Annotated in this window: 60 protein-coding genes and 1 tRNA gene (2 of these 61 cut by a window edge); 35 read left to right on the top strand and 26 right to left on the bottom strand. The window is 59.8% G+C overall.

Annotated features, from left to right (window positions below; genetic code table 11):
* The 3 genes from clpB to rluD form a co-directional block, all read right to left on the bottom strand.
* Window positions 1-404, bottom strand: partial view of an ATP-dependent chaperone ClpB gene (gene clpB, locus FRT59_RS00575; protein ID WP_034118041.1) — the 5' portion only. 2161 nt of this gene lie to the left of the window's left edge; only the first 404 of its 2565 coding nucleotides appear in the window; the start codon lies at window positions 402-404; its stop codon lies off the left edge, out of view.
* 149 nt (window positions 405-553) lie between these two features.
* Window positions 554-1279: a peptidoglycan editing factor PgeF gene (pgeF, locus tag FRT59_RS00570; RefSeq protein WP_153870149.1), complete on the bottom strand. Its 726-nt coding sequence runs from the start codon at window positions 1277-1279 to the stop codon at window positions 554-556.
* On the bottom strand, window positions 1276-2238 hold the full coding sequence (gene rluD, locus FRT59_RS00565; RefSeq protein ID WP_034118039.1) for a 23S rRNA pseudouridine(1911/1915/1917) synthase RluD: 963 nt from the start codon (window positions 2236-2238) through the stop codon (window positions 1276-1278). Before rluD ends, pgeF begins: the two co-directional genes overlap by 4 nt.
* A 149-nt stretch (window positions 2239-2387) precedes the next feature.
* On the opposite strand from rluD, the gene FRT59_RS00560 reads away from it, so the two are divergent.
* Entirely contained in the window at window positions 2388-3413 is a 1026-nt protein-coding gene (locus tag FRT59_RS00560; protein WP_034118038.1) for an outer membrane protein assembly factor BamD, read from the top strand.
* Window positions 3414-3539: 126 nt separating this feature from the next.
* On the top strand, window positions 3540-3773 hold the full coding sequence (locus FRT59_RS00555; RefSeq protein ID WP_034118037.1) for a PP0621 family protein: 234 nt from the start codon (window positions 3540-3542) through the stop codon (window positions 3771-3773).
* Here FRT59_RS00555 and thiO read toward each other — a convergent pair.
* The 5 genes from thiO to pilV form a co-directional block, all read right to left on the bottom strand.
* Window positions 3760-4869 carry a glycine oxidase ThiO gene (gene thiO, locus FRT59_RS00550; protein ID WP_153870148.1) on the bottom strand — a complete coding sequence of 370 codons (1110 nt, stop codon included), beginning with the start codon at window positions 4867-4869 and terminating at the stop codon, window positions 3760-3762. The two genes, FRT59_RS00555 and thiO, sit on opposite strands and share 14 nt — an antisense overlap.
* 62 nt (window positions 4870-4931) lie before the next feature.
* Window positions 4932-5333 carry a type IV pilin protein gene (locus FRT59_RS00545; RefSeq protein ID WP_034118035.1) on the bottom strand — a complete coding sequence of 134 codons (402 nt, stop codon included), beginning with the start codon at window positions 5331-5333 and terminating at the stop codon, window positions 4932-4934.
* An 11-nt stretch (window positions 5334-5344) separates the two neighbouring features.
* The gene (locus FRT59_RS00540) at window positions 5345-5875 is read right to left on the bottom strand and encodes a PilX N-terminal domain-containing pilus assembly protein (protein WP_153870147.1); all 531 of its coding nucleotides are present in this window, start codon (window positions 5873-5875) and stop codon (window positions 5345-5347) included.
* Window positions 5876-5880: 5 nt separating this feature from the next.
* On the bottom strand, window positions 5881-6588 hold the full coding sequence (locus tag FRT59_RS00535; protein WP_153870146.1) for a PilW family protein: 708 nt from the start codon (window positions 6586-6588) through the stop codon (window positions 5881-5883).
* A complete protein-coding gene (pilV, locus tag FRT59_RS00530) occupies window positions 6588-7070 on the bottom strand; it encodes a type IV pilus modification protein PilV (RefSeq protein ID WP_153870671.1) in 483 nt (160 codons plus the stop codon). The genes FRT59_RS00535 and pilV overlap by 1 nt, the downstream gene beginning before the upstream one ends.
* Window positions 7071-7278: 208 nt before the next feature.
* Between pilV and FRT59_RS00525 the strand changes: the two genes are divergently transcribed.
* Window positions 7279-7860, top strand: coding sequence for a GspH/FimT family pseudopilin (locus FRT59_RS00525; protein WP_034118031.1), 582 nt, complete (start codon window positions 7279-7281; stop codon window positions 7858-7860).
* Here FRT59_RS00525 and ispH read toward each other — a convergent pair.
* The 6 genes from ispH to murJ all read right to left on the bottom strand — a co-directional run bounded on the left by ispH (window position 7814) and on the right by murJ (window position 15346).
* Entirely contained in the window at window positions 7814-8761 is a 948-nt protein-coding gene (ispH, locus tag FRT59_RS00520; RefSeq protein WP_034118029.1) for a 4-hydroxy-3-methylbut-2-enyl diphosphate reductase, read from the bottom strand. The two genes, FRT59_RS00525 and ispH, sit on opposite strands and share 47 nt — an antisense overlap.
* 180 nt (window positions 8762-8941) lie before the next feature.
* Window positions 8942-9379 (bottom strand): FKBP-type peptidyl-prolyl cis-trans isomerase, encoded by a 438-nt coding sequence (locus tag FRT59_RS00515; protein ID WP_198809597.1) that lies wholly within the window; start codon window positions 9377-9379, stop codon window positions 8942-8944.
* Window positions 9380-9386: 7 nt separating this feature from the next.
* A complete protein-coding gene (gene lspA / locus FRT59_RS00510) occupies window positions 9387-9896 on the bottom strand; it encodes a signal peptidase II (protein WP_153870670.1) in 510 nt (169 codons plus the stop codon).
* A gap of 7 nt (window positions 9897-9903) precedes the next feature.
* The gene (ileS, locus tag FRT59_RS00505) at window positions 9904-12735 is read right to left on the bottom strand and encodes an isoleucine--tRNA ligase (protein ID WP_153870145.1); all 2832 of its coding nucleotides are present in this window, start codon (window positions 12733-12735) and stop codon (window positions 9904-9906) included.
* A 14-nt stretch (window positions 12736-12749) separates the two neighbouring features.
* Window positions 12750-13688, bottom strand: coding sequence for a bifunctional riboflavin kinase/FAD synthetase (ribF, locus tag FRT59_RS00500; protein ID WP_034118026.1), 939 nt, complete (start codon window positions 13686-13688; stop codon window positions 12750-12752).
* 119 nt (window positions 13689-13807) lie between these two features.
* On the bottom strand, window positions 13808-15346 hold the full coding sequence (gene murJ / locus FRT59_RS00495; protein ID WP_034118025.1) for a murein biosynthesis integral membrane protein MurJ: 1539 nt from the start codon (window positions 15344-15346) through the stop codon (window positions 13808-13810).
* Window positions 15347-15598: 252 nt separating this feature from the next.
* Here murJ and rpsT point away from each other — a divergent pair, with 252 nt between their 5' ends.
* The gene (rpsT, locus tag FRT59_RS00490) at window positions 15599-15877 is read left to right on the top strand and encodes a 30S ribosomal protein S20 (RefSeq protein WP_003188401.1); all 279 of its coding nucleotides are present in this window, start codon (window positions 15599-15601) and stop codon (window positions 15875-15877) included.
* Window positions 15878-16083: 206 nt separating this feature from the next.
* Here rpsT and FRT59_RS00485 read toward each other — a convergent pair whose 3' ends face one another.
* Window positions 16084-16569: an FKBP-type peptidyl-prolyl cis-trans isomerase gene (locus FRT59_RS00485; protein ID WP_027606858.1), complete on the bottom strand. Its 486-nt coding sequence runs from the start codon at window positions 16567-16569 to the stop codon at window positions 16084-16086.
* On the opposite strand from FRT59_RS00485, the gene FRT59_RS00480 reads away from it, so the two are divergent.
* From FRT59_RS00480 to FRT59_RS00470, 3 genes are all read left to right on the top strand, one after another.
* Complete coding sequence (locus FRT59_RS00480; RefSeq protein ID WP_152612332.1) at window positions 16568-16858, top strand: DUF3565 domain-containing protein; 291 nt, start codon at window positions 16568-16570, stop codon at window positions 16856-16858. The two genes, FRT59_RS00485 and FRT59_RS00480, sit on opposite strands and share 2 nt — an antisense overlap.
* A gap of 79 nt (window positions 16859-16937) precedes the next feature.
* A complete protein-coding gene (pta, locus tag FRT59_RS00475) occupies window positions 16938-19037 on the top strand; it encodes a phosphate acetyltransferase (RefSeq protein WP_153870144.1) in 2100 nt (699 codons plus the stop codon).
* Window positions 19038-19937 carry an acyltransferase gene (locus tag FRT59_RS00470; RefSeq protein WP_153870143.1) on the top strand — a complete coding sequence of 300 codons (900 nt, stop codon included), beginning with the start codon at window positions 19038-19040 and terminating at the stop codon, window positions 19935-19937.
* A 158-nt stretch (window positions 19938-20095) separates the two neighbouring features.
* Here FRT59_RS00470 and cysN read toward each other — a convergent pair whose 3' ends face one another.
* The 3 genes from cysN to FRT59_RS00455 form a co-directional block, all read right to left on the bottom strand.
* Window positions 20096-21994, bottom strand: a complete 1899-nt coding sequence (cysN, locus tag FRT59_RS00465) for a sulfate adenylyltransferase subunit CysN (protein ID WP_153870142.1) — start codon at window positions 21992-21994, stop codon at window positions 20096-20098.
* A 9-nt stretch (window positions 21995-22003) separates the two neighbouring features.
* On the bottom strand, window positions 22004-22921 hold the full coding sequence (gene cysD, locus FRT59_RS00460) for a sulfate adenylyltransferase subunit CysD (protein WP_034118020.1): 918 nt from the start codon (window positions 22919-22921) through the stop codon (window positions 22004-22006).
* A gap of 168 nt (window positions 22922-23089) precedes the next feature.
* Complete coding sequence (locus tag FRT59_RS00455; RefSeq protein ID WP_153870141.1) at window positions 23090-23848, bottom strand: Nif3-like dinuclear metal center hexameric protein; 759 nt, start codon at window positions 23846-23848, stop codon at window positions 23090-23092.
* 101 nt (window positions 23849-23949) lie between these two features.
* Between FRT59_RS00455 and algW the strand changes: the two genes are divergently transcribed.
* Window positions 23950-25110 (top strand): Do family serine endopeptidase AlgW, encoded by a 1161-nt coding sequence (gene algW, locus FRT59_RS00450; RefSeq protein ID WP_034118018.1) that lies wholly within the window; start codon window positions 23950-23952, stop codon window positions 25108-25110.
* Between the two features lie 114 nt (window positions 25111-25224).
* Window positions 25225-27321, top strand: a complete 2097-nt coding sequence (locus FRT59_RS00445; RefSeq protein WP_153870140.1) for a TonB-dependent siderophore receptor — start codon at window positions 25225-25227, stop codon at window positions 27319-27321.
* Window positions 27322-27446: 125 nt separating this feature from the next.
* On the opposite strand, the gene hemH is transcribed toward FRT59_RS00445, so the two are convergent.
* Together hemH and FRT59_RS00435 are read right to left on the bottom strand one after the other, a co-directional pair.
* Window positions 27447-28472, bottom strand: a complete 1026-nt coding sequence (gene hemH, locus FRT59_RS00440; RefSeq protein WP_034118016.1) for a ferrochelatase — start codon at window positions 28470-28472, stop codon at window positions 27447-27449.
* Between the two features lie 14 nt (window positions 28473-28486).
* On the bottom strand, window positions 28487-29386 hold the full coding sequence (locus FRT59_RS00435; RefSeq protein ID WP_153870139.1) for a TIGR01777 family oxidoreductase: 900 nt from the start codon (window positions 29384-29386) through the stop codon (window positions 28487-28489).
* A 212-nt stretch (window positions 29387-29598) separates the two neighbouring features.
* Here FRT59_RS00435 and FRT59_RS00430 point away from each other — a divergent pair, with 212 nt between their 5' ends.
* The 12 genes from FRT59_RS00430 to FRT59_RS00375 all read left to right on the top strand — a co-directional run bounded on the left by FRT59_RS00430 (window position 29599) and on the right by FRT59_RS00375 (window position 39588).
* The gene (locus FRT59_RS00430; RefSeq protein WP_153870138.1) at window positions 29599-30585 is read left to right on the top strand and encodes an NAD(P)/FAD-dependent oxidoreductase; all 987 of its coding nucleotides are present in this window, start codon (window positions 29599-29601) and stop codon (window positions 30583-30585) included.
* Complete coding sequence (locus tag FRT59_RS00425) at window positions 30582-30797, top strand: TIGR02450 family Trp-rich protein (RefSeq protein ID WP_034118013.1); 216 nt, start codon at window positions 30582-30584, stop codon at window positions 30795-30797. Before FRT59_RS00430 ends, FRT59_RS00425 begins: the two co-directional genes overlap by 4 nt.
* Before the next feature lie 112 nt (window positions 30798-30909).
* Window positions 30910-31869, top strand: coding sequence for a YbgA family protein (locus FRT59_RS00420; RefSeq protein ID WP_153870137.1), 960 nt, complete (start codon window positions 30910-30912; stop codon window positions 31867-31869).
* A 3-nt stretch (window positions 31870-31872) separates the two neighbouring features.
* Window positions 31873-32802 carry a MerR family transcriptional regulator gene (locus FRT59_RS00415; RefSeq protein WP_153870136.1) on the top strand — a complete coding sequence of 310 codons (930 nt, stop codon included), beginning with the start codon at window positions 31873-31875 and terminating at the stop codon, window positions 32800-32802.
* Complete coding sequence (gene phrB / locus FRT59_RS00410) at window positions 32803-34245, top strand: deoxyribodipyrimidine photo-lyase (RefSeq protein ID WP_153870135.1); 1443 nt, start codon at window positions 32803-32805, stop codon at window positions 34243-34245.
* On the top strand, window positions 34238-34660 hold the full coding sequence (locus FRT59_RS00405; protein WP_153870134.1) for a nuclear transport factor 2 family protein: 423 nt from the start codon (window positions 34238-34240) through the stop codon (window positions 34658-34660). The genes phrB and FRT59_RS00405 overlap by 8 nt, the downstream gene beginning before the upstream one ends.
* Window positions 34657-35436 carry an SDR family NAD(P)-dependent oxidoreductase gene (locus tag FRT59_RS00400; RefSeq protein WP_153870133.1) on the top strand — a complete coding sequence of 260 codons (780 nt, stop codon included), beginning with the start codon at window positions 34657-34659 and terminating at the stop codon, window positions 35434-35436. The genes FRT59_RS00405 and FRT59_RS00400 overlap by 4 nt, the downstream gene beginning before the upstream one ends.
* Complete coding sequence (locus FRT59_RS00395) at window positions 35433-36680, top strand: NAD(P)/FAD-dependent oxidoreductase (protein ID WP_198809552.1); 1248 nt, start codon at window positions 35433-35435, stop codon at window positions 36678-36680. The genes FRT59_RS00400 and FRT59_RS00395 overlap by 4 nt, the downstream gene beginning before the upstream one ends.
* A complete protein-coding gene (locus FRT59_RS00390) occupies window positions 36677-37486 on the top strand; it encodes a DUF1365 domain-containing protein (RefSeq protein WP_034118006.1) in 810 nt (269 codons plus the stop codon). Before FRT59_RS00395 ends, FRT59_RS00390 begins: the two co-directional genes overlap by 4 nt.
* Window positions 37473-38744, top strand: coding sequence for an SAM-dependent methyltransferase (locus FRT59_RS00385; protein ID WP_153870132.1), 1272 nt, complete (start codon window positions 37473-37475; stop codon window positions 38742-38744). The genes FRT59_RS00390 and FRT59_RS00385 overlap by 14 nt, the downstream gene beginning before the upstream one ends.
* The gene (locus FRT59_RS00380) at window positions 38737-39228 is read left to right on the top strand and encodes a DUF2878 domain-containing protein (RefSeq protein ID WP_034118004.1); all 492 of its coding nucleotides are present in this window, start codon (window positions 38737-38739) and stop codon (window positions 39226-39228) included. Before FRT59_RS00385 ends, FRT59_RS00380 begins: the two co-directional genes overlap by 8 nt.
* Before the next feature lie 54 nt (window positions 39229-39282).
* Window positions 39283-39588: a YkgJ family cysteine cluster protein gene (locus FRT59_RS00375; protein ID WP_034118003.1), complete on the top strand. Its 306-nt coding sequence runs from the start codon at window positions 39283-39285 to the stop codon at window positions 39586-39588.
* Between the two features lie 69 nt (window positions 39589-39657).
* Here FRT59_RS00375 and FRT59_RS00370 read toward each other — a convergent pair whose 3' ends face one another.
* From FRT59_RS00370 to hemA, 6 genes are all read right to left on the bottom strand, one after another.
* The gene (locus tag FRT59_RS00370; RefSeq protein ID WP_153870131.1) at window positions 39658-40176 is read right to left on the bottom strand and encodes an acyloxyacyl hydrolase; all 519 of its coding nucleotides are present in this window, start codon (window positions 40174-40176) and stop codon (window positions 39658-39660) included.
* Between the two features lie 112 nt (window positions 40177-40288).
* The gene (gene murI / locus FRT59_RS00365) at window positions 40289-41083 is read right to left on the bottom strand and encodes a glutamate racemase (protein WP_153870130.1); all 795 of its coding nucleotides are present in this window, start codon (window positions 41081-41083) and stop codon (window positions 40289-40291) included.
* The gene (moeB, locus tag FRT59_RS00360; RefSeq protein WP_034118000.1) at window positions 41076-41831 is read right to left on the bottom strand and encodes a molybdopterin-synthase adenylyltransferase MoeB; all 756 of its coding nucleotides are present in this window, start codon (window positions 41829-41831) and stop codon (window positions 41076-41078) included. Before moeB ends, murI begins: the two co-directional genes overlap by 8 nt.
* On the bottom strand, window positions 41825-42655 hold the full coding sequence (gene prmC / locus FRT59_RS00355; RefSeq protein WP_153870129.1) for a peptide chain release factor N(5)-glutamine methyltransferase: 831 nt from the start codon (window positions 42653-42655) through the stop codon (window positions 41825-41827). The genes moeB and prmC overlap by 7 nt, the downstream gene beginning before the upstream one ends.
* Complete coding sequence (gene prfA / locus FRT59_RS00350; protein WP_012722110.1) at window positions 42656-43738, bottom strand: peptide chain release factor 1; 1083 nt, start codon at window positions 43736-43738, stop codon at window positions 42656-42658.
* Entirely contained in the window at window positions 43735-45024 is a 1290-nt protein-coding gene (gene hemA / locus FRT59_RS00345; RefSeq protein WP_034117998.1) for a glutamyl-tRNA reductase, read from the bottom strand. The genes prfA and hemA overlap by 4 nt, the downstream gene beginning before the upstream one ends.
* 182 nt (window positions 45025-45206) lie before the next feature.
* On the opposite strand from hemA, the gene FRT59_RS00340 reads away from it, so the two are divergent.
* The 14 genes from FRT59_RS00340 to sctL form a co-directional block, all read left to right on the top strand.
* Complete coding sequence (locus FRT59_RS00340) at window positions 45207-46931, top strand: tetratricopeptide repeat protein (protein ID WP_034117997.1); 1725 nt, start codon at window positions 45207-45209, stop codon at window positions 46929-46931.
* 4 nt (window positions 46932-46935) lie between these two features.
* Window positions 46936-47553 carry a lipoprotein insertase outer membrane protein LolB gene (gene lolB, locus FRT59_RS00335; RefSeq protein WP_034117995.1) on the top strand — a complete coding sequence of 206 codons (618 nt, stop codon included), beginning with the start codon at window positions 46936-46938 and terminating at the stop codon, window positions 47551-47553.
* 64 nt (window positions 47554-47617) lie between these two features.
* Complete coding sequence (gene ispE / locus FRT59_RS00330; protein WP_052224562.1) at window positions 47618-48421, top strand: 4-(cytidine 5'-diphospho)-2-C-methyl-D-erythritol kinase; 804 nt, start codon at window positions 47618-47620, stop codon at window positions 48419-48421.
* Window positions 48422-48458: 37 nt separating this feature from the next.
* A tRNA-Gln gene (locus FRT59_RS00325) sits at window positions 48459-48533 on the top strand.
* Window positions 48534-48579: 46 nt separating this feature from the next.
* Entirely contained in the window at window positions 48580-49521 is a 942-nt protein-coding gene (locus FRT59_RS00320) for a ribose-phosphate pyrophosphokinase (protein WP_003208392.1), read from the top strand.
* 138 nt (window positions 49522-49659) lie between these two features.
* Complete coding sequence (locus FRT59_RS00315) at window positions 49660-50265, top strand: 50S ribosomal protein L25/general stress protein Ctc (RefSeq protein ID WP_005784612.1); 606 nt, start codon at window positions 49660-49662, stop codon at window positions 50263-50265.
* Window positions 50266-50433: 168 nt separating this feature from the next.
* Complete coding sequence (gene pth / locus FRT59_RS00310; protein ID WP_010213318.1) at window positions 50434-51018, top strand: aminoacyl-tRNA hydrolase; 585 nt, start codon at window positions 50434-50436, stop codon at window positions 51016-51018.
* A 22-nt stretch (window positions 51019-51040) separates the two neighbouring features.
* A complete protein-coding gene (gene ychF / locus FRT59_RS00305; RefSeq protein ID WP_153870128.1) occupies window positions 51041-52141 on the top strand; it encodes a redox-regulated ATPase YchF in 1101 nt (366 codons plus the stop codon).
* 372 nt (window positions 52142-52513) lie between these two features.
* On the top strand, window positions 52514-53431 hold the full coding sequence (locus FRT59_RS00300) for a sigma 54-interacting transcriptional regulator (protein ID WP_153870127.1): 918 nt from the start codon (window positions 52514-52516) through the stop codon (window positions 53429-53431).
* 187 nt (window positions 53432-53618) lie between these two features.
* The gene (locus tag FRT59_RS00295; RefSeq protein ID WP_034117990.1) at window positions 53619-53801 is read left to right on the top strand and encodes a hypothetical protein; all 183 of its coding nucleotides are present in this window, start codon (window positions 53619-53621) and stop codon (window positions 53799-53801) included.
* A 52-nt stretch (window positions 53802-53853) separates the two neighbouring features.
* Entirely contained in the window at window positions 53854-54213 is a 360-nt protein-coding gene (locus FRT59_RS27100) for a hypothetical protein (protein ID WP_034117989.1), read from the top strand.
* A gap of 6 nt (window positions 54214-54219) precedes the next feature.
* Entirely contained in the window at window positions 54220-55008 is a 789-nt protein-coding gene (gene sctJ, locus FRT59_RS00285; protein ID WP_034117988.1) for a type III secretion system inner membrane ring lipoprotein SctJ, read from the top strand.
* On the top strand, window positions 55001-55543 hold the full coding sequence (locus tag FRT59_RS00280) for a hypothetical protein (protein WP_034117987.1): 543 nt from the start codon (window positions 55001-55003) through the stop codon (window positions 55541-55543). The genes sctJ and FRT59_RS00280 overlap by 8 nt, the downstream gene beginning before the upstream one ends.
* A gap of 24 nt (window positions 55544-55567) precedes the next feature.
* On the top strand, window positions 55568-56103 hold the 5' portion of the coding sequence (sctL, locus tag FRT59_RS00275) for a type III secretion system stator protein SctL (RefSeq protein WP_034117985.1). 37 nt of this gene lie beyond the right edge of the window; only the first 536 of its 573 coding nucleotides appear in the window; the start codon lies at window positions 55568-55570; its stop codon lies beyond the right edge, outside the window.

The following is a 56103-nucleotide window of genomic DNA, read 5'->3' as shown; positions in this document are numbered from 1 at the left end:
GCTTTCTTGCTCACGCCCTGGCCCAGCAACAATTTGCCGAGCTTGCTGTTGTCGTCCATGGCGGCGAGCAGCACCAGTTCGCTGGAGATGAACTGGTCACCTTTCTGCTGGGCCAGGCGGTCGGCCTGGTTGAGCAGGCGCGCCAGGTCCTGGGACATATTCACGTCGCCAGTAGGGTTTTGGATTTTCGGCAGTTGGTCGAGCTCTTTGCTCAACTCCTTGCGCAGGCTGTTGACGTCAAAGCCCACCTGCATCAACAAGGGCTTGATAGAACCACCTTGCTGCTCCAGGAGCGCCTGCATCAAGTGCGCAGGCTCAATGGCCGGGTGGTCGAGGCCGACCGCCAGGGATTGGGAGTCCGATAAGGCCAACTGCAATTTGCTGGTTAAACGATCAATACGCATTAGTCACCTTCCTTTTGAGCAGGCCGGAGCTAGAAACACACATCCTGAATGAAGAAACCTGCCAGATACCCCTATAGATGGGGTGGATTCTGGAAGATTCAAGCGACGGAGGGTTGATGTGGGTGAGTGTTGACCCAGGTCAGCTGAGTCTAGCGCTCAAGCCAGATAAGGGAGGCAAAACGTCCGGTGCGAGGGCTGCGCCGGTAAGAAAAGAAGCGCGGGTCGGTCACCGTGCAGAAACCGCCGCCATAAACTGCAGTAACGCCATGCGCCGCAAGGCGCAGGCGCGCGAGCTTATAGATGTCAGCCATAAACTTGCCCGGGTTGCGACTCGGTACAAAGGCTTCAGCGGTGATCGGCAGTTGCTGTACGAAAGCTTCACGCACTTCCGGGCCGACTTCAAAGGCTTGTGGACCGATGGCAGGGCCCAGCCAGACCAACACTTCGCCAGGCTCGGACCCCAGGCTTTCGAAAGCCGCTTCGAGCACACCGGCAGCCAGACCGCGCCAGCCCGCATGGGCTGCCGCCACACGCGTGCCGGCACGGTTGCAGAACAGCGCGGGCAGGCAATCGGCAGTCATTGATGTGCAGGCGATGCCTGGCGTGCTGGTCCAACTGCCATCGGCTTTAGCGATGCGCGATGGGTCAGCCTCGACCACAGTCACCCCATGGACTTGGCGTAGCCAGGCAGGCTGAATATTGAAAGAGTCGGTAAGACGCCGCCGATTTTCAAGCACCGCCTCAAGGCTGTCCTCAACATGATCGCCCAGATTGAGGCTGTCGAACGGCGCCAGGCTGACGCCGCCCGCTCGGGTGGTGACGCAGGCTTTGACCTGAGCCGGCGCGGGCCAGTCAGGAATCAGCCAGTCACTCATCCGATAAACGCCTCGCGATCCTGCTTGAGCAACGACAACAACCAGACCAGATCGTCTGGCAGAGGCGATTCCCAGCTCATCCGCTTACCGCTCGTCGGATGATCCAGTTCCAGGAAGCGAGCATGCAGTGCCTGACGAGGGAAGGATTTCAGCGATTCAACCATGGTCTGGCTCGCCGCCGGCGGAATACGGAAGCGGCCGCCATAGGCCGGATCTCCGACCAACGGGAAGTTGATGTGCGCCATGTGCACGCGAATCTGGTGGGTTCGCCCGGTTTCCAGCTTGACCCGCACATGGGTGTGGGAACGGAAACGCTCCAGAACACGGTAGTGGCTGACGGCCTGCTTGCCACCTTCCATCACCGCCATACGCTGGCGCTGCTGGCCGTGGCGGCCGATGGGGGCGTTGATCTTGCCACCCGCCACCACCACGCCGATCACGATGCATTCGTAGATGCGGCTGACGCTGCGGCTCTGCAACTGAGTAACAAGCTGTGTCTGTGCCTGGATGGTCTTGGCCACTACCATCAAGCCGGTAGTGTCCTTATCCAGGCGGTGCACGATGCCGCAGCGCGGAACATTGATGATGTCCGGCACGTGGTGCAACAGGGCATTGAGCAAGGTGCCATCAGCGTGCCCGGCGGCCGGGTGAACCACCAGGCCCGCGGGTTTGTTGATGACCAGGATGTCGTCGTCTTCATAGACGATATCCAGCTCGATGTCCTGGGCGACCCATTCTCCCTGGGCTTCCTGCTCGGCAGTCAGCTCAAGAATCGCACCGCCATGGACTATGTCTCGCGGGCGGATAACCGCTCCATCCACAGTCAGGCGGCCGTCTTTGATCCAGGCGGAAAGGCGCGAGCGCGAGTGCTCAGCGAATAATTGTGCGGCGACTTGATCGAGGCGTTGGCCGCCCAATTCGGACGGCACCTCTGCGCTAAGTTCAATTTTATCGGACATGCTCAGACTAGGCGTGGCACAGCCTTTGGTTTCGGCTGCGCGCTTGTGGTTAAATACGGCGTCTTTTGCCCCGAGGCTTTCAACGGGGCGCTCATCATAACAGGACGGCCCCGCCCAAGACAGCGGCCGTCATAGGGACGCAAGCCGCCATGCAAGTGAAACACCTGCTGCTGATCGCCATCCTCGCCATGACTGCTGCTTGCTCGTCAACAAAGGACGTCGTCGACGAAAACCTGAGCGAAGTCGAGCTGTACCAGCAAGCTCAGACAGACCTGGACAATAATAGCTACACCAGCGCCACAGCGAAGCTGAAGGCATTGGAGTCGCGTTACCCGTTCGGGCGCTATGCCGACCAGGCCCAGCTCGAGCTGATCTACGCCAACTACAAGAACGCCGAACCGGAAGCGGCCAAGTCCGCTGCCGAGCGTTTTATCCGCCTGCACCCTCAGCACCCGAACGTGGACTACGCCTACTACATGAAGGGCCTGACCTCGTTCGACCAGGACGTTGGCCTGCTGGCGCGCTTCCTGCCGCTGGACATGACCAAGCGTGACCCGGGTGCTGCCCGCGACTCCTACAACGAGTTCGCCCAACTGACCAGCCGCTACCCGAACAGCCGCTACGCGCCGGACGCCAAGCAGCGCATGATCTACCTGCGTAACCTGCTGGCGTCCTACGAGATCCACGTGGCCCACTACTACCTGACCCGTCAGGCGTACGTGGCCGCCGCCAACCGTGGCCGCTATGTAGTGGAGAACTTCCAGGAAACCCCCTCCGTGGGTGATGGCCTGGCAGTGATGACCGAGGCTTACCAGCGCCTGCACCTGGATACCCTGGCGACCACCAGCCTGGAAACCCTGAAGCTCAACTACCCTGACCATCCGAGCCTGAAAGACGGCCAGTTCGTGCCTCAGGTTGCCGAAGCAGACAACCGTTCGTGGCTGAGCAAGTACACCCTGGGCCTGATCGAGTCCCGTCCACCGCTGCCGCCGGGCGAAACCCGCGCCAACCAGGACGTGATCAAGCAGTACCAGGATGCCAAGGATGCCATTCCTTCGGACCTCAAGCCCCACGACGAGAACGGCGACGTCATCGAAGAGCAGGAGCCTCAGGCCCTTGGCAACAACGAAGACCGTTCGTGGTTCAGCTACATGACCTTCGGTGTGTTTGACTGATTGTTCGACGCAACGCAAAAGGGAGCTCTCAGGAGCTCCCTTTTTTATGAACGCGTATTTATTGCGCTGTGCGCCCGTGGCCACCTTGGCTAAACTGGCGCATTCCTTGTCGAGAAACTGCCCATCATGCTTCGTCTACTGTTCTGGATTGCCGTCATTGCTGCCGCGGTATGGTTCTGGCGCAAATTCAAAAACCCTGCCGCCCGCCAGCAACGGCCTGCTGAGCCGGATGCGACGCCGATGGTGCGTTGTGCCCACTGCGGCGTGCATCTGCCGCAGGATCGCGCGCTGAGTTCAAGTCAGGCGTGGTATTGCACCCAGGCCCACCTGGAACAAGGGCCAAAGTCTATCCAGCGTTGAGGCGACCGGCAGGTGCGTAAGGCGCGGAATCAATGATCGGAGCCTGCGCCAACAGCAGGTTCGCAAACAACTGGCAGGATGCCGGTGCGAGTACCAGGCCATTGCGGTAATGGCCACAATTGAGCCACAGCCCCTTGAAGCCGGGAACTTCGCCGATATACGGGATGCCTTCCGGCGAGCCAGGCCGTAGACCTGCCCAATGCCCGACCACCTCGGCGTCCGCCAGGGCGGGGATCAACTCCACCGCAGACGCCTTGAGGCTGTCCAATGCGGTTTCGGTCGGGGTCTTGTCGAACCCTTCGTGCTCCAGCGTGCTTCCAATCAAAATGTGCCCATCACGCCGCGGGATTGCATAACGCCCCTTGGCCAGGACCATGCTCGACAAGAAGTCCGAAGCGCATTTGTACAAAATCATTTGGCCCTTGACCGGCTCCACGGGCAGCGACAACCCCAATGTGCCCAGCAACTGCCCGCTCCAGGCACCGGCCGCAAGCACAACCTGATCACCAAAAACCTGGCCCGTAGCGGTATTCACACCCACCACGCTGCCGCCCTCAAGCACGAACCCTTCGACTTCACACTGCTCGTGAATCGTCACGCCAGGCAGCGCCATCAACGCCGCCTTCAAGGATTTGACCAGGCGAGGGTTGCGGACATTGGCCACGTCAGCCATGTAGATCGCCCGGGAATACCCGCCCCCGAGTACCGGCACTGCATCATGGGCCGCCGACACATCCACCTTGCTCAATGGCCGCCCCTCACGCGCAGCCCAGGCCAATGCTTCGGCTTCGTCATCCAGGTCCAGCCAATACAGGCCCGTGGTATGCACCTCGGGATCGAGGCCGGTAGCAGCAAACAAGCGCTGCGCCAGTTGCGGATAAAAATCCTGCGACCAATGGGCCAAAGCGGTGACTGCCGGGCTGTAGCGCCAAGGGTACAACGGCGAAACAATTCCGCCACCCGCCCAGGAAGACTCCTGCCCAAGCCCCGCCCGCTCCAGCAGTATGACCGCCTGCCCTGCGCTGGCGAGGTTGTACGCCGTCAACAGCCCGATTACTCCGCCACCGACAATCACCACTTGCTGTTGCTTAGCCATCATTTGATCCAGCCGATAAACAGGGAAAGACGCGCCCGGCGCCCGCTCTTCAAGCACTCTCATCATTGCCCCCAGCAGAGCTTGCGCGACATATCAGGCATCGCACCCGGGTTACTTCGCATACCGGTACTGGCCAAGTTGAAGGCTGCGCACGCGTCACCCGCCATGACCGTGTCCTGCACAGGCGTGGCGAGCAGATTGAAATCCTGGGGGTTTAAAACCACGCTGATTCTATAGTGATCATTGCCCGTACTGACGCCGCCTGCATCAATAAAAGTGCCGTGCCTCGTATAAAAACGCTCCAACTGCTGGGCTTGCTCGCTCAACAACGCGACAATTTGCGCCCGATACACTTTTTTTACCTGGCCGATGTACCCGGGATACGCGATCCCCGCCAGCAACGCGATGAGCGCCACGGCGATCAGTAACTCCATCAGGGTAAAGCCCTGGCTATCCGTGCCCATCCACTTGCTCCTTATTGAAGTTGCCGCCATAAGACCCGTCGAAACCTGACGCCGCCTCCCTCCTCCACCCGTGCATAGACCGTCTCCAGTACCGTGCGCGACTGGCTTGCGAGCCCAACGGCGGTTACCCGAAAAAGCGCGGCCGAGGTATGGGGCGGTAAATGGGCCAACCCTGCACCAGCCCCCAATGCTTGAACGCCATAAAACCCATCCTTAAACGCAACCCAAGTGACCGCCGAAACAGGGTTCGTCCCGGCGCCAACCACCGCGAAGGATTCGTCGGGTGGCGCACAGGTGATGACCGAGTGACACACCGGAAGTGCGGCGCCGCCCCTCTCTACACCCGACTCTCCCAATCTCAGTCCGCTTTCGGCACTTTGAAACGATTGATTGCGATGCCACAGGCTGCTCGCGACTTTTTGCTGGGAGACCGCCCCCTGTATTGATGACAACCCCACCAGCGATAGCAACAGCAGGAATATCAGACTGATCACCAGCACCATCCCGGCCTGCCGCCCTTGAATACCACCCTGCATGGTCATTGCCTCTAACCCAGGCGATTGCGCAGTGCCGCCACGACGCTGTAGGTCTGGTCCTTTACTCGGCCTGATGGATCTTGCAGCGTCATGACGATACGTACGCTGCGTATCAAGGATTGGTTGATCGGATGGCTGTCGTAACGCACCACAACCGTTGATGCAGGTGTGGCCGCCACGCCAAAACTGATGTCGAATGCCCGCACGTTATCCATCAATACCGCCTTGGCCGGTGCAGTTGGGGTACTGATCTTCAACTGGCCCGCTTCGTGGGTGTAGGTGAGCTGGCGTATGCCAAAACGGATCTGGCCAGGCACAGCCGCAGGTGCTGCCCCGACATAAGCCTGAGCGGTGTGCTTGCAGTCGGACAACACCGTCCAGTCGGGCTTGCCAGCACCGTCGCCGATGTTCGCGGTGACCAGCGTCACTGACTTTGCATTTCCCGATGCTTCCCAGCTTATCGCTCGGTCAAAGGCGGCCGGGGCGTTGTCGATGACCGCCGTGGCCAAACATCCCAGCATGCCTGCCTGGCGAATATCCTGGGTCATCTTGCTCAGGGCAAACCGCGCATCATCCTGCAGCACGATGGCGGCCTGCTGACTGGCGTGCGTCAATCGCGAGCTGATCAGCACCTGGCTCACCCCAAGTACCAGCACTAGTCCGATGGCGAGCGCCAGCAGCAGCTCAACCAGGCTGAAACCTTGTGCCAGACGATTCATTACAGCGCCCCCGCATTAGTGGTGACGCGGCTGCTCAGGGTGAAGGTCTCCCGCGCCCCCGGATTGCTTGCTGCCCGGGCATCCTCCCAACTGATGCTGATCGTGACCTCATGCCCGCTAATCGCCACTGAACCTTTGGCATTATCGCCAGCAAAACCAATGATATTGGTCTCGAAATCGTGCAGGTCCAGGTCACGCACGCCGGCAATTGAAGTGTTGGGCGGCGCCAGGCTGGCCCTGTCCCACGTGTAATCAGCGCTGGCGTTGGCGCGAACGCGGTCGAGCATGTCATAGGCGATAAAACTGGCTTGGCTGGTCATCCTTGCGCTGTCGGTGTACTTGAGCGCGTTGAGCTGCAGCTGCGCAGCTCCCATCAGGCCGATAGCCAGGATCAGCAGCGCTACCAACACCTCGATCAGCGTCATGCCGGATTGGTACCGCTGCGCAGTGCGCAAGAGAAGTCGGTTCGGGCAGGCAGGCATTACCGTCGTCATCCATGTCGAAGGTCGGAGAATAAGCAGGTAAACCCCTGCTGTGCGATCCAAGACTAGCGTCGGTTTTCGACCAGTGCCGCTCCAGGAACAAAGGGAAATACTTTGGACATAAACGCCATCATCCAGCGCCAAGGAGCAAGCGCTATACCTATGCCTGCAAGTTGAAGATCCACTCGCGTCCACGGAGGGAACGCACATGACACAACGAGGGTTCACCCTTATCGAAATGCTGCTTGGGCTGATCGTGACCAGCTTCCTTGCGCAACTGGCCGTCCCCGGCTTCAAAGGGTTGCTAGAGTCGCAACAACGACAAAGCGTGGCCCAATCACTCGCCGCTGGGCTGCGCTACGCACGCACCGAGGCCATCGCACGCAATCGGGCGGTAGTCATTCATGCAAACGGCGAGGATTGGAGCCTGGGTTGGCGCGTGATACTGGACGTCAGTGGGCGTGGTCATCTGGACGAAGATAACCCGGTGTTGCTGGAACGACAGCACAGCGGGAGCGTACCGGTCGCAGGCAATGGGCCAGTCACCAACCAGGTGCGTTTCAGCGGTTTGGGGGAGCCGGTCTTCACCGGCGGCGGGTTTCGTGCAGGCACCGTGCATGTGTGCGATACGAGCCATGCACAGAGCCTCTATCAGATCGTGCTGGCCCCTAGCGGGCGCATCAGCCTGCGCAGTGACAAGACCGAACAGGCATTATGCCAAGGCTATTCCAGCACCCTGAGTGTCAGAGCAGCGAGCGAACCCGCAGTTCCTTGGGCATGGAGAACGTGATGTTTTCTTCACGGCCCGCCAGTTCATCGGCACCCGTGGCGCCCCAGGCCTGCAATTGCTGGATCACGCCGCGCACCAGGACTTCCGGAGCGGAGGCGCCCGCCGTGATGCCGATACGCTCGACACCGTCGAACCAGCTGCGCTGCATGTCTTCGGCGCCGTCGATCAGGTATGCGGGTGTAGCCATGCGCTCGGCCAGCTCGCGCAAGCGGTTGGAGTTAGAGCTGTTAGGGCTGCCTACCACCAGCACCACATCACACTCATCCGCCAATTGCTTGACCGCATCCTGGCGGTTTTGCGTGGCGTAGCAGATGTCATCCTTGCGTGGGCCGCCAATGGAAGGGAACCGCGTGCGCAATGCATCGATTACGCGGCTGGTATCGTCCATGGACAAGGTGGTCTGGGTCACGAACGCCAGGCGATCCGGGTTATGCACCTGCAGGTTGGCGACGTCTTTTTCGTCTTCCACCAGGTAGATGGCACCGCCGTTGCTAGCGTCGTACTGGCCCATGGTGCCTTCAACTTCCGGGTGGCCGGCGTGACCGATCAGGATGCATTCACGACCATCACGGCTGTAGCGCGCCACTTCGATGTGCACCTTGGTCACCAGTGGGCACGTGGCATCGAACACTTTCAGGCCACGGCCTGCCGCTTCGGTACGTACGGCCTGGGACACGCCGTGGGCACTGAATATGACGATAACGTCATCGGGCACCTGGTCGAGCTCTTCGACAAAGATCGCGCCGCGTGCGCGCAGGTCTTCGACCACGAACTTGTTATGGACGACTTCATGGCGCACATAAATCGGCGGCCCGAAGACTTCCAGGGCGCGGTTGACGATTTCGATTGCCCGGTCCACGCCGGCGCAGAAGCCACGGGGGTTGGCGAGTTTGATTTGCATGCTGTGCCTCGTGTCTTGCAGCCACATTGAGTCGAATTTAACGTTGACTCAACCGACAATGGAGATCAAAGGTGGGAGGGGGCTTGCTCCCGATAACGGTATATCAATCTGCACATACTTAACTGATAAGCCGCTATCGGGAGCAAGCCCCCTCCCACATTTTAGACCGCGTACGGTTAGTTACAGCGCTTTGACGTTGATGATCTCGACGTCAAAGTTCAGTGTCTTGCCAGCCAACGGGTGGTTGAAGTCGATGGTCACTTGCGCGTCATCGAAGGCTTTAACCACACCAGGCAGCTCGGTATTCGCCGCATCATTGAAGATCACCAGCAAGCCTTCCGACAGGTCCATGCCTTCGAACTGCGAACGCGGGATGATCTGTACGTTTTGCGGGTTGGGCTGGCCGAAGGCGTTTTCCGGCGGGATCTGCAGGTTGCGCTTGTCGCCGGCCTTGAACCCGAACAGGGCTGCCTCAAAACCCGGCAGCAGGTTACCGTCGCCGACCTTGAAGGTCGCCGGGGCTTTGTCGAACGTGCTGTCGACCGTGTCGCCATTCTCCAGGCGCAATGCGAAATGCAAGGTGACTTCCGTGTTCTGGCCGATGCGTTGCTCAGCCAATACCTGATCAGTCATTGACGGTCTCTCCGGTTTTCTTACTTTTGAACATATCCAGCGCCAGCATGATTGCACCGACGGTAATGGCGCTGTCGGCAAAGTTGAACGCCGGGAAGTAATGACGGTTCTGCCAATGCACCAGGATGAAGTCGATCACATGGCCCAAGGCGATGCGGTCATACAGGTTGCCCAGCGCGCCACCCAGCACCAGGGCCAGGGCGATAGCCAGCCAGGTGTCGTCGCGCCCCAGTCGCTTGAGCCAGACCACCAGCACTGCACTGACCACCACGGCGATCACAGCAAACAGCCAGCGCTGCCAGCCACCGCCATCAGCGAGGAAGCTGAAGGCGGCGCCGGTGTTGTAGGCCAGGGTCCAACTGAAGTAATCCGGGATCACCACGATTTGCTGGAACATTTCCAGGGAGCCCTCGAAGTGAGCCTTGCTGACCTGGTCAATGACCAGGACCAGCAGGCTCAGTACGAGCCAGCCCAGACGCCCGAAACGACTGGCGTTAGGCATGCTTGCATTAGGCATAGTGACGCACCTCGCCAGCACCGCTGATGTTGTCGACGCAACGACCACAGATTTCCGGATGCTCAGGGTTCACCCCGACATCTTCACGGCAGTGCCAGCAACGGGCGCACTTAGGGAAGGCCGACCTGACCACTTTGAGCTTGAGGCCCGGCACTTCGGTAGCCACAGCGTCCGCCGGGGCCTGGGCGAAAGGTGCCAGGCTCGCAGTGGAGGTGATCAGCACAAAGCGCAGTTCGTTGCTCAGCTTGGCCAGGTCGGCGGTCAGGCCTTCCTCGGCAAACAGGGTGACTTCGGCTTGCAGGTTGCCACCCACGGCCTTGGCCGCACGCTGGACTTCCAGCTCCTTGTTTACCGCAACCTTGACGGCCATGACGCCTTCCCAGTACTCGCGGCCCAGTTCGAAGTCGGCCGGCAGTTCGGTCAGGCCTTCGTACCAGGTATTGAGCATGACGGACTCGTTACGCTCGCCCGGCAGGTATTCCCACAGTTCGTCGGCGGTGAACGCCAGGATCGGCGCGATCCAGCGCACCAGCGCTTCACTGATGTGGTACAGCGCAGTCTGCGCCGAACGGCGCGCCTTGCTGTTGGCGCCGGTGGTGTACTGGCGGTCCTTGATGATGTCGAGGTAGAAACCGCCCAGCTCCTGCACGCAGAAGTTGTGGATCTTCGAGTAGACGTTCCAGAAGCGGTATTCGCCGTAGTGTTCTTGCAACTCACGCTGCAGCAACAGGGTACGGTCCACGGCCCAACGGTCCAGGGCGAGCATGTCCTCGGCTGGCAGGATGTCGGTGGCCGGGTTGAACCCGGTCAGGTTCGACAGCATGAAGCGTGCGGTATTGCGGATACGACGGTAGGCATCGGCGCTGCGCTGCAGGATCTGCTCCGATACGGCCATCTCGCCCGAATAATCGGTAGAGGCTACCCACAGGCGCATGATGTCGGCACCCAGGGTGTCATTGACCTTTTGTGGCGCGATCACGTTGCCCAGGGACTTGGACATTTTGCGACCGTTTTCATCAACGGTGAAACCGTGGGTCAGCAGCTCGCGATACGGTGCGTGGTTATCAATGGCGCAACCGGTCAGCAGCGAGGAGTGGAACCAGCCACGGTGTTGATCAGAACCTTCCAGGTACAGGTCGGCGCGCGGGCCGGTTTCGTGGCCCATCGGGTGCGAGCCGCGCAACACGTGCCAGTGGGTAGTACCCGAATCGAACCACACGTCGAGGGTGTCGCTGATTTTGTCATACAGCGGAGCTTCATCGCCCAGCAACTCGGCGGCATCCAGCTTGAACCAGGCTTCGATGCCTTCCTGTTCAACGCGTTGGGCCACGACCTCCATCAGTTCGACGGTGCGCGGGTGCAGTTCGCCGCTTTCCTTGTTCAGGAAGAACGGGATCGGCACGCCCCAGTTGCGCTGGCGGGAAATGCACCAGTCCGGACGATTAGCGATCATCGAGTGCAGGCGCGCCTGGCCCCAGGCCGGGACGAACTGGGTGTCTTCGATGGCTTTGAGCGAGCGTACACGCAGGGTGTCGCCGCTGGTTGGCTCTTTGTCCATGCCGATGAACCACTGCGCGGTGGCGCGGTAGATCAGCGGGGTCTTGTGGCGCCAGCAGTGCATATAGCTGTGCTTGATGGTTTCGGTGTGCAGCAGCGCACCGACTTCCGACAACTTGTCGATGATCGGCTGGTTGGCCTTGAAGATGAACTGGCCGCCGAAGAACTCGAGCGAAGGCACGTAAACGCCGTTGCTTTGCACCGGGTTCAAGATGTCGTCGTTGACCATGCCATAGGCTTTGCAGGTCACGAAGTCGTCCACGCCGTAGGCTGGCGCGGAGTGAACGATACCGGTGCCGGCACCCAGCTCCACGTAGTCAGCCAGGTACACCGGCGACAGACGGTCATAGAACGGATGACGGAAGTTGATCAGTTCCAGCGCGGAACCGGTGGTGGTGGCAATCACCGAGCCTTGCAGCTCGTAACGCGCCAGGCACGACTCGACCATTTCTTCGGCCAGCACCAGCAGGCGATCACCAACGTCCACCAGGGCGTAGGTGAATTCCGGGTGCACGTTCAGCGCCTGGTTGGCCGGGATGGTCCACGGGGTAGTGGTCCAGATCACGATGGCCGCTGGCTTGCTCAGGCTTGCCAGGCCAAAGGCCTCGGCCAGCTTGGCGTCGTCGGCGATCGGGAAGGCCACGTCGATGGTCGAGGACTTCTTGTCTTCGTACTCGACTTCCGCCTCGGCCAGGGCCGAACCGCAGTCGAAGCACCAGTTCACAGGCTTGAGGCCCTTGAACACGAAACCGCCCTTGACGATTTCGGCCAAGGCGCGGATTTCACCGGCCTCGTTCTTGAAGTTCATCGTCTTGTACGGGTTGTCCCAGTCGCCCAATACACCCAGGCGGATGAATTCGGACTTCTGCCCTTCGATCTGCTCGGTGGCGTAGGCACGGCACAATTCGCGGGTTTTATCCGCGCCCAGGTTCTTGCCGTAGGTCACTTCGACTTTGTGTTCGATTGGCAGGCCGTGGCAGTCCCAGCCCGGGACATAAGGCGCATCGAAGCCCGAAAGGGTTTTCGAGCGGATGATCATGTCCTTGAGAATCTTGTTCAGTGCATGACCGATGTGAATCGTGCCGTTGGCATAAGGAGGGCCGTCGTGCAGGACGAACTTCGGACGATCCTTGCCAATTTCGCGCAACTTTCCGTACAGGCCAATACTGTCCCAGCGCTGCAGGATCTGCGGTTCGCGCTGTGGCAGGCCGGCCTTCATTGGGAAGGCGGTGTCCGGAAGGTTTAGCGTGGCTTTATAGTCGGTCATTTAAGGCTCTTCGGTTAGCGATGGGCGCTAGGTGCGGCTAGTGCACGGGCGGCGGCGACATCCGCATTGATCGCCGTTTTCAACGCCTCCAGGGAGGCGAAACGCTGCTCTTCACGCAGCTTCTGGTGGAAAACCACCGTCAAACGCCGGTCGTATAAATCACCGGCAAAATCCAAAAGGTGAACTTCCAGGTGGGCCTTGCCATCACCTGCAACCGTGGGCCTGACACCTATATTGGCGACTCCCGGCCACGATTGGCCGTCTATATCGACGCTCACCAGGTAAACCCCGGTCAACGGTACACGACGGCGCTTGAGTTGCACGTTGGCAGTTGGCGTGCCCAATTGGCGCGCCAGCTTCTGGCCGTGCAGTACCCGCCCGGCAATGCGGAACGGGCGACCGAGCAAACGCTCGGCCAAGTCGAAGTCGGCGCAGGCCAGGGCGTTACGCACCTGGGTGCTGCTCACGCGCAGGCCGTCAAGTTCGACGGTTTGCGCGGCTTCGACGGTAAAACCCTGGTTGACGCCAGCATGCTGCAGGAAATCGAAATCCCCGACCCGGTCACATCCGAAATGGAAGTCGTCACCGACTTCCAGGTGCTGTACACCCAGGCCATCGACCAGGATGCGGTCGACGAACTCGGTGGCACTGAGGCTGCGCAAACGCTGGTTGAACGCCAGGCAGAGGACACGGTCCACGCCTTCTTCAGCCAGCAGTTGCAGCTTATCCCGCAACCGAGCCAGACGGGCCGGCGCCGTTTCCGGGGTAAAGAACTCCCGCGGCTGTGGCTCGAAAATCACCACGCAGCTGGGCACGCCCAACTCGACCGCGCGCTCGCGAAGCCGGGCCAGGATAGCCTGGTGGCCACGGTGAACACCGTCAAAGTTGCCAATAGTGGCGACGCAGCCCCGATGCTCGGGGCGCAGGTTGTGGAGACCTCGAACCAGCTGCATAACGCGCTTCTTGCTCATAAAGTGGTCGATTATAACCACACCCAGCCCCGGACGACAGGCAACAGCGCAGGCCAAATGGATCGAATCGATAAAACAACCGTTTTATCGCGGCAAAGTCTCTAACCTAACGACTTGCGATTGAAATCCCGCAGGCGAAAGCCCTGCAACAGCAACATACCGAAGTACACCCCTGCCCCTGCGACCACCAGCACACCCAGACGCATGAAACGCTCGAGCATATTGCCTTCGCCCCAGGCGGGCATAACGTGCATCAGCCCCAGCAACACGGCCGACATCACCGCCACCGCCACCAGCAGCTTGAGGGCAAACATCCCCCAGCCAGGCTGTGGCTGGAACATCTGCTGCTTGCGCAATTGATAAAACAGCAGGCCAGCGTTGATACAAGCGCCGACACTGATTGCCAAGGCCAGGCCGGCGTGGGCCAGCGGGCCGATAAAGACCAGGTTGAGCAATTGCGTGACGATCAGCGTGAAAATCGCGATTTTCACCGGGGTACGGATGTTTTGCTGGGCATAAAAGCCAGGCGCCAACACCTTGATCACGATGATGCCCAGTAGGCCGACCGAATAGGCGATCAGCGCGCGCTGCGTCATCAAGGCGTCATGCGCATCAAATTGGCCGTACTGGAACAACGACACCGTCAAGGGCTCGGCAAGGATCCCCAGCGCCAGGGAACACGGCAGCACCAGCACAAAGCACAGGCGCAGGCCCCAGTCGAGAATGCGCGAGTATTCCTGGCGGTCCTTGCTGGCGTAGGTGCGCGCCAGGGTTGGCAGCAGAATCGTGCCCAATGCCACGCCAAGCACGCCGGACGGTAACTCCATGAGGCGGTCGGCGTAGTACATCCACGACACTGAACCGGACACCAGCAGCGAGGCGAACGCCGTGTTGATAATCAGGGAAATCTGGCTGACCGACACGCCGAGGATCGCCGGCAGCATATTGCGCATCACACGCCAGACGCCGGTGTCCTTGAGGTTAAGGCGCGGCAGCACGAGCATGCCGATTTTCTTCAGGTGCGGCAGCTGGTAGAGCAACTGCGCCAGGCCACCGGCCAGTACCGCCCAACCCAGGGCCATGACCGGCGGATCGAAATACGGCGTGAGGAACAGCGCGAAAATAATCATGCTGACGTTAAGCAGTGTCGGCACGAAGGCCGGCACCGAGAAACGGTTCCACGTATTCAGGATCGCCCCGGCCAGGGACGACAGGGAAATCAGCAATATATAAGGAAAGGTCACTCGCAACAGGTCAGTGGTCAGTGCGAATTTTTCCGGGGTATTGGCAAATCCCGGGGCAGTGGCCCAGATCACCCAGGGCGCGGCGAGCATGCCGATTAGCGTTACCAGCATCAACACCAGGGTCAGCAGACCGGAAACATAGGCAATAAAGGTGCGGGTCGCCTCCTCGCCCTGCTGGGTCTTGTACTCGGCCAGGATCGGCACGAACGCCTGGGAAAACGCGCCCTCGGCGAAGATCCGCCGCAGCAGGTTGGGGAGCTTGAAGGCAATAAAGAAGGCATCCGTGGCCATGCTGGCGCCAAAGATGCGTGCCAGCAGGGTGTCACGCACAAACCCCAAAACCCGGGAGATCATCGTGATAGAGCTGACGGCAGCCAACGATTTGAGCAGATTCATTGAAAGAGTTTGCGCCTATAGATAAAGAGCAGGCGAACAAAGCGCCCACTTATGCGATACTGCGCGCCTGCAACAGCACAGAGCCAAAGCTCGCGAGTTTACAGGTCAAGCGCCGGAAATAAATCACCCGCCTCTCAGATCGACCACTCAGCAGTTCGCATCAGCCGCTCTTGACAACCCATCAAGTCATCGGCATGATTCGCGGCCTATTTTGTTTGCTATTTCCTAAAAAGTCTTTCGAGGAGCTCGACGGTGGCCAACACACCTTCCGCCAAAAAACGTGCAAAACAGGCTGAGAAGCGTCGCAGCCACAACGCCAGCCTGCGTTCCATGGTTCGTACCTACATCAAGAATGTAGTTAAAGCCATCGACACCAAAGACGCTGAAAAAGCCCAAGCTGCTTACGTTCTGGCCGTGCCAGTTATCGACCGTATGGCCGATAAAGGCATCATCCACAAGAACAAGGCCGCTCGTCATAAGAGCCGCCTGAATGGCCACATCAAGGCTCTGAGCGTTCCTGCTGCAGCCTAAGTGGTAACAACTGCCACGCAACCCAGGTTGCGTAACAGTTAAGAAATGCCCCGTACCGAAAGGTCCGGGGCATTTTTGTTTGTGCCCTGAAAAACACCACTGCTCCATTGTGGGAGGGAGCTTGTTCCCTCCCACATTTTTCAGGCCCCAAAAAAACGCCCCGAACCAGTCGGGGCGTTTTTGCTACCACTTGATCAAAACATCAATCAATGGTGATGACCGCCTTCACCGTGAACGTGGCCGTGGGCCACTTCTTCCTGGGAAGCGTCGCGGATGGCAACGATCTTCACTTGGAAGTTCAGGCGTTGGCCTGCCAGAGGGTGGTTACCGTCGACAGTCACATCATCGCCGTCCAGGTCGCGGATGGTGACGATCTGCATTTGGCCGTCCGGCGCGGAAGCGTGGAACTGCATACCCACTTCCAGCTCGTCAACGCCTTCGAACATGCTGCGGCTCAGGGTGCTGACCAGCTCGGCGGAGTATTCACCGTAGGCATCTTCAGGTTCTACGGCGACAGTCAGTTCGTCACCGACGCTCTTGCCTTCCAGAGCCTTTTCCAGGCCCGGGATGATGTTACCTGCGCCTTGCAGGTAGACCAGCGGCGCGCCGCCGGCTGAGCTGTCGATGACCTCACCAGCGTCGTTGGTCAGGGTATAGTCGATGGAGACAGCCTTGTTAGCGGCGATCGTCATGGGGCGAGACCTTTTGCATAAGAATGAAGAACGGACAAGTCTAAACAAGGATTTGCCCGAAAGCGAACAGAACCCGGACGGACGGGGCCGATCAACGGCATCCTTCATCACCGGGTTCCACCAGGATGACGACCAGCATTGGGTGGCCGAACTGTCCTGCGGCCACACCCAGCACCTGCGCCACCAGCCGCCATGGCAGTCGCGCGCCTGGGTACTCGACCCCGCGCAACGCCTTGAAAAAATAGGCCAACCCTTTGCGTGCGGCTGGTGTGCGCACGAGCGCGAATAACGATAACCTTGGCACCTGATTCGCGGTAGACGCTCAAACATAGAGCGCCACCCAAGCCATGCACCTCCAGAGAATTCGCATGCAGACTTTTTTTATCGCGCCCACCGATTTTGGTGTGGGTCTGACCTCCATCAGCCTTGGGCTGGTGCGCACCCTGGAACGGGCCGGCCTTAAAGTCGGCTTCTTCAAACCGATTGCCCAGCCCCACCCCGGCGACACTGGCCCGGAACGCTCCACTGAGCTGGTGGCCCGCACTCACGGCCTGAAACCGCCACAGCCCTTAGGCCTGGCCCACGTAGAGCGCATGCTCGGGGACGGCCAGCTCGATGAGCTGCTCGAAGAAATCATCACCCTCTACCAGCAGGCCGCCGTGGGCAAGGACGTGCTGATTGTCGAAGGCATGGTGCCGACCCGCAGCGCCAGCTACGCAGCACGGGTCAACCTGCACCTGGCCAAGAGCCTGGATGCGGAAGTGATCCTGGTCTCGGCCCCGGAAAACGAGGTGCTCACCGAACTCTCCGGCCGCGTGGAATTGCAGGCGCAATTGTTCGGTGGCCCGAAAGACCCGAAAGTGCTGGGCGTGATCCTCAACAAGGTGCGCACCGACGAAAGTATGGAAGCCTTCTCGGCCCGCCTTAAAGAGCACTCGCCTTTGTTGCGCAGCGGTGATTTCCGCCTGCTCGGCTGCATCCCCTATCAACCCGAACTCAATGCCCCGCGCACCCGCGACGTGGCCGACCTGATGGGCGCGCAGATCCTCAACGCCGGCGACTACGAAAGCCGGCGCATGACCAAGATCATCATCTGCGCCCGCACCATGCGTAACACCGTAGAGCTGCTCAAGCCCGGCGTATTGGTGGTAACACCCGGGGATCGCGACGACATCATCCTCGCCGTGAGCCTGGCCGCGATCAATGGCGTGCCACTGGCCGGCCTGTTGCTGACCAGCGACACCCTGCCGGACCCGCGCATCATGGATCTATGCCGCGGCGCCTTCCAGGCCGGGCTGCCGGTGCTGTCGGTGAGCACCGGCTCCTATGACACCGCCAACCAACTCAATAGCCTCAACAAGGAAATCCCCATCGATGACCGCGAGCGCGCGGAGATCATCACTGACTTCGTCGCCAGCCACCTCGATGCGCGCTGGCTGCGCCAGCGTTGTGGCACGCCACGGGAAATGCGCCTGTCGCCAGCCGTTTTCCGCTATCAGTTGATCCAGCGCGCCCAGGCCGCCAACAAACGCATCGTGTTGCCCGAAGGCAGCGAGCCGCTGACCGTACAAGCCGCCGCCATCTGCCAGGCCCGGGGCATTGCCCGTTGCGTGCTGCTGGCCAAACCGGAGGATGTGGAGGCAGTCGCCCGCGCCCAAGGCATCGAGCTGCCCGAGGGCCTGGAGATTCTCGACCCGGACCTGATTCGCCAACGCTACGTCGAGCCGATGGTCGCCTTGCGCAAGAGCAAGAGCCTGAATGCGCCAATGGCCGAGCAGCAGCTGGAAGACACCGTGGTGATCGCTACCATGATGCTCGCCCTGGACGAAGTGGACGGCCTGGTCTCCGGCGTTATTCATTCCACCGCGAACACCATCCGCCCTGCCCTGCAATTGATCAAGACCGCGCCGGGCTGCACCTTGGTGTCGTCGGTATTCTTCATGCTGTTCCCTGAGCAGGTGCTGGTGTACGGCGACTGTGTGATGAACCCGCACCCAAGCGCTGCGGAACTGGCGGAAATCGCCCTGCAAAGCGCCGATTCGGCGGCCGCGTTCGGCATCACGCCGCGGGTGGCGATGATCAGCTATTCCAGCGGTGATTCGGCCAGCGGCGAGGAAGTGGAAAAAGTCCGCGAGGCCACCCTGCTCGCCCACGAGCAGCAAAGTTCGCTGCTGATCGACGGCCCGCTGCAATACGACGCCGCCGCCAACGAGAACGTCGCCCGGCAATTGGCACCCAACAGCCAGGTTGCCGGCAAGGCCACGGTGTTCGTGTTCCCGGACCTGAACACTGGCAATACCACCCACAAAGCCGTACAACGCAGTGCCGATTGCGTGAGCCTGGGGCCGATGCTCCAGGGCCTGCGCAAACCGGTCAACGACCTGCCGCGCGGCGCCCAGGTAGATGACATCGTGTACACCATCGCCCTGACTGCGATCCAAGCCGCCAACCGACCTATGGATATCTAAATGCTGGATTTTCTACCTGCCGCCGTGCGCGGGGTGATCGCTTCGCTGTTGCTGGCACTGAACACGATCCTGCTGTGTTCGTTCCTGTTTATCGTCGCGCTGTTCAAAGCGCTGCCGTTCGCCAAGCGCTTCAGCGAATGGCTGATGAACCACACCCACGAAGCCTGGGTCACCAACAACAAGGGCTGGATGAACCTGGTGCGCCGCACGCGCTGGCACCTGACCGGCCTTGAGGGCCTGGACTACCAGCACTCCTATCTGGTGACCAGCAACCACCAGAGCTGGGTCGACATCATGGTGCTGCAATACGTGCTCAATCGACGCATTCGCCCGCTGAAGTTCTTCCTCAAGCAGGAACTGATCTGGGTGCCGGTGATTGGCCTGGCGTGGTGGGCCCTGGGTTTTCCCTTTATGAAGCGCTACAGCAAGGCTTATCTGGAGAAACACCCGGAGAAGAAAGGCAAAGACCTGGAAACCACGCGCAAGATCTGTGCGAAGTTTCGCAACAACCCGGTGGGGATTTTCAACTTTGCCGAGGGCACGCGGTTTACGCCGGGTAAGCATGCACAGCAGCAATCGCCGTTTCGCTATTTGCTCAAGCCCAAGGCGGGTGGCATTGCGTTTGTGCTGGATGCCATGGGGGAGCAGTTGAAGTCATTGGTGAATGTGACCATTCACTACCCAGCCGGGCGTCCGGGTTACTGGGATCTACTCTGCGGAAAGGTGCAGGAGGTGGTGGTGCACTTTGAAGAGGTGCAGATTCCGGCTGAGTTTATTGGCAAGAATTATGAGCAGGACGGGGAGTATCGGTTGGCGTTCCAGGGCTGGATCAATCGGTTGTGGGAAGAGAAGGATGAGTTGCTGGAGCAGCTTCACACCAAATTCCCAAACAAGCGATGATCAACCTGTGGGAGGGGGCTTGCCCCCGATGAGGCTCTAGCTGACCCACCGCTATCGGGGGCAAGCCTCCTCCCACATTTGACCGCGCTCAATCTTGAAAATGTAAAAAAGCCCGCCACCGAGTGATCGGTGGCGGGCTTTTTTTGTAGCGGCGAGGTTTAGATCGCGCCGCGCTGACGCAACAACTCCAGCACCTGCTTGACGCTGTCTTCCAGCGACAAAGCCTGGGTGTCGAGTACCAGGTCGGCATTCAACGGCACGTCGTACGGGAAGGACTCACCCGGGATGTTATCCCCGCCCGCCGCGTACAAACCTTGCGGGTCACGCTCGGCGCACACCAGCGGCGACGCCTGCACATAGACGGTCAGCAGGCGATCAGCGCCAATCAACGCCTTGGCCTGTTCACGGCCTTCGGCATCCGGCGCCACGAACGCAGCCAGGGTCAGCAGGCCGGCTTCGTTGAACTGACGCGCAACGTGGGCCGCACGGCGCCAGTTCTCGGTACGCCCGGCACGGTCCTGGGGCAAGCCTTTGTTCAGGTCGTGACGCAGGTTCTGGCCATCCAGTACGAACACCGCACGGCCCATGTCGAACAGCTTGCGCTCAACCGCATAGGCCAGCGTGCTCTTGCCTGCACCCGACAAGCCGCTGAACAACACGGTGGCCGGTTGCTGGCCGAAGCGCAGGGCGCGCTCTTCAGTGGCAACATGAGCGAGGCTGCCGTGCTGCGCAGAACCGCCATGATTGACCGGCGGCGCGATAATCATGCCCGCAGCCACGGTACCGTTAGTCAAACGGTCGATAACGATAAAGGCACCGGTGGTGCGGTTGCTGGCGTAGCCATCCAACGCGATAGCGGCATCGAGGCTGACCTTGACCCGGCCGATTTCGTTGAGCTGCAGCGAACTCGCCGGGCCTTCGGCCAGGGTGTTCACATCCACGCGGTGCACAATGCTAGTGATGGAACCCGGCACGTAACTGGTGGCGCGCTTGATGTCGTACTTCTTGCCCGGCAGCATCGGCTCTTCGGCCATCCACACCAGCATGGCGTCGAAGGCGTCGGTCACTTGCGGTACGTTGTCGGCATGCACCAGCAGGTCGCCACGGGAGATGTCGATCTCGTCTTCCATGGTCAGGGTCACGGCCTGGCCTGGGCCCGCGTGCTCCAGCTCACCTTCGAAGGTGACGATGGATTTGACCCGGCTGCTTTTGCCCGACGGCAGCACCACGACTTCGTCACCCTTGTGCACGATGCCACTGGCCAGGGTGCCGGCGAAACCACGGAAGTTCAGGTTCGGACGGTTGACGTACTGCACCGGGAAACGCAGGTCGGTGTAGTTGCGGTCGTTGGCGATCTCGACGGTCTCGAGGATCTCCATCAGCGACTGACCGGTGTACCAGGGCGAACGCTCGCTCTTGTTCACCACGTTGTCGCCCTTGAGCGCCGACATCGGCACGAAGGCCAAAGTGCTCGGCTTGAACGCGATACCGTCAGCGAACTTCAGGTAATCGGCCTTGATCGACTCGAATACGCTCTGGTCAAAGCCGTTGATGTCCATCTTGTTGACGGCCACCACGATGTGTTTGATCCCCAGCAAGGAGGCGATGAAGCTGTGGCGACGGGTCTGCGTCTGCACCCCGTAGCGGGCGTCGATCAGGATGATCGCCAGGTCACAGGTGGACGCACCGGTGGCCATGTTGCGGGTGTACTGCTCATGGCCAGGGGTGTCGGCGATGATGAATTTGCGCTTGGCGGTGGAGAAGTAACGATAGGCAACGTCGATGGTGATGCCTTGCTCACGCTCGGCCTGCAGGCCATCGACCAGCAGGGCCAGGTCGATGTCGTCGCCGGTAGTGCCGGACTTCTTCGAATCACGGGTGATGGCTTCCAGGTGATCTTCGTAGATCATCTTGGAGTCGTGCAGCAGGCGCCCGATCAGGGTGCTCTTGCCGTCATCGACGTTGCCGCAGGTCAGGAAGCGCAACATTTCCTTGCGCTCGTGCTGGCCCAGGTAAGCGAGGATGTCCTCGCTGATCAAATCAGATTGATGCGACATGACAGCCCCTTAGAAATAGCCTTGACGTTTTTTATCTTCCATGGAGCCGGCGCCATCGTGGTCGATGACCCGGCCCTGGCGCTCGGAAGTTCGCGTCAGGAGCATTTCCTGAATGATGTCCGTCAGCGTCTCGGCTTCGGACTCCACCGCGCCCGTCAACGGGTAGCAGCCAAGGGTGCGGAAACGTACTTTCTTTTTGACGATGCGGGCTTTGTCTTCGTCGGACAGGTGTTCAAGGATGCGGTCGTCGTCAATCATGATCAACGTGCCGTTCTTCTCGATCACGTCGCGCTCGGCGGCGAAGTACAGCGGCACAATCGGGATGCCTTCCAGGTAGATGTACTGCCAGATGTCCAGCTCGGTCCAGTTGGACAGCGGGAACACGCGGATCGACTCGCCCTTGTTGACGTTGCCGTTGTAGACGTTCCACAGCTCGGGGCGCTGGTTCTTCGGGTCCCAACGGTGCTTGCTGTCGCGGAACGAGTACACGCGCTCTTTGGCACGGGATTTCTCTTCATCGCGACGGGCACCGCCGAACGCTGCGTCGAAACCATGCTTGTCCAAGGCCTGCTTGAGGCCCTCGGTCTTCATGATATCGGTGTGCTTGGCGCTGCCGTGGGTGAACGGGTTGATGCCCTGCGCCACGCCATCCGGGTTGACGTGGGTGATCAACTCCAGACCAAGCTCTTCGACCATCTTGTCGCGAAACTTGTACATCTCCTGGAATTTCCAGCGGGTGTCGACGTGCATCACCGGGAACGGCAGCTTGCCTGGGAAGAAGGCCTTGCGTGCCAGGTGCAGCATCACGGCGGAGTCTTTACCGATCGAGTAGAGCATCACCGGGTTGTCGAACTCGGCGGCGACCTCGCGGATGATGTGGATGCTTTCCGCCTCCAGCTGTTTCAGATGCGTCAGTTTGTCGACCATGGTTACTCACGGAAAAACGATCTTATGGACGGCCTGCGGGCCGTGTTCGAGCGAGGCATGCTAGCACAGCACCTTCTTCTATTCAGGGCGCCAGCTAGATCGAAACGGTATATGAATATGCCGCCGAGTTTGGCCCGAAACCCTCCCACATTCCTGTGGTGGTGACCGCTAGATCGGGTTCGGGCAATCGATGAACAAATGCTCAAGGGCAAAGCGCCGCGCCAGGTAATCGCCCAACGCCTGCACGCCATAGCGCTCGGTGGCGTGATGGCCGGCGGCGATGAAGCTGATGTCGTTTTCCCGGGCACTGTGGAAGGTCTGTTCGGACGCTTCACCGCTCAGGTACAGGTCGACGCCAGCGGCAATCGCCTGGTCGATATAACCCTGGCCGCCCCCCGTGCACCAGCCGACACGACGGATCATCTCACTGCCTTCGATCAGCAACGGCTCGCGGCCCATCACATCCTGCACGCGGCGGGCGAAATCACGGGGCGACAGGGGTTCGGCCAGGGAACCGACCAGGCCGACGATCTTGGGGTTGTTCGGGTCCAGCGGGCCTTCGACGGTGATATCCAACTGCCGAGCAAGCTGTACGTTATTGCCCACATCGGCGTGCAGATCCAACGGCAAGTGGTAGGCCAACAGGCTGATGTCATGCTTGAGCAGGGTTTTCAGGCGGCGCTGCTTCATGCCGGTAATGCACGGGTTTTCGCCCTTCCAGAAATAGCCATGGTGCACCAGCACCAGATCGGCCTTGGCTTCGACGGCGGCATCCAGCAGCGCCTGGCTGGCGGTCACGCCGCTGACGATGCGCATCACCTGCGGACGCCCCTCGACCTGCAGGCCATTGGGGCAATAATCGGCAATTTTTGCGCTGCCAAGGTAGCGGTCTGCTTCCTCGACGAGGGTAGTAAGGGGGACGGCCATAAAAGACTCCTAAATATCCCGTTCGCAGGCGTCACAGCCTCGTATAATGCGCCACATTATGGGCGCTCTCCCGCCCCCTGCAACCTGTCAGGACTTACTTGATGCTCAAGGCACTGCGTTTTTTTGGATGGCCATTGTTGGCTGGCGTGCTGATCGCGATGCTGATTATCCAGCGTTATCCCCAATGGGTAGGCCTGCCCACCCTGGATGTGAACCTGCAACAGGCCCCGCAAACCAGCGCGGTGGTCCAAGGCCCGGTGACCTATGCCGACGCTGTCACCATTGCAGCACCTGCCGTGGTCAACCTGTACACCACCAAGGTCATCAACAAACCTGCGCATCCGTTGTTCGAGGACCCGCAGTTCCGCCGCTACTTCGGTGACAACGGCCCCAAGCAACGCCGCATGGAATCCAGCCTGGGTTCCGGGGTGATCATGAGCCCCGAAGGCTACATCCTTACCAATAACCATGTGACCTCCGGCGCCGACCAGATCGTGGTGGCCCTGCGTGACGGCCGCGAGACCCTGGCACGGGTGGTCGGTAGCGATCCGGAAACCGACCTCGCGGTACTGAAGATAGACTTGAAGAACCTGCCGTCCATCACCCTCGGCCGTTCCGAAGGCTTGCGCGTGGGCGACGTGGCACTGGCCATCGGCAACCCGTTCGGGGTGGGCCAGACGGTCACCATGGGCATCATCAGCGCCACTGGGCGTAACCAGTTGGGCCTTAACAGCTACGAAGACTTTATCCAGACCGATGCGGCGATCAACCCAGGCAACTCCGGCGGTGCACTGGTGGATGCCAATGGCAACCTGACCGGCATCAACACCGCGATTTTCTCCAAGTCCGGCGGCTCACAGGGCATCGGCTTTGCGATCCCGGTGAAGCTGGCGATGGAAGTGATGAAGTCGATCATCGAGCATGGCCAGGTGATTCGTGGCTGGCTGGGCATTGAAGTGCAGCCATTGACCAAGGAACTGGCCGAGTCGTTCGGCCTGACCGGGCGCCCGGGTATCGTGGTCGCCGGGATCTTCCGCGATGGCCCGGCGCAGAAAGCCGGCCTGCAATTGGGCGATGTGATCCTCAGCATCGACGGTGCCCCGGCCGGTGATGGCCGCAAGTCGATGAACCAGGTGGCGCGTATCAAGCCGACCGACAAGGTGGCGATCCTGGTGATGCGCAACGGCAAGGAGATCAAGCTGTCGGCGGAAATCGGCCTGCGCCCACCGCCGGCAACGGCGCCGCCGAAAGAAGAGCAGTAGCATGCGCGACCTACAAGTGCCCGTTCACGGGTGCTTGTAAGGGCATATTTCGAAGCGATTCATTCTCATTAGGCATGTTATATTGTTTCAATATGGTTATTGGAACGCTCTATCATGCCGTCTCGAAAGTTTGTGCCCTTGGCTGGCCTGGCCTTGGGTTTGCTGCTCGACCCTGCCTACGCCGAAGAAAACACCCTGGAACTCGACCCCATCAGCGTGACCTCCGACGCCTATGAGTCCGCTACCGGGCCGGTCAAGGGCTACCGTGCTACCCGCTCTGCCAGTGCCACCAAGACCGACACCGCCCTGCGCGACATCCCGCAATCCATCAGCGTAATTCCCGCCACGGTGCTCAAGGACCTGGGCAGTAACAGTGTGGAGCGCGCCTTGGACTTTGCCGGCGGCGTGTCCAAGCAAAACAACTTCGGTGGCCTGACCCTCTACGAATACAGCGTGCGCGGCTTCACCACCTCCGAGTTCTACCAGGATGGTTTCAGCGCCAACCGCGGTTACCCGAGTACGCCGGACACTGCGAATATCGAACGCATTGAAGTGCTCAAAGGCCCCGCTGCCAGCCTGTATGGGCGTGGCGACCCTGGCGGCACGGTGAATATCGTCACCAAGAAACCCCAGCCCGAAGCCTTCACCACCCTACAATCCAACGCCGGCAGTTGGGACCGCTACCGCACCGCATTGGATGTGAATACGCCGCTGGACAGCGAAGGGCGCGTATTGTCACGCGTGAACCTGGCGGTCGAAGACAACCACAGCTTCCGCGATCACGTAGACGCCAAGCGCGTATTCGTCGCGCCCTCCTTCAGTTGGCAGTTGGCCCCGGACACCCACCTTCTGGTCGAAAGCGAATTCGTGCGCCACAGCTCCACTTTCGACCGAGGTGTCATCGCCAATACCGGCATGTCCCACTCCACCTTCCTCGGCGAGCCCAACGACGGCAATATCCGCAACCACAACAACCGTATTCAGGCCGCGCTGGAACACCACCTCAACGACGCCTGGAAACTGCGCCTGGCCAGCCACTACAAGCAAGGCAGCCTGTGGGGCGACGCCTCGGAAAACCGCGCACTGAATGCCAACGGTCACACCATCGACCGCCGCTATCGCGAGCGCTCCACGGGTTGGCACGACAGCATCACCCAGCTGGAACTGCGCGGCCTATTCGATATTGGCAGTTGGCAGCACGAGTTGCTGGTTGGCGCTGAATACGAGGACTACCGCAAGAAAGAGCGCGTCACCACCGTCGGCGGCAGCCGTTACACCATCGATATCCATAACCCGATCTACGGCAAGCCCAAACCCAACGGCGAGCGCACCGGCACCGACTTCTTCGAGCAGGTGAAAAGCCAGGCGCTGAACCTGCAAGACCAGATCATTTTTACCGACCGCCTGCGCGGCATGGTCGGGGCGCGCTTTGAGCATTTTGAGCAAAGCATCAACGACTTCACCGGCAAGGCCCCTCAGGGACGGCAAACACACGACGCCCTGACCCAGCGCGCTGGCCTGCTCTACCAGCTCACGCCTGAAATCGGGGTGTTTGCCAACGCGTCCACCTCGTTCAAGCCCAACAACGGCCTGGGTGCCAGCGGCAAATCGTTCAAGCCCGAAGAAGGCGTGGGCTATGAGGTAGGAATCAAGAGCGAGCTGTTTGACGACCGCCTCAGCACCACCCTCGCTGCATTCCATATCGAAAAGGAAAACGTGCTCACCCTAGACCCGGCCACCAATCTCAACCGCGCCATGGGCAAGGCCCGCAGTCAGGGGTTTGACCTGCAAGTGACCGGGCAAGTGACCGACGCCATACGCGTGATCGGCGCCTTGGCTTATATAGACGCCGAAGTGACCCAAGGTGACAAAGTCATCCCCACGGGCAGCCGCATTCTCGGCGTGGCCAAGCACAGTGGCAGCCTGTTGGGCGTGTATGAATTCCAGGATGGCGCGTGGCGGGGTTCAGACCTGGGCGCGGCGTTCACTTACGTAGGTGATCGCTCCGGTGAAGCGGGTACAGGCTTCCAGCTGCCGGCCTACCACACCGTGGATTTGCTGGCCCACTACAAGGCTACGGAGAATGTCACCGTGGGGCTGAACCTGAATAACCTGTTCGATGAAAAGTATTACGAGCGGTCCTATAGCCGCTACTGGGCCAACCCCGGGGAACCGCGCAATTTCACCGTCAGCTTGACCCTCAATCTGTAACACGGTCAAAAATGTGGGAGCGGGCTTGCTCGCGAATGCGCTCCGTCAGTTGATAGAGGTGCTGACTGATACACCGCATTCGCGAGCAAGCCCGCTCCCACATTTTGATCTTCACTCGGCTCGGGTTATAGCGTCGTCGGTGCCCGTTCACACAGCGTATTAAGCGCCACCGCCCACTGCGGATCATCATTCAAGCACGGCACCAACACCAACTCCTCGCCCCCCGCCTCGCGGAACTGCTCCCGCCCGCGGTCGCCAATCTCTTCCAGGGTCTCGATGCAATCGGCGACAAACGCCGGGCACATCACCAGCAGCTTTTTCACGCCCTGTTGTGCCAACGCCTCCAGGCGTGCCTCGGTGTAGGGTTCGATCCACTTCGCCCGGCCCAGGCGCGATTGAAACGCGACCGACCACTTACCCTCCGGTAAACCGGAACGCTCGGCAAAATCCCGAGCGACGCTGAAGCATTGTGCGCGATAGCAGGTGGCAAGTACTTCAGGCGACGCGTTCTTGCAGCAGTCGGCATCCTTGAAGCAATGCGCACCGGTAGGGTCGAGCTTTTTCAGATGACGCTCGGGCAGGCCATGGAAACTGAGCAACAAGTGATCGAAATCCTGCTCCAGATAAGCGCGGGCGCTAGCCACCAGGGCATCGAGATATTCCGGCTGATCGTAGAAAGGTTGCAGGATCGAAAACTGTACGTTGAGACGCTTGTCTCGCACTACTCGCTTGGCTTCCTCTATCACCGTGGTCACGGTGCTGTCGGCAAACTGCGGGTACAGCGGCGCCAATGTCACTTTCTGGATACCCTGGGCAGCGAGGCGCGTCAGGGTCGTTTCCAGCGATGGCTCGCCATAACGCATCGCCAGTTCCACCGGCCCCTGGGTCCACTGCGCGGTCATCTGCTGTTGCAGGCGACGGCTGAGCACCACCAGAGGCGAACCCTCGTCCCACCAGATTGACGCATACGCATGGGCCGACTGCTCGGGGCGCTTGATCAGGATCAGCGACACCAGCAAACGCCGCACAGGCCAAGGCAGGTCGATCACATAAGGATCCATCAGGAACTGATTAAGGTAACTGCGCACATCGGCCACCGAAGTGGACGCCGGTGAACCCAGGTTGACCAGTAACAACGCGTGATCGGTCATGCAACATCCTATCTCTAAAGGCGGCTGGACAAGTCGTCCAGAGCCGCACGCAATTCAGTGAACTGGAAAGTGAAACCCGCAACCAGCAGCCGTTCAGGAAGCGCCTTTTGCCCGCCGAGCAACAAGCCGGACAACTCACCCAGGCCAACCTTCAACGCAAAGGCCGGCATCGGCATGAACGCCGGGCGGTGCAGCACCTGGCCCAGGGTCTTGGCAAACTCGCGGTTGCGTACGGGGTGTGGCGCGCAGGCATTATAAGGACCGCTGGCATCTTCCTTGTGCAGAAGAAAATCAATCAGGGCGATTTGATCCTTGATATGCACCCACGGCATCCACTGCCGACCATTGCCGATCGGCCCGCCCAGCGCCAGTTTGAACGGCAGCAACAGGCGCGACAAAAAGCCGCCCTCGGCCGCCAGCACCAGGCCGGTACGCACCAGCACCACGCGAACGCCCATGGCTTCGGCACGCTGGGCGGTTTCTTCCCAGGCAATACACAACTGGCTGGGGAAATCGTCCTGCACCGGGCCGCTGGCTTCAGTCAGTTCGCGCTCGCCGCCATCGCCATACCAACCCACGGCAGAGCCGGAGATCAGCACCGCTGGTTTTTGCTCCAGGCTTTCCATCCACGCCAGCAAGGTTTCAGTGAGGTTGATGCGGCTGCTCCACAGCAACGTCTTGCGTTTGTGGGTCCAGGGCCGATCGGCAATGGGCGCGCCCGCCAGGTTGACCACCGCGTCCACAGCGCCAATCACCTCTTGCAGACGGCCAACCCCGAGCACTTGGGCACCGCAAACCTGGGCGACCGTTTCCGGTTGCCGGCTCCATACCGTCACGCGATGGCCCTGGGCAAGCCAATGTCGGCAAAGTTGGCGGCCAATCAGGCCAGTACCGCCGGTCAGCAAAATATGCATGGGACTCTCCTCATGTAACGTTCGCCGCCGCTCACTGGTCTATTTTATAAGCAGGGATCAATTAGATAATCGAGCGTAACGGACGTTTAAGCCTTAGCTTAACCATAGGTCACGCCAAACGATCAGGCACGCCAAAACTTATACCAAAAAACAATATTGTACAGCTATTGGTGTCGGCGTAGTCTGTACCCAACGGTAAAACGAGGCCTCCCATGACTGTCCCCATCGCGATCATCGGTACCGGCATCGCCGGTCTCTCTGCCGCCCGAGCGTTACAAGACGCGGGGCACGCCGTACAACTCTTCGATAAAAGCCGCGGCAGTGGTGGCCGCATGTCCAGCAAGCGCAGCGATGCCGGCGCGCTGGACATGGGCGCGCAATACTTCACCGCCCGCGACCGGCGCTTCGTCAACGAAGTGCAGCGCTGGCAAAGCAACGGCTGGGCCGAACAGTGGAAACCCCAGCTGTACAACTTCAAATCCGGCCAGCTGACACCCTCTCCCGACGAACAGATCCGCTGGGTCGGCACGCCGCGCATGAGCGCCATCACCCGCGCATTGCTCGATGACTTGCCGGTGGAGTTCGGTTGCCGCATCACCGAAGTGTTCCAGGGCACACAGCACTGGAACCTGCTCGACGCCGCCGGCGGCAATCACGGCCCCTTCAGTCATGTAGTCATCGCCACCCCAGCCCCCCAGGCTACCGCCCTGCTGGCCGCCGCGCCCAAGCTGGCGAGTGCCGCCGCCGGCGTGAAAATGGACCCGACCTGGGCCATCGCCCTGGCCTTCGACAAGCCGCTGGATACGCCGATGGAAGGCTGCTTCGTGCAAGACAGCCCACTCGATTGGTTGGCGCGCAACCGCAGCAAACCCGGGCGCGACACCACCCTCGACACCTGGGTGCTGCACGCCACCAGCGCCTGGAGCAAGGCGCACCTGGACCTGCCCAAGGAAGCGGTGATCGAACACCTGCACGGTGCTTTCGCTGAGTTGCTGCACAGCGCCATGCCCGCACCGTCATTCAGCCTGGCGCACCGCTGGCTCTACGCGCGCCCGTCCAGCAGCCATGAATTCGGGGTGCTGGCCGATGCCGACCTGGGCTTGTTCGTCTGCGGTGACTGGTGCCTCTCCGGCCGGGTGGAGGGTGCTTGGCTCAGCGGGCAGGAAGCGGCGCGGCGCTTGATCGAGCACCTGCAATGAACCGTATCAACCCCGCCAAACTGCTGCTGTCGAAATGGACGGCAGCACATCCGCGCCACAAGGAAAAACACTTCATGGTCACCGAAGTGTTTCGTGACGAAGAAGGCACGGTGCTGGACATCGAGCTGCAAGCCATCCTCACTGGACGCGCTGAGCGCTTGCCGTGGCAGACCTTGAAAAACCCCGTGGACTGGCAAATCGGTTGGAAGTAACGCCGCCGAAAAAACCTGTACAAATTATTTGACTTGTACAACATCGAATCTATGATGAGGCTTAGTTGTACAACTTCTACAGCTTGTACAGGAATCTCGCAGAGGTTTGGTCATGTCCAGCAGTGTAAAACCGAAGATCGCCATCAGCGCCTGTCTATTGGGCGAGAACGTGCGCTTCAACGGCGGGCATAAACAATCCCTGCTGTGCAGCCAGACCCTCGGCGAGTACTTCGACTTTGTGCCGCTATGCCCGGAAGTCGCCATCGGCCTGGGCATCCCTCGGGAACCGATTCGCCTGGTCGGCGACCCTGCCGCGCCGCATGCCGTCGGCAGCGTAAACCGTGAACTCAACGTTACGCAGCCGTTGGATGACTACGGCCAGCAAATGGCCCGTGAACATACCGACCTGTGCGGCTACATCTTCATGCAGAAGTCGCCGTCCTGTGGCCTGGAGCGCGTCAAGGTGTACCGCGACAACGGCACGCCCGTCGAGGGCGGCGGGCGCGGTATCTACGCCCAGGCATTTTGCTCACGCCATCCCAACCTGCCAGTGGAAGAAGACGGCCGCCTGAATGACCCGGTGCTGCGCGAGAACTTCCTGACCCGCGTATTCGTGTACGCCAGCTGGCAACAACTGCTGGCCGACGGCCTTACCCGGCACCGCCTGTTGACGTTCCACTCGCGCTACAAGTACTTGCTGATGGCCCACAGCCCGGCGCACTACAAAAGCCTGGGACACTTGCTCGGCAGCATGGGCAAGGAAGTCGATCTCCAGGCACTGGCCGACGGCTACTTCAGCGAGCTGATGACGGGCCTGAAAAAGTGCGCCACCCGCGGCACTCACACCAATGTGTTGCAACACATCAGCGGCTACCTCAAGCAAGCCATCAGCGCCGATGACAAAGAGGAAATGCAAACCGTGATCGGCCAATACCGTCACGGCATTGTGCCGCTGGTGGTGCCGCTGACCCTGCTCAAGCACCACTTTCGCCAACACCCGGACCGTTACATCGCGCAGCAGGTCTACCTGCAACCGCACCCGGAAAATCTCAGCCTGCGTAATGCGATCTAATCCATGAAACCTGCCCTGCTCGACGAACCCGGCGAAGACATCGCCCTGGCCCTGCAAAACGGCTGGTTGCCGATCCGCGAAGTGGCGCGCCAGACCGGCGTCAACGCGGTAACCCTGCGCGCCTGGGAACGCCGCTATGGCCTGATCGTGCCCCAGCGTACGCCCAAGGGGCATCGGCTGTTCAGTGCCGAGCACGTGCAACGCATTCAGGCCATCCTTACCTGGCTCAATCGCGGCGTGCCGGTCAGCCAGGTCAAGGGCCTGATCGACTCCGCCCAAGCCAGCCCCGAGCCGATGGAGAATGAATGGCAGAGCCTGCGCCAGCATTTGCTCAACGCGATCAGCGAATTGGCCGAGCGCCGGGTCGACGATGCCTTTAATCAAGCCATGGCGCTCTACCCCCCACGCACTTTGTGCGAGCAACTGATGCTGCCGCTGCTCAAGGAGCTTGAACATAGGTGGCAGGGCCAATTCGGCGCGCAGATGGAGCGGGTGTTTTTTCTGTCGTGGTTGCGCAGCAAGTTCGGCGCGCGGATTTATCACAACAACCGCCAACTCCACGGCGCGCCGCTGTTGCTGGTCAACCATTCCGACTTGCCCCTGGAACCTCACTTGTGGCTCAGCGCCTGGCTGGCCAGCAGTGCCGACTGCCCGGTGGAAGTGTTCGACTGGCCGCTGCCGCCCGGCGAACTGGCCCTGGCGGTGGAACACCTGCAACCACGCGCCGTGTTGCTGTACTCGAGCAAAGCCCTCCATTTCTCGGCACTCACAAAACTATTGGGTGGCGTCAGCTGCCCAACATTGATTGCAGGCCCAACAGTAAGCATCCACCACGCCGAGTTGGCTGACTTAACCCGTGACATGCCTGAATTGTTCGTGGCCGAAGACCTCTTGGCGGCCCACCAATTATTGATCCAGCGTGGAATCGTCTAAATGCATCTGATCTGGCTGCGCACCGACTTGCGCCTGCATGACAACACAGCCCTGGCTGCCGCGAGCCAGCGCGGCCAGGTCGCGGCCATTTACCTGATCACGCCCGAGCAGTGGCTGGCCCATGATGACGCGCCGTGCAAAGTCGATTTCTGGCTGCGCAACGTGCAGCACTTGAGCCTGGCCCTGGGCAAACTGAATATCCCGCTGTTGATCCGCCATGCCGCGACCTGGGATCAGGCGCCTGCCGTGCTGAGCGAACTGTGCCGGGAACTGTCGGTGAAATCGGTGCACGTCAACGAGGAATACGGCATACACGAGAGCCAGCGTGATGCTGCCGTGGCCCAGGCACTGGAAGCAGACGGCGTGACCTTCCACAGTTACCTGGACCAACTGTTCTTCCAACCCGGCAGCGTACTGACCAAGACCGGCACCTATTTCCAGGTGTTCAGCCAGTTCCGCAAGGTCTGCTACAACCGTCTGCACAGTGCCCTGCCGCGCCTGGTGGCGACGCCCAAGGCGCAGGCCAAGCTTGAGTTGAAAAGCGATTCTGTACCGACAATGGTCCAAGGTTTCGAGCCGCCCAGCGAAACCTTGCGCGCCCTCTGGCCCGCCGGTGAAGACGAAGCGCGCCGGCGCCTCGACGCCTTCGCCGACCAGCAGATCAGCTACTACAAGGACGAGCGCGACTTCCCAGCCAAACCCGGCACCAGCCAACTGTCCGCCTACCTCGCCGCCGGTGTGGTTTCGCCGCGCCAGTGCTTGCACGCCGCGCTGCAAACCAACCAAGGCGAGTTCGAAAGCGGCGACATCGGCGCCATCACCTGGATCAACGAGTTGCTGTGGCGCGAGTTCTACAAACACATTCTGGTTGGCTACCCACGGGTCTCTCGCCACCGCGCCTTTCGCCCGGAAACCGAAGCACTGGCCTGGCGCGATGCACCCGCGGACCTGGCTGCCTGGCAACAAGCGCGCACCGGCTTGCCAATCATCGACGCGGCCATGCGCCAACTGCTGGAAACGGGTTGGATGCACAACCGCCTGCGTATGGTGGTGGCGATGTTCCTGACCAAGAACCTGCTGATCGACTGGCGCGAAGGCGAGCGCTTCTTTATGCGGCACCTGATCGACGGCGACCTGGCGGCCAACAACGGCGGCTGGCAGTGGAGCTCATCCACCGGCACCGACTCGGCACCGTATTTCCGGATTTTCAGCCCGCTGAGCCAATCGGAAAAATTCGACAGCGACGGCGTTTTCATCAAGCGCTGGCTGCCGGAGCTGGCCGCGCTGAATAAAAAAGAGGTGCATAACCCAGCAGCAGCCGGCGGTCTGTTCGGCGTGGCGGATTACCCGCGCGCCATGGTTGACCTGAAACAGTCCCGGGAACGCGCCTTGGCGGCTTTTCGCAGCCTGCCTTCACGACTGGAGATGGCCGGCCATGAGTGATTTCCTGCGCCGCTTCGCCCACAGCTTCGCCACGCTGGACAAGCACAACCTGCAGCTGCTCGACAGTCTGTACAGCGAGGACATCGCCTTTAGCGACCCACTGCATGAAGTCCACGGGCTGCCTGCGCTGCGGCGCTACTTCGCCGAGCTGTACAGCAACGTCAGCCATTTGCAGTTTGACTTCCACAGCTTCGATGCCGTTGCCGAAGGCGAAGGTTACCTGCGCTGGACCATGAGTTTTCATCACTCGCGCCTGGCCAGTGGCAAGGTGATCCGAGTGCCAGGCTGCTCCCATTTGATGTGGCACGACAAGGTCTACCGTCATCGTGACTATTTCGATGCCGGTGCCCTGCTCTATGAACACGTACCGGTACTCGGTCGTGTCGTCAGTTGGCTGAAAAGGAGAATGGGATGAGCCTTGCACCCCGACGTTATTGGCTGACCGGCGCCAGCAGTGGCATCGGGGCCGCGCTGGCCGTGGAGTTGCTCAACAGCGGCGCCCACGTGGCGATCAGCTCCCGTACCAAAGGCCCGCTGGAAGCGCTCGCCCATCGTTACCCGGGGCAAGTGCTGGTGGTGGCCGGCGACCTGACCAACAGCCAGGCCGTGCGCGAGATCGGTGAACATATTGCCGAGGTCTGGGGCGCTCTGGACACCGTGATCCTTAACGCCGGCACTTGTGAATACGTCGATGCCCGGCAGTTTGACTCGTCGATCATCGAGCACGTGGTGCGCACCAACCTGCTGGCCAGCAGTTATTGCATCGAGGCGGCGCTGCCGCTGTTGCGCGCCGGGCTCACGCCGCACCTGGTAGGCGTGGCCAGCGCCGTGACTTACCTGCCAATGCCGCGCGCCGAAGCATACGGCGCATCCAAGGCCGGCCTGCGTTACCTGTTCGAGTCCCTGCGCATCAGCCTTTCGCCGGAAAACATCGACGTCACGGTGATCAGCCCTGGTTTTGTGGACACGCCGCTGACCGAACGCAATGATTTCCCCATGCCTCTGAGCTGGTCCGCCAACAAGGCAGCGCGACACATCTTTGCGAAGCTGGAAAAACGGCCACTGGAAATCGCCTTCCCCGCATTGTTTATCGCCACCCTGTGGCCGTTGTCCAAGCTGCCCAACCGGGCGCAATTAATCATCGGCAAGCGCATGTTGCGCAGCCCTCCGCCGCAGAAGGACGATCTGTGAAGATCGCCATTATCGGCAGTGGCATCGCCGGGCTGACCAGCGCCTACCTGCTCAGCCGCCGCCACGACATCACGCTGTTCGAAGCCAGTGACTGCATCGGCGGACATACCCATACGGCCAGCGTGACGGTCGAAGGCAAAGGCTATGCCGTGGACACAGGCTTCATCGTATTCAATGACTGGACTTACCCTAATTTCATCCGCCTGCTGGGGCAGATTGGCGTCAAGTTCAAACCCACCGAGATGAGTTTTTCGGTGTGCGACCAGAGCACAGGCTTCGAGTACAACGGCAACACCCTCAACAGCCTGTTTGCCCAGCGCCGCAATATTTTGTCCCCGGGGTTCTGGGGAATGTTGCGCGATATTCTGCGCTTTAACCGCCAAGCGCCCCTGGACCTGCAAGAGCAGCGCATCAGCGCCGGGATGACCCTCGGTGACTACCTCACAGCCGGTGGCTACGGCCCACGGTTTATCCGGCACTACATCGTGCCGATGGGCGCGGCGATCTGGTCGATGTCTCTGGCGGACATGCTCGGTTTCCCGTTGCAATTTTTCGTGCGCTTCTTCAAGAACCACGGCTTGCTCTCGGTCAATAACCGACCGCAATGGTGCGTGATCGAAGGCGGTTCAAGCAGCTACATCGAACCGCTGACCCGTAGCTTTCACGACCGGATACGCCTCGATTGCCCTGTGCATAACGTCGAGCGCAGCGATGCGGGTGTCATTGTCCACAGCGCCGCCGGCAGCGAAGCGTTCGACCGTGTGATCTTCGCCTGCCACAGCGACCAGGCCCTGGCCTTGCTCAGCGACCCCAGCCCAGCCGAACGCGAGATCCTCGGTGCCCTGCCCTACGCCGACAACGACGTGGTGCTGCACACCGACACGCGCCTGCTGCCTGACCGCAAGCTGGCCTGGGCCAGTTGGAATTACCGGCTGAGCGGCAACTCGCAATCCCATGCGGCCGTTACCTACGACATGAATATCCTGCAAGGCATCGACAGCGCCACCACGTTTTGCGTCAGCCTCAATCAAACGCAAATGATCAACCCGTTGAAGATCCTCGCGCGTTACACCTATGCCCACCCGCAATACAGCTTGGCTGCCGTGGCCGCTCAAGCGCGCTGGGAAGAATTGCACGGTGTTCGCAATACCTTTTACTGCGGAGCCTACTGGGCCAACGGTTTTCACGAAGACGGGGTAGTCAGCGCCCTGCGCGTCGCCCAGGCTTTTGGGGAAACCCTGTGAACAGCGCCCTGTACAGCGGCTGGATCGCCCATCGACGGTTTGCGCCCAAGGCCCACGCCTTTCGCTACCGCATCGGCCTGCTGTACCTGGACCTCAGCGAACAGGATGAAGTGCTTGGGCTGTCGCCCCTGGCCGGCACCAGTCGCCTGGCGCCCTTCGGCTTTCGCCAGCAGGACTACCTGCGTGAGTTCACACGCCACGGCATGAGCTTGAGCGATGCCGTGCGCCACGAAGTCGGCAAGGCGCTGGGGCATACGCCCCAGGGCGTTATCTGCCTACTGACCCAGGCCCGCAGTTGGGGCCTGGCTTTTAACCCCGTGAGTTTCTTCTACTGTTTCGAGGCCGATGGACAACTGGCCGCGATCCTGTGTGAAGTGACCAATACCCCATGGCGCGAGCGCTATCACTATGTGCTGCCGGCCCAGCCCCTCGGCACCGACGAGCACCAGCATTTCGCCGTGGCCAAAGCCTTCCATGTGTCGCCATTTCTACCGCGCGAGCTGGAATACCGCATGAGCTTCAGCCCGCCCGCCGCCAGGCTCGGCGTGCATATGGCCGACTGGCAAGGCGCGCAAAAAATCTTCGACGCCACCCTGAGCCTGGAAAGACAACCCCTCAGCCGCGCCAGCCTGCATGGCTATTTATGGCGTTTTCCCTGGATGACCGCCAAGACTTGCCTGGCGATCTACTGGCAAGCCTTGCGCCTGCTGCTTAAACGCACACCGATTTTCCCCCACCGGGCCGCCGATGGCGCCTCTCGCACCGCCGTCGGGTACACCAAGGATCGTCGCCATGAAATCCCCTAGCTTGTCGGTCAAGACTCACCGCCTGAACGTAAACGGCCTGACCGCTGCGCTGCTGCGCAAGGGTGTACTGCGCCAGCTCAGCCAATTGCGCCATGGCCAACTGGTGATCATCGAGGACGGCGAGCGGCAAGTCTTCGGCGCACGGGAAGCACACCTGCTGGGCGAGATCCAGATTCTCGACTCGGCGGTATGGGGCCTGGTGGCGGCCAATGGCTCGATCGGCGCCGGCGAAGCGTTTATCCACGGTTATTGGACCAGCCCGGACCTCACTGCCGTAGTGCGCGTGATGGTCAGCAACCTGGACGTACTCGACGCCATGGAGGGTGGCCTGGCGCGCCTGGCCCGGCCGTTCACCCAGGGGCTGCACTGGCTCAACCGCAACACGCGCAAGGGCTCGCAGAAAAATATCGCCGCCCATTACGACCTGGGCAACGACCTGTTCGAAGAATTCCTCGACCCGACCATGATGTACTCGGCGGCGCAATTCCTGACGCCCGATGACACCCTGGAACAGGCGCAATTGAACAAGTTGGCGCGTATCTGCCAGAAACTGGCGCTCAAGCCCAGCGACCACCTGCTGGAAATCGGTACCGGCTGGGGCAGCATGGCGCTTTATGCGGCGCAGCACTATGGTTGCAAGGTCACCACCACGACCTTGTCCAAGGAACAGTTTGCCTACACCGCAGAGCGCATCCAGACCTTGGGCCTGCAGGATCAAGTGACCTTGCTGCTACGCGATTATCGCGACCTCACCGGCGAGTACGACAAGCTGGTGTCGATCGAAATGATCGAAGCGGTAGGCCATCGCTTCCTGCCCACCTATTTCAAACAATGTGCACAGTTGCTCAAGCCCGACGGCCTGATGTTGCTGCAAGCCATTACCATCCGCGAACAACGCTTTGAGCAGGCCAAGCGCAGCGTCGACTTTATCCAGCGCTACATTTTTCCCGGCGGCGCTCTGCCCTGCGTACAGAACATGCTGCAGATTGTCAGCCGCGACACCGACATGAACCTGCTGCACATGGAGGACTTTGGCCTCCACTACGCACGTACCCTGCGCCTGTGGCATGAGAACTTTCGCCGTGCCCATGGCCGCCTCACGGAGCTGGGCTACGACGAATACTTCCTGCGCTTGTGGGAGTTCTACCTTTGCTACTGCGAAGGCGGCTTCATGGAACGCACGATTGGTACCGCGCAATTGCTGCTGGCTAAACCTGCGGCGATCACTGCGCCGTTGCTCGGGCGCTTCAGTGCTTAAAACCGTGGCCAATGCCGTATTGTTCCAGTGCGGCTGGTTTGCCTGCGTGCTCGGCGGCGATAGCCCGTGGTTGTTGGTGGGGTTGGCAGTACTGAGCGTCCACGTGCTGTGGGTAAGTTCACTGGCTGATGACGGCATGCTCATCGTCAGCGTGACAATCGCAGGCACGCTGCTGGATACGCTGTTGCGCACGCTGGGGGTTTTCCACTTCAGCGAGCCCGGGCCGTTGATTCCATTCTGGTTGATGCTGCTGTGGGCATTGCTGGCCACGACCTTGCGCTATTGCCTGGCCTGGAGCGCACGGCCTGGGTGGCTTGCCAGCCTGTTGGGCGCAGTGGGTGGGCCGTTGTCTTATTACGCAGGCAGTCAACTGGCGGGGGTGAGTTTTGGCTATGGCACGGCAGCCACCCTGATCGGCCTGGCGCTGTTATGGGCCATGTTGTTTCCCTTGTTGCACGGGGTCGCAGGGAGATTGGAACGATGACGCCCGTCCGAGCTTTCATACGTGGTTAACGCACTTGCCTTACACTGCGCGCCTATGACCAACATCCCCCATATTCAAATCACCGAACCCGCCGTCACTTGCTCGACGTGCGCGGCCTGTTGCTGCCAGTTGGAAGTCATGCTGATCACCGACACTGGCGTGCCGCAGCGCTTTATCGATACCGACGATTGGGGCGGGGAAGTGATGCTGCGCCTGGACGACGGCTGGTGCGCCGCGCTGGATCGAGACACGATGATGTGCACGATTTACGCACTTCGGCCATTGATTTGTCGGGAGTTTGAGATGGGGGCGCCGGAGTGCCTGGAAGAGCGTGAAGGCCTCGCGACGGTGTACCGCTGATCCTGCGATGAGCAGAGATCTAAATGTGGGAGCGAGCCCGCTCCCACAAGGGACTTCAGTGTTGTTGAATTACAGCGGCATGGTGTAGTGCAGCGCGTAGCTCTCTACCCCATCGTTATTGCTGCTGATCCCGGCGTTGGAATAGTGCGTGGCACGAATGCCCACTTCATGCCCGCCCTTGAACCGCAGGCCGAAACCCAGACGGTCCTCGAACTGAAAAGATTGGCCGATGTTGTTGTCTTCCAGGCGGGTGCGGGAAAACAGCGCCACACCGATACCGGCCTCGATGTAAGGCTTGACCGACTCGCCGGCAAACTCATACACAAACACCGGCGAGAACGACAGGCTGCTGGCGCCTGCACGGTCGTCACCTTCCCAATACGTGTAAGCGCCACTCCAGTAGCCGGTCAGGCGGCCAACGTTGCTTTGCATCCAGCTTTTATCCCAATCCGAAGTCAGACCCAATCGATAGGTCAACGTCGAATCACTGGTGCTCCCCAACCCGAACTCCAGGCCAGCGGCCTGGGCTGAAACAGAGTGTCCCAACACAGCGGCCGCAATCGCAGCCAAACAGAACAAGCGCTTCATAAGAAACGATCCTATGCGAACAAAGTTATATGGTTGTAAACAGGCTAACGGGCTATAGAAGCTGACGCATAGACAGAAGTTCAGCTTTTATCAGCGCTATTTCACGAAATTTTCACGAGGCGAAGCTTCGCACAAATCCGGGATGTTTCCAAAGTGTCGGTAGGATATTTCTTAGGTGGTACGGATCGCCGCTGGTCCAGAACTGTGCAGTTTCGGGCTCGTCAATGGCAAGCAGGTCGCGCTCACCCAATAAACGCTTGAGTTGGCGCGCAACGGCGGCACCGGTGTCGATGAGGGTGATACTGGGGGGCAGCATCTGCGCCAGGAGAGGCTTGAGGAAGGGATAGTGAGTGCAACCCAGGATGATGGTGTCGCACCCGGCGCTGAGCAGCGGCTCGATATAGCCCTGCAACAGCTTATGCAAAGCGGGGCTGTTCAAGTCACCGGTTTCAATCAACTCCACCAGGCCCGGACACGGTTGGGTAATCACCCGCACATCGGTGGCGAAGCGGTCGAGCAGAGCGGCGAACTTGGCGCTTTGCAAGGTGCCGGTGGTGGCGAGCACACCGACGACGCCACTATGAGTGGCAGCAGCGGCAGGCTTGACCGCAGGCTCCATGCCAACCAATGGCCAATCGGGGTAGTCCTGGCGCAAATCGGCAACGGCGGCGACGGTCGCCGTATTACAGGCAATCACGAAGGCCTTGGCGCCCCGCTCGCGAAAAAACTCAGCCACGGACCGGGAGCGCTCAAGAATGAACGCCGGGGTTTTCTCGCCATAGGGGATGTGCCCGCAATCCGCCACGTACAACAGTGACTCATGGGGCAATAACTGCTGGATTTCCTCCAGCACCGTCAGACCGCCGATGCCGGAGTCGAACACACCGATGGGCGCGCCCTTAACCATGCTGGGTTCCGCAGACGCTGCAGCCAGGGTCGCGTTTGACGCGCAACTCGCGAAAACGCGTGGCCAGAGCATCGATCAGCAACAGGCGGCCCACCAATGGTTCACCAAAACCGGCCAGCAGCTTCAACGCTTCCAACGCTTGCAAGCTGCCGACCACTCCTACCAGCGGCCCGACCACGCCGGCTTCGCTGCAGGTCAGCTCGGTTTCGCTGCCGTGCCCGTATAAACAGTGGTAGCACGGGCTGTCGGCTCGACGCGGATCGAACACCGACAATTGCCCCTCAAGGCGAATCGCCGCACCACTGATCAACGGCTTCCCAACGGCGACACAGGCCGCATTGACCGCTTCGCGGGTGGAGAAGTTGTCGCTGCAATCAAGCACCACGTCCACCGCGGCGACAGCGGCGGCCAGCGAGTCGGCATCCAGCGCGGTGCGATGGGCAACCAAGGTGATTTCAGGGTTGATCGCGCTCAGGCGACGCAGGGCCGAATCGACCTTGGTCAGCCCCACGCTGTCGGTGTCATGGATGATCTGGCGCTGCAGGTTGGTCAGGTCGACAGTATCGAAGTCCGCCAAGTGCAACTCACCCACGCCGGCAGCGGCGAGATACAGCGCAACCGGTGCGCCCAGGCCACCCAGACCGACGATCAGCGCGCGGCTCTGTTTCAGGCGCAACTGGCCATCGATGTCGACATGCTGCAACAGAATCTGTCGGCTATAGCGCAACAGCTCCTGGTCGGTCAGCACGGGCGGCGCCCCAGGCTGATGCGTTCGTGACCGCCGAGGTCGATGCGGCTGTGTACGCCTTCAAAACCCTCGCGGAGCAATAAGTCACGCACGGCCTGGGCCTGGTCGTAGCCGTGCTCGAGCAACAACCAGCCACTTGCATTCAGATAAGCCGGGGACTCTTTGATGATCAAGCGTAAATCGTCCAGGCCATCGTGACCCGCCACCAGAGCACTGGCCGGCTCGAAACGCACATCGCCGGCCACCAGGTGCGGGTCATTGTCGGCAATGTAGGGCGGGTTGCTGATGATCAGGTCGAAAGTATGACCTTGCAACGCGCTGAACCAATGACTGTTCAACACCGTGGCGTTATTGAGGTGCAGGCGCTGGCGATTGCGCTCGGCCAAGGCCACGGCTTCCAGCACGCGGTCAACGGCCGTGACCTGCCAGGCCGGGCGTTCGCTGGCCAAAGCCAAGGCGATGGCGCCGCTGCCGGTGCCCAGGTCGAGAACCTTGGCGGGTGTGGCAGGCAGCAATTCCAGGGCGGCTTCCACCAGCAGCTCGGTTTCCGGACGCGGGATCAGCGTGTGCGGCGCGACCTCCAGGTCGAGCTTCCAGAAGCCTTGCTGGCCGAGGATATACGCCACTGGCTCACCGCTTCGGCGACGTTGCAGATAGTTGGCAAAGGTCAGAGCGTCTTCACTGCTGACGATTTTTTCCGGCCAGGTGTGCAAGTAGCTGCGGGACTTGCCCAGGGCAGCGGCCAGTAACAGCTCCACGTCCAGGCGCGCAGTCGGCGAATCGGGCAAGTCGGCGGCGCGCAACAGGCTGGCAATGATGGTCATTTATTCACCTATCGCCGCCAGTTGATCGGCCTGGTACTCGGCGAGCAACGGCTCGATCACCGCATCCACACCACCGGCAAGAATCTCGTCCAGGGAGTAAAGGGTGAGGTTGACCCGGTGGTCGGTGACCCGGCCCTGGGCAAAGTTATAGGTACGGATACGTTCAGAGCGGTCGCCAGAGCCCACCAGCAGCTTGCGCTCGCTGGCAATCGCGTTGGCGGCGGCGCTGGTCTGCTGGTCATTCAGCTTGGCCGACAGCCAGGACATGGCCCGCGCACGGTTCTTGTGCTGGGAACGTTCTTCCTGGCACTCCACCACGATGCCCGACGGCAAGTGGGTGATACGGATCGCCGAGTCGGTCTTGTTGACGTGCTGGCCACCCGCGCCCGACGAGCGGTAGGTGTCGACGCGCAAATCTGCCGGGTTGATCTCAATGGCTTCTTGCTCGTCCGGCTCAGGCAACACGGCCACGGTGCACGCCGAGGTGTGGATACGGCCCTGGGACTCTGTCGCAGGAACACGCTGCACACGGTGCGCACCGGATTCGAACTTCAGCTTGCCATAGACGTTGTCACCTTCGACCCGGGCGATGACCTCTTTATAGCCGCCGTGCTCACCTTCATTCTCGGACAGGATCTCGACCCGCCAGCCCCGCCGCTCGGCATAACGCGAATACATGCGGAACAGGTCGCCGGAAAAAATCGCCGCCTCGTCGCCACCGGTGCCGGCGCGGATTTCGAGGAATACGTTACGACCGTCGTTAGGGTCCTTGGGCAGCAACATGCGTTGCAGGTCGCCTTCGAGCTCGGCGAGCTTTTCCTTGGCTTCGCGGACTTCTTCCACGGCCATTTCGCGCATGTCCGGGTCGCTGTCCTTGAGCAGCGCCTGGGCGCCCTCGAGGTCAGCCTGCACTTTCGTGAGGTGTTTGTAGGTGGCTACAATCGGTTCAACTTCGGCGTACTCCTTGGAATAAGCACGGAACTTGGCCTGATCGGAAATGACCTCACCATCGCCGAGCAAGGCGGTCAGTTCTTCGAAACGGTCCTGGAGTACGTCCAGTTTATTGAGCAGTGACGCTTTCATTGCGGTTTTTTATCCGAAGAGCTGTCTGACGCGCCCTCACCGAGGGCAAAGAGTTCCTGGGCCATGGCCAGCGCATCGAGGCGGCCTTCGGCGGTAAGCTTTTTCAACTGGACGCTAGGGGCGTGGAGCAGCTTGTTGGTCAGGCCGCGGGCCAGTTGCATCAGCACCTCTTCGGCGCCGCTGCCGTTAGCCAGCATACGCTGGGCCTTGATCAACTCTTCATCACGCAGACGTTCGCCCTGCTGACGATACGCCTTGAGCACATCCACCGCCGCCAGTTCACGCAGGCGCACCATGAAATCTTCGGCACCGATGCTGACCATTTCCTCGGCGGCCTGGGCGGCGCCCTGGCGGCTCTTGAGGTTTTCAGCAACCACTTCATGCAAGTCGTCGACGCTATAGAGGTAAACGTCGTCCAACTCGCCGACTTCGGGTTCGATATCCCGCGGAACGGCGATATCCACCATGAAGATCGGCTTGTGCTTGCGCAGCTTCAACGCGCTCTCGACCGCGCCTTTACCCAGAATCGGCAACTGGCTGGCGGTGGAGCTGATGACGATATCACTGCGCACCAGTTCAGCCGGGATATCCGATAACAACACGGCGTGGGCACCGAACTGCTCGGCGAGGATGCTGGCGCGCTCCAGCGTGCGGTTGGCGACCACAATACGCTTCACACCCAGCTCATGCAGGTGACGGGCGACCAAGGTGATGGTTTCACCGGCGCCGATCAGCAGGGCCTGGCTGCGCTGCAAGTCACTGAAAATCTGCTTGGCCAGGCTGACAGCGGCGAAAGCCACGGACACCGGGTTTTCACCGATAGCCGTGTCGGTTCGCACCTGCTTGGCGGAATTGAAGGTAGCCTGGAACAGCCGGCCCAGCAGTGGGCCGACGGTGCCAGCCTCACGCGCGACGGCGTAGGCGGACTTCATCTGACCAAGAATTTGCGGTTCGCCCAACACCAGCGAATCGAGACCGGCCGCCACGCGCATCATGTGACGAACTGCCGCATCCTCTTCATGCACATAGGCACTGGCGCGCAGGTCATCAAGGCTCAAATGGTGATAATCGGCCAGCCAGCGCAGTACGACATCCGCTGACAGATGCTCCTGCTCTATATAGAGCTCGCTACGATTGCAGGTCGAAAGGATCGCAGCTTCGCGGCTGTCGGTGAGACGGCAGAGCTGCTGCAAGGCCTCAACCAACTGCTCAGGCGTAAACGCCACGCGCTCGCGCACGTCTACGGAAGCAGTCTTGTGGTTAATACCGAGTGCAAGGAAGGCCATTCAATATCGCTGATGATGTCGGGAAGCCGACAATTGTCCTACTTCGAAAGATCCAGAACAACCACCGTCGTCTATTGTCCTAATACGTTATGCCTATAAAGGCCTCCATTGAGACTCGGTTATGTTTGGCCGAAGGCTTGTGTCATGATGATCCGACCGCAGGTTAGTCGTCCTCTTCCTATATGAATAGATCTTCCGCGTTGCTCCTTGCTTTTGTCTTCCTCAGCGGCTGCCAGGCCATGGCACCCGTGTCGCCGGACAGTACGCCGCCGGCGGAAGACAGCACCCCCGCCCCTGAAAAGCCCAAGGTTTATTCCTCGTTCAGTGAAGAAACGGTCTACAGCCTGCTGACCGCTGAACTGGCTGGCCAGCGTAATCGTTTCGATATTGCGCTGGATAATTACGTGACCCAGGCCATCAATACCCAGGACCCGGGCATCTCCGAGCGAGCGTTTCGCATCGCCGAATACCTGGGCGCCGACCAGGCTGCGCTGGACGCGTCCTTGATCTGGGCAAAAAACGCCCCGGATGACCTGGAAGCCCAACGTGCGGCTGCCGTGCAACTAGCGCGTGCGGGGCGCTATGACGACTCCATGGTCTATATGGAGAAAGTCCTGCAGGGCAAGGGCGACACGCATTTTGACTTCCTCGCGCTGTCGGCCGCCGACACCGACCAGGACACGCGCAGTGGCCTGATGAAGAGCTTCGACCGCCTGCTGCAAAAACACCCCAAGAACAGCCAGTTGATTTTCGGCAAGGCCCTGTTGCTGCAACAGGATGATGAAGCCGACGCCGCGCTCAAATTGCTGGAGCAGAACCCACCGGAAGATGGCGAGATCGCGCCGATCCTGCTGCGCGCACGTCTGTTGCAGAACCTCAACCGTGGCAAGGAAGCCATTCCGCTACTGGAAAAAAGCATCAAGAAATACCCGGACGACAAGCGCCTGCGCCTGACTTATGCACGGATGCTGGTAGAGCAGGACCGCATGGAAGACGCCAAAGTGCAGTTCGCCAATCTGGTCCAGCAATACCCGGATGACGATGAATTACGTTACTCCCTGGCGCTGGTGTGCCTGGAAGCCAAGGCCTGGGACGAGGCCAAGGGCTACCTGGAAGAGCTGATCGAACGTGATAGCCATGTGGACTCGGCGCACCTGAACCTCGGCCGTATCGCCGAAGAGCGCAACGATCCGCAGGCCGCCCTGCTGGAATACGCCCAGGTCGGCCCCGGCAATGACTACCTGCCCGCCCAATTGCGCCAGGCTGACATCCTGATGAGCAACGGTCGCACCGACGAGGCGGAAAAACGCCTGGCCGCGGCCCGCGATGCTGAGCCGGACTACGCTATCCAGCTTTATCTGATCCAGGCCGAGACCTTATCGGCCAACAAGCAGGGCGAGCGCGCCTGGAAGCTGCTGCAACAGGCGTTGCTGCAATACCCTGACGATCTGAACCTGCTCTACACCCGCGCCATGCAAGCGGAAAAACGCAATGACCTGGCGCAGCTGGAAAAAGACCTGCGCCTGATCATCAAGCGCGACCCGGACAACGCCATGGCACTCAACGCGTTGGGTTACACCTTGTCCGACCGCACCACGCGCTACGCCGAAGCCAAGGTGCTGATTGAGCAGGCCCACCAGCTCAACCCGGAAGACCCGGCCGTTCTCGACAGTCTTGGCTGGGTGAATTACCGCCTGGGCAACCTCGACGAGGCCGAGCGCTTGCTGCGCCAGGCACTGGAACGCTTCCCTGATCAAGAAGTTGCCGCCCACCTGGGCGAAGTGCTCTGGGCCAATGGCAAGCAACGCGAAGCACGACAAATCTGGGAAAAGTTCCTCAAGGAACAACCCGAAAGCCCCATCCTGCGCGGCACCATCAAGCGCCTGACCGGATCCGAGACCCTTTAAGCTTATGTTCTTGCGCCACATTATTGTTTTCAGCTTCATCGCCCTGCTCGCCGGTTGCGCGGGCTTTGGCGCCCGTGAATCCGTAGAAGGCCAGGGCAACCCGGCGCAATGGAAACAACACAAGGACCAGCTCAGCAGCATCGATGGCTGGCAGATCGAGGGCAAGGTCGGGGTTCGGGCGCCGAAAGACTCCGGCAGCGGCACGCTGTTCTGGCTGCAGCGCCAGGACTATTTCGATATTCGCCTCTCGGGCCCGCTGGGCCGTGGCGCAGCTCGCCTGACTGGCCGGCCGGGGCAAGTGAGCCTGGAAGTGGCCAACCAGGGCCGTTACGAAGCGACTTCCCCGGAAGAACTGCTGGAACAGCAGATCGGCTGGAAGCTGCCCGTCTCGCACCTGGTCTGGTGGGTGCGCGGCTTACCGGCGCCTGACAGCAAGAGTCGCCTGGGCCTCAACGGTGACAGCCGCCTGGCCACCCTGGAGCAGGACGGTTGGCAGGTGGAGTATTTGAGCTACGTTGAACAACATGGCTATTGGCTGCCCGAACGCATCAAGCTGCACGGCACCGACCTTGACGTCACGCTGGTGATCAAGGATTGGCAACCGCGCAAGCTGGGGCAATGACGTGACCACTGCTCTTTTAGAAAAACAGGGCCTGACCCTGCCCTCCCCGGCCAAACTCAACTTGATGCTGCACATCCTCGGGCGCCGTGAAGACGGCTACCACGAGTTGCAGACGCTGTTTCAGTTTCTCGACTACGGCGATGAGCTGACCTTCGCCGTGCGTAACGATGGCGTGATCCAGTTGCACACCGAATTTGAAGGCGTGCCCCACGACAGCAACCTGATTGTGAAGGCCGCGAAAAAACTTCAGGAACACTCCAACTCCTCGCTCGGCATCGATATCTGGATCGACAAGGTCCTGCCCATGGGCGGTGGTATCGGCGGCGGCAGCTCGAATGCCGCGACCACTCTGTTGGGCCTGAACCATTTGTGGCAACTGGGCTGGGACCACGACCGCCTTGCCGCATTGGGCCTCACACTGGGCGCCGACGTCCCGGTTTTCGTGCGTGGGCACGCCGCGTTTGCTGAAGGCGTGGGGGAGAAACTCACCCCTGTAGAGCCCGAAGAACCTTGGTATGTCGTGCTTGTGCCGCAAGTATCTGTAAGTACAGCAGAAATTTTTTCAGATCCGTTGTTGACACGTAACTCTTCTCCCATTAAAGTGCGCCCCGTTCCCAAGGGAAACAGTCGAAATGACTGCTTACCGGTTGTAGCAAGGCGTTATCCAGAGGTACGTAACGCTTTGAATTTGTTAGGTAAATTTACCGAAGCAAAATTAACCGGAACTGGAAGTTGTGTGTTTGGGGGCTTCCCAAGCAAAGCTGAAGCTGATAAAGTCTCGGCCCTTCTTACAGAGACCCTTACAGGGTTTGTAGCAAAGGGAAGCAACGTTTCGATGTTGCATCGCAAGCTGCAAAGTCTGCTCTAAAAGGAACCGAGTGTTAGGCACTCGTTGCAACAGATACAGGGGCGTCGCCAAGCGGTAAGGCAGCAGGTTTTGATCCTGCCATGCGTTGGTTCGAATCCAGCCGCCCCTGCCATTTTCTAATACTCATCCAGGTTACCCTCAGCCTCTAGGTACTGCGCGTGTCCAAGATGATGGTCTTTACGGGGAACGCCAACCCCGATCTGGCTCGGCGTGTCGTACGTCAGCTGCATATCCCTCTCGGTGACATCTCTGTCGGTAAATTTTCCGACGGCGAAATTACAGCCGAGATCAATGAAAATGTCCGCGGTAAAGACGTCTTCATTATTCAGCCGACCTGCGCTCCGACCAACGATAACCTGATGGAACTCGTCGTGATGGCTGATGCCTTCCGCCGCTCCTCAGCGACTCGAATTACAGCTGTAATCCCTTACTTTGGTTATGCCCGTCAGGATCGCCGTCCGCGTTCCGCACGTGTAGCGATCAGCGCGAAAGTCGTTGCTGACATGCTGACCGTGGTAGGTATCGATCGTGTTCTCACGGTTGACCTGCACGCTGACCAAATTCAGGGGTTCTTCGATATTCCGGTAGATAACATCTACGGCTCCCCCGTACTGGTGGATGACATCGAAGACCAGCGCTTTGAAAACCTGATGATCGTGTCCCCGGACATTGGTGGCGTCGTGCGTGCACGGGCTGTTGCCAAATCCCTGGGCGTGGACCTCGGGATCATCGACAAACGCCGTGAAAAAGCCAATCACTCTGAAGTGATGCATATCATCGGTGATGTCGAAGGGCGTACCTGTATTCTGGTTGATGACATGGTCGACACCGCTGGCACCCTGTGCCACGCGGCAAAAGCCTTGAAAGAGCACGGTGCAGCAAAAGTCTTCGCCTACTGCACACACCCTGTGCTGTCGGGCCGAGCGATCGAGAACATCGAGAACTCCATGCTGGACGAACTGGTGGTGACCAACACCATCCCGTTGTCCGCAGCTGCTCAAGCCTGTTCGCGTATCCGTCAACTGGATATCGCACCGGTAGTTGCCGAGGCGGTTCGCCGCATCAGCAATGAAGAATCGATCAGTGCGATGTTCCGCTAAGGGTCAAACCTTCGGAGCACCTCACTGACGAAAAGCGCCCCGCCCCAACATTCTGTTGGGGCGGGGCTTTTTTGCCCATATCGCCTTTAGCGCTGGTCGCAAACGCTGGGGCGAATGTGGTTATTTTGGAGATACAACATGAACGATTTTACTCTGAATGCTGAAGTGCGTTCCGACCTGGGGAAAGGTGCGAGCCGCCGCCTGCGTCGTCTCGCAAGCCTGGTTCCAGCTGTAGTCTACGGTGGCGACAAAGCCCCTGAGTCCATCAGCATGCTGGCTAAAGAAGTTGCCAAACTGCTCGAAAACGACGCGGCCTACAGCCACGTTATCGAACTGAACGTTGGCGGCAAAAAGCAAAACGTTATCATCAAGGCCCTGCAGCGCCACCCTTCCAAGGGCCACGTACTGCACGCTGACTTCGTACGCGTTGTAGCCGGTCAGAAACTGACCGCTATCGTGCCTGTACACTTTGTTGGTGAAGAAGCTCCGGTCAAGAAAGGTGGCGTTGTTTCCCACACCACTACCGAGCTGGAAGTAAGCTGCCTGCCGAAAGACCTGCCTGAGTTCATCGAAGTCGACCTGTCGGCTGCTGAAATCGGCACCATCATCCACCTGTCCGACCTCAAGGCCCCTAAAGGCGTTGAGTTCGTTGCACTGGCTCACAACGACGACAAGGCTGTTGCCAACGTCCACGCGCCACGTGTTGTAGCAGAAGATGAAGCAGGCGAAACCGCTGCAGAGTAATACTCTCTGCAACGAAAGGAGCTTGAGGGAACATCGCGGACCGAAACGTAGCGAGAAAGCGGGCGACAACGCGAAGTTTATCTCTGGATAAGTGAGCTCCTGTCGTCCACTTTCGCCGCACTCAGGTCAGGCGATGTTATCCACAACTCCAAAGGAAGGGCCCCTGTCGTGACTGCCATTAAACTGATCGTTGGCCTGGGAAACCCAGGCGCCGAATACGAACAGACCCGGCATAACGCGGGGGCCCTTTTTGTTGAGCGCATCGCCCACGCCCAAGGCGTCAACCTTGTGGCCGATCGCAAATATTTCGGCCTGACCGGGCGCTTCTCGCACCAGGGTCAGGATGTTCGTCTGTTGATTCCCACCACCTACATGAACCGCAGCGGCCAGGCCGTCGCGGCACTTGCGGGATTCTTCCGGATCAAACCCGAAGAAATCCTGGTGGCCCATGACGAACTGGACCTGCCACCCGGCGTTGCCAAGCTCAAGCTGGGCGGCGGGCACGGTGGGCACAACGGCCTGCGTGACATCATCGCGCAGTTGGGTAATCAGAATAATTTCTACCGTCTGCGGCTCGGCATTGGCCACCCAGGCGTTGCCAGTATGGTTTCAAACTTCGTCCTGGGTCGTGCGCCACGCGCCGAACAGGAAAAACTCGATGCCAGCATCGATTTTGCCCTCGGCGTGCTGCCGGATATCTTCGCCGGTGAATGGAACCGCGCGATGAAAAACCTGCACAGCCAGAAGGCCTGACTCTTACCCGAGGGGAAACACCATGGGATTCAATTGCGGCATCGTCGGCCTGCCCAACGTCGGCAAGTCCACCCTGTTCAACGCCCTGACCAAGTCCGGTATTGCGGCGGAGAACTTCCCCTTCTGCACCATCGAACCCAACAGCGGTATCGTACCGATGCCGGACCCACGCCTGGAGGCACTGGCAGCGATCGTCAACCCCAAGCGCATCCTGCCGACCACCATGGAGTTCGTCGATATCGCCGGCCTGGTTGCAGGCGCATCGAAAGGTGAAGGCCTGGGCAACAAGTTCCTCGCCAACATCCGTGAAACCGACGCCATCGCCCATGTGGTCCGCTGCTTTGAAGACGAGAACGTCATCCACGTCTCCAACAGCGTCGACCCGAAACGCGACATCGAGATCATCGACCTGGAACTGATCTTCGCCGACCTCGACAGTTGCGAAAAGCAACTGCAGAAAGTCGCGCGTAACGCCAAGGGTGGTGACAAGGAAGCCGTGGTCCAGAAGGGCCTGCTGGAGCAATTGATCGCTCACTTCACCAAAGGCAAGCCAGCACGCAGCCTGATGAAGAGCATGAGCACCGACGAGAAGGCCGTGATCAAGGGCTTCCACCTGCTGACCACCAAGCCGGTGATGTACATTGCCAACGTCGCCGAAGACGGCTTCGAGAACAACCCGCTGCTCGACGTGGTCAAGGCCATTGCCGAGGAAGAAGGCGCCATCGTTGTTCCGGTGTGCAACAAGATCGAAGCAGAAATCGCCGAACTCGATGACGGCGAAGAGAAAGACATGTTCCTCGAGGCCCTGGGCCTGGAAGAGCCAGGCCTGAACCGTGTGATCCGCGCCGGCTACGAGATGCTCAACCTGCAGACCTACTTCACTGCCGGTGTCGAAGAGGTCCGCGCCTGGACCGTGAAGGTCGGCGCTACCGCGCCACAGGCTGCTGGTGTGATCCACACCGACTTCGAAAAAGGCTTCATCCGCGCCGAAGTGATCGCCTACAACGACTTCATCCAGTACAAGGGTGAGGCGGGAACCAAGGAAGCCGGTAAATGGCGCCTGGAAGGCAAGGACTACATTGTCAAGGATGGCGATGTCATGCACTTCCGTTTCAACGTATAAGCGCCACCTGTAGTTTCTGCTCCAGACTAAAAAGCCGATGCATTGCATCGGCTTTTTTGTGGCCGTCTGTTTCTATCGACAGGAAAAATCGAAAAGCATATGTATGAAAAAATTACTCAATTACAACTTTAACTAACTTAATCGATCATTCTTCTAGTCTTTAAGTTTTCTCCTACGCCAAATACCGTACATCCATATGAAAAGCACTTGAACAATATACCGCCTTGACATAGTTAAGCCTGCGCACGCTCTTCAACAGACTTCTACCGATAACAGGCACGATGACTTTTTTGATTATTTGCGCTCTACTGGCTGCACGCCAACAGCGTTCTATCAACAGTGAAGTGATAGCGATAGTGGAGCACCTGGACTATGTCAGCGTCTTATCAAATAACAAATGAGACATACCTCCCCTCCGTTGAAGCCTTGGATATCGAGCGTACGCTTAATAGTACTGCCGCGCTCAACATCGATATTTTGTTACTGGGAGAAACCGGCACAGGCAAGGATACCCTGGCACAACGTGTCCATCGGTTGTCGGGGCGACGAGGTCATTTTGTCGCCGTGAACTGCGCTGCTATCCCGGAAAGCCTGGCAGAAAGCCAGCTCTTCGGCGTCAACAGCGGCGCCTATACCGGAGCAGTACAGTCACGCGCGGGTTTTATCGAAGCCGCACATCTGGGTACCTTGTATCTGGATGAAATCGACAGCATGCCACTTTCGATGCAAGCCAAACTGCTGAGAGTGCTGGAGTCACGAGGCATCGAGCGCCTGGGCTCAACCCGGTTTATTCCGGTAGACATGCGAGTCATCGCTTCGGCGCAGCAATCCCTGCATGAGATGGTCGAACAAGGAAGGTTCAGGCGCGACCTGTATTTTCGCCTGAATGTCGTCAACATCAGCCTCCCTCCGCTGCGCGACCGGCGTGACCGCATCATCCCGTTGTTCCTCAATATGGTTCAAGAAGAGGCCGACTACTATAAGTGCCCTGCTCCACTCCCTTGCGGCGCGCTGGTACAGCAATTGCTGTGCCACCCCTGGTCAGGAAATGTGCGTGAGTTGCGCTCTACCGCCAAACGCTTCGTCCTGGGGCTGGCGCCCTTGTCAGCCCTGCCATCGGACACTGCAGACAAGCCAACCAACCTGAAAGAACGTATGCAGCAGATCGAGAAAGCAATGATCGAGGAATCTTTGCGGCGTCATGCCTACTGCGTGGACGAGGTGGCGGCAGAATTGGGTATGGCCAAAAGAACGCTTTACTATCGAATGAAAAAATTAGATATACAGTAATCAACTGCCCAGCCCTATCCATCGAAGTAATTTCCAGACACATCCCTTAAGTAAAAATCGGAACCATATTCGACACTGAACCACATACATACGAGCCTGACATTTTTAGCGCCTATTGGACACGCTGCCATATTGCAACTAAAAAAATCAGGCTCACACGTCATTTTCTAGATAGCGGAGTATTAATATGAACGTTAATGGTATCGGTTCCTCAGGCTACCAGCCGCCTACCCAACCTGCTGGCAGTGGCGGTGGTGAGAACGAAGACCTGAAGGCAGAAAGGAAAGCAGCTGCTCGCGAATCCCTCAAGGAAAGTATTGAGGCATTCAAGATCACTGAAAAGAAAAAGAACATCGACGCAATACGCTAAATAGCTTGACCGCCCTTTGTCACTAGAAGGGCGGTTTTCCTTTGAGGTCTATATGCAGATAGAAACCCAGATTTTACGCGAACATGAAAACAGCCTGACAGCACGTAGGCCCTCTACCCCGCCCACGTACCAGAACGAAGATGTCAATTTTTTCAGCTCGCAACTGGAGCCTTCGATGCAACGGGTGACCGCTGCACCATCCTCGAACGCCCTGACCGACGCTTTGCGGCTTCTGGATAAATCGAAAAGTGGCATGACCAAAGGTCTCAAGGATTTCAATAGTGAGTTCAAAGAAAAAAACAGACTCAACTATGCCTCCAATCTTTCAGACTCCGTGCTGCTTACACAAACCCTGGTGAAGTGCGTCGGCAAGAGTGCGCAACTCGTTGAAAAAATCAGCAACCTGCAGTAGGAAAACATGATTCGCTTTCTATCTATCGGATTAGTTTTCTCGCTGACGCTGATACTGGGCGGCTGCGGCGAAAGTGTCGAACTGCATCGCCAACTCTCCGAACAGGATGCCAATGAGGTCATCGCGGAACTGGCTGACAAGCACATACGCGCACAAAAAGTGCCTGCCAAGGACGGTGTCGTAGTCCGTGTCAATGTAGCCGATATCAGCCGTGCCGTTCGCACGCTGGAGGCCGTAGGGCTGCCCAAGGTCACCCGTGCCACGATGGGGGATACCTTTCGCAAGGAAGGTGTCATTTCCACCCCGCTGGAGGAGCGTGCGCGGTATATCTACGCACTGTCCCAAGAGTTGGAGGCGACCCTGTCAAACATCGATGGCGTCATCGTCGCTCGGGTGCATGTGGTGCTGCCCGAACGGGTGGCCCCCGGTGAGCCCGTCCAACCCGCGTCCGCATCAGTGTTCATCAAGCATGACCCGCGACTGGAGCCCGACAGTATTCGCGCCCGCGTACGCAGGATGGTATCCAGCAGTATTCCCGGCATGACCACTGCGCTGGATAACGCCCAAAAGCTCACGGTGGTTTTTGTGCCGGCTGCGGCCTATCAAGAGCAACAACGCCTGAGCTATTTCGGCCCCTTCCTGATCCCTGAGGAGAACGTCGGTTTTTGGCGAACCAGCGTTGGCTTGTTGATTGCCAGCGTGATACTGACGCTGGTCACTGTGCTGTTCTGGCGCATACGGGGCCAACGATCAAGGCAAGAAGCTGACGCACCGACCCCTTTGCAGAATGAGTGATCATCTGGCGTGGGCACAATGGTGGGCCAGCCCCTGGCAGTCATCGCACCCGGACGCATCCAGCGCCCAGGCCTTTCATGCAATGCACGCCGTGTGTCGCAGCCAGCCGGGGCTGGCGTGTGCGGCATTGGGCATCGAGCCGTGCCTGCCTCCTGCCCCCCTTGACACGGTGCTTGGGCTGGCATTGGCTTCACGGGAGCAAATTGATCTGGCAATGGCACTACTGGACCTCACGTGCCACCCCTACCTCGACAGCCCCTTGTGTGATGAACACCGCAAGTGGTGCGAGCGTCTCGCCAAGGCGCTGCACCCTAACGCCCTGCTGCAGCCGGACGATGATCCGCTGCAATTGTTGCGGGCCTGGGTCGAGCCGGCTGTCTGGCAGCGTCTTCGATTGCGCCTGGCCCCTGATCGGGTGCTGGCGGTGGAAAAAACGCACCCGTTACTCGACGACGCGCATGGGCGGCTCAATACGCTTTGGCAGGCCATTGTTTGGCGTATTGCCGCAACGAGCAGCGAACTCACTCATCGTTAACCACAACCAGCCAGAGCATTGTCCATGTTGACTCTACGCAAAATCGAGTTGCACAACGGCGCCCCCGGTCAGCCAAAGGTTCTGATTACTCGGGAAATGCTCGCCGATTACTCCCGCTCGGGGCAGCTACTGGGTAGCGCGCAAGCCCAAGCCGAAGAACTCTTGCGCCAGGCGGCCGAACATCGAGAAGAACTGCTTGAGCAGGCCAATCTCGACTTCTGGTCACGTGCCCACGCCCAACTCAGCCTATGGGAGCGCCAGCGCCAGGAGGTGTGTGACAGCCTCGAACACTACGCAACATCCATCGCCAATCAAGCGTTCCACTGCCTGTTGGAAGAAGTGCCTGCCCCACAGCGCCTCTCGGCATTGATCAAACAGTTGGTAGCGACGCAAATCCCACCGATCAAGGCGACCCTGGTTTGCCACCCACACGAGCACGAACAGGTAGCCCAAGCCCTGGCCAAGCTGGGTTCTACGCCTTGGAGACTTCGCCCGGATGACCAGGTCAAACCTCAAACATTGCTGCTGGAAACAGACGAGGGCGACTTCCGTATCGACTG

This window comes from Pseudomonas haemolytica, from assembly GCF_009659625.1.
In the GTDB taxonomy this organism is placed as follows: domain Bacteria; phylum Pseudomonadota; class Gammaproteobacteria; order Pseudomonadales; family Pseudomonadaceae; genus Aquipseudomonas; species Aquipseudomonas haemolytica.
This window is presented reverse-complemented; position numbering and strand designations above follow the sequence as displayed.

Coding starts and splice junctions, on each gene's coding strand:
- FRT59_RS00540 (WP_153870147.1), bottom strand. CDS start 5,875: ATGACCATGCAGGGTGGTATTCAAGGGCGGCAGGCCGGGATGGTGCTG.
- FRT59_RS00400 (WP_153870133.1), top strand. CDS start 34,657: ATGAGCCTTGCACCCCGACGTTATTGGCTGACCGGCGCCAGCAGTGGC.
- algW (WP_034118018.1), top strand. CDS start 23,950: ATGCTCAAGGCACTGCGTTTTTTTGGATGGCCATTGTTGGCTGGCGTG.
- murI (WP_153870130.1), bottom strand. CDS start 41,083: ATGGTTAAGGGCGCGCCCATCGGTGTGTTCGACTCCGGCATCGGCGGT.
- pta (WP_153870144.1), top strand. CDS start 16,938: ATGCAGACTTTTTTTATCGCGCCCACCGATTTTGGTGTGGGTCTGACC.
- lolB (WP_034117995.1), top strand. CDS start 46,936: ATGTTCTTGCGCCACATTATTGTTTTCAGCTTCATCGCCCTGCTCGCC.
- cysD (WP_034118020.1), bottom strand. CDS start 22,921: ATGGTCGACAAACTGACGCATCTGAAACAGCTGGAGGCGGAAAGCATC.
- FRT59_RS00470 (WP_153870143.1), top strand. CDS start 19,038: ATGCTGGATTTTCTACCTGCCGCCGTGCGCGGGGTGATCGCTTCGCTG.
- FRT59_RS00370 (WP_153870131.1), bottom strand. CDS start 40,176: ATGAAGCGCTTGTTCTGTTTGGCTGCGATTGCGGCCGCTGTGTTGGGA.
- FRT59_RS00295 (WP_034117990.1), top strand. CDS start 53,619: ATGAACGTTAATGGTATCGGTTCCTCAGGCTACCAGCCGCCTACCCAA.
- FRT59_RS00415 (WP_153870136.1), top strand. CDS start 31,873: ATGAAACCTGCCCTGCTCGACGAACCCGGCGAAGACATCGCCCTGGCC.
- prfA (WP_012722110.1), bottom strand. CDS start 43,738: ATGAAAGCGTCACTGCTCAATAAACTGGACGTACTCCAGGACCGTTTC.
- FRT59_RS00485 (WP_027606858.1), bottom strand. CDS start 16,569: ATGACGATCGCCGCTAACAAGGCTGTCTCCATCGACTATACCCTGACC.
- ribF (WP_034118026.1), bottom strand. CDS start 13,688: ATGCAGCTGGTTCGAGGTCTCCACAACCTGCGCCCCGAGCATCGGGGC.
- FRT59_RS00480 (WP_152612332.1), top strand. CDS start 16,568: ATGGGGCGAGACCTTTTGCATAAGAATGAAGAACGGACAAGTCTAAAC.
- lspA (WP_153870670.1), bottom strand. CDS start 9,896: ATGCCTAACGCCAGTCGTTTCGGGCGTCTGGGCTGGCTCGTACTGAGC.
- FRT59_RS00445 (WP_153870140.1), top strand. CDS start 25,225: ATGCCGTCTCGAAAGTTTGTGCCCTTGGCTGGCCTGGCCTTGGGTTTG.
- FRT59_RS00385 (WP_153870132.1), top strand. CDS start 37,473: ATGAAATCCCCTAGCTTGTCGGTCAAGACTCACCGCCTGAACGTAAAC.
- hemH (WP_034118016.1), bottom strand. CDS start 28,472: ATGACCGATCACGCGTTGTTACTGGTCAACCTGGGTTCACCGGCGTCC.
- ychF (WP_153870128.1), top strand. CDS start 51,041: ATGGGATTCAATTGCGGCATCGTCGGCCTGCCCAACGTCGGCAAGTCC.
- FRT59_RS00300 (WP_153870127.1), top strand. CDS start 52,514: ATGTCAGCGTCTTATCAAATAACAAATGAGACATACCTCCCCTCCGTT.
- FRT59_RS00430 (WP_153870138.1), top strand. CDS start 29,599: ATGACTGTCCCCATCGCGATCATCGGTACCGGCATCGCCGGTCTCTCT.
- FRT59_RS00455 (WP_153870141.1), bottom strand. CDS start 23,848: ATGGCCGTCCCCCTTACTACCCTCGTCGAGGAAGCAGACCGCTACCTT.
- murJ (WP_034118025.1), bottom strand. CDS start 15,346: ATGAATCTGCTCAAATCGTTGGCTGCCGTCAGCTCTATCACGATGATC.
- ispE (WP_052224562.1), top strand. CDS start 47,618: ATGCTGCACATCCTCGGGCGCCGTGAAGACGGCTACCACGAGTTGCAG.
- FRT59_RS00425 (WP_034118013.1), top strand. CDS start 30,582: ATGAACCGTATCAACCCCGCCAAACTGCTGCTGTCGAAATGGACGGCA.
- FRT59_RS00340 (WP_034117997.1), top strand. CDS start 45,207: ATGAATAGATCTTCCGCGTTGCTCCTTGCTTTTGTCTTCCTCAGCGGC.
- hemA (WP_034117998.1), bottom strand. CDS start 45,024: ATGGCCTTCCTTGCACTCGGTATTAACCACAAGACTGCTTCCGTAGAC.
- FRT59_RS00315 (WP_005784612.1), top strand. CDS start 49,660: ATGAACGATTTTACTCTGAATGCTGAAGTGCGTTCCGACCTGGGGAAA.
- thiO (WP_153870148.1), bottom strand. CDS start 4,869: ATGGCTAAGCAACAGCAAGTGGTGATTGTCGGTGGCGGAGTAATCGGG.
- FRT59_RS00525 (WP_034118031.1), top strand. CDS start 7,279: ATGACACAACGAGGGTTCACCCTTATCGAAATGCTGCTTGGGCTGATC.
- sctJ (WP_034117988.1), top strand. CDS start 54,220: ATGATTCGCTTTCTATCTATCGGATTAGTTTTCTCGCTGACGCTGATA.
- FRT59_RS00375 (WP_034118003.1), top strand. CDS start 39,283: ATGACCAACATCCCCCATATTCAAATCACCGAACCCGCCGTCACTTGC.
- FRT59_RS00280 (WP_034117987.1), top strand. CDS start 55,001: ATGAGTGATCATCTGGCGTGGGCACAATGGTGGGCCAGCCCCTGGCAG.
- FRT59_RS00435 (WP_153870139.1), bottom strand. CDS start 29,386: ATGCATATTTTGCTGACCGGCGGTACTGGCCTGATTGGCCGCCAACTT.
- ileS (WP_153870145.1), bottom strand. CDS start 12,735: ATGACCGACTATAAAGCCACGCTAAACCTTCCGGACACCGCCTTCCCA.
- cysN (WP_153870142.1), bottom strand. CDS start 21,994: ATGTCGCATCAATCTGATTTGATCAGCGAGGACATCCTCGCTTACCTG.
- phrB (WP_153870135.1), top strand. CDS start 32,803: ATGCATCTGATCTGGCTGCGCACCGACTTGCGCCTGCATGACAACACA.
- ispH (WP_034118029.1), bottom strand. CDS start 8,761: ATGCAAATCAAACTCGCCAACCCCCGTGGCTTCTGCGCCGGCGTGGAC.
- prmC (WP_153870129.1), bottom strand. CDS start 42,655: ATGACCATCATTGCCAGCCTGTTGCGCGCCGCCGACTTGCCCGATTCG.
- FRT59_RS27100 (WP_034117989.1), top strand. CDS start 53,854: ATGCAGATAGAAACCCAGATTTTACGCGAACATGAAAACAGCCTGACA.
- rluD (WP_034118039.1), bottom strand. CDS start 2,238: ATGTCCGATAAAATTGAACTTAGCGCAGAGGTGCCGTCCGAATTGGGC.
- pgeF (WP_153870149.1), bottom strand. CDS start 1,279: ATGAGTGACTGGCTGATTCCTGACTGGCCCGCGCCGGCTCAGGTCAAA.
- pilV (WP_153870671.1), bottom strand. CDS start 7,070: ATGCCTGCCTGCCCGAACCGACTTCTCTTGCGCACTGCGCAGCGGTAC.
- FRT59_RS00535 (WP_153870146.1), bottom strand. CDS start 6,588: ATGAATCGTCTGGCACAAGGTTTCAGCCTGGTTGAGCTGCTGCTGGCG.
- FRT59_RS00555 (WP_034118037.1), top strand. CDS start 3,540: ATGCTTCGTCTACTGTTCTGGATTGCCGTCATTGCTGCCGCGGTATGG.
- FRT59_RS00405 (WP_153870134.1), top strand. CDS start 34,238: ATGAGTGATTTCCTGCGCCGCTTCGCCCACAGCTTCGCCACGCTGGAC.
- FRT59_RS00545 (WP_034118035.1), bottom strand. CDS start 5,333: ATGGGCACGGATAGCCAGGGCTTTACCCTGATGGAGTTACTGATCGCC.
- FRT59_RS00560 (WP_034118038.1), top strand. CDS start 2,388: ATGCAAGTGAAACACCTGCTGCTGATCGCCATCCTCGCCATGACTGCT.
- FRT59_RS00420 (WP_153870137.1), top strand. CDS start 30,910: ATGTCCAGCAGTGTAAAACCGAAGATCGCCATCAGCGCCTGTCTATTG.